Here is a 56,781-nt window from a genome sequence, read left to right as displayed (position 1 = left end):
ACCGATTCCATCCGGGAGACGTCCTGTGCGCGCCAGGTGAGCATCGCCTGCCAAACGCGGCGAGACGGGTCGGAGGGGGCTGCGTTCACTCATCTACCGTAAGACGTCCCCGCGAACCGCTGCGGAAGTGTCCGGTAAGTGCGTCGCAGGCGGCCGGTGCCCGGCACCGATGCCCACACCAGCAACGCCAGCAGTCCGTCGAGCACCAGCGCCAATGCGGCCACCATCAGCGCCCCGACCAGGGCCAGGTGAAACTCGCGTTCCTTGATCCCATCGATCAGGTATCGCCCCAAACCGCCGAGGCTGGCATAGGCGGCCACCGTTGCGGTGGCGACCACCTGCAGCGTCGCGTTGCGCAGCCCACCGAGCATCAACGGCAGCGCATTGGGCACCTCGACGCGCAGCAGCACCTGGGCCTCGGTCATGCCCATCGCCCGGGCGGCGTCGACGACCGTCGGGTCGACATTGGCGATCCCCGCGTACGTGCCGGCCAGCAGCGCGGGCACACCCAGCAGCATCAGGGCCACCAGCGACGGTCCCAGGCCCAACCCGAACAGCAGCGTCCCGAACAGCAGCACGCCCAGCGTCGGCAGGGAGCGCAGCCCGTTGACGGCGCCCACCACGAACAGGGTGCCGCGGCCGGTGTGCCCGATGACGAGCCCGACGGGAACGGCGATCAGCGCCGAGGCGCCCACCGCGATGGCGGTGTATTCGAGGTGCTCGAGGATGCGGGCCGCGAGTCCGACCGGCCCGGTCCAGTTGTCGACGGTCAACACATACGAGATAGCCCGATCGACGAAGTTCATCGCGCGCCACCCACGACGGGCGCGACGACCGAGCGGCGGCCGGCGGTATCTACGGCGCGGACCCAGGGTGTGGCCAGCCGGCCGGCGCACACGATGAGCACATCGATGACGACCGCCAGCGCGAACAGCGCGATGATGCCCGCCAGGATCTGATCGCTCTTGTCGGTTTGATACCCCTGCGTGAACCAGCTGCCCAGCCCGCCGATCCCGATGACCGAGCCGACCGAGACCATCGCGATGTTGGTCACCACCACTACCCTCAGGCCGGCGATGAGGACCGGAACCGCAAGCGGGAGGTCGACTTTCACGATCCGCGTGATGGGCGGGTAGCCGACCGCGACGGCGGCGTCGCGGGTCTGGGCGGGGACCGCGTCTAGCGCCTCGAGCACCGCGCGCACCAGCAGCGCGGCGGTGTAGGCGGTCAGCGCGACGATCACGTTCGCCTCGTCGAGGATGCGCGTTCCGATGATCATCGGCAACACCACGAACAGCGCCAGCGACGGGATGGTGAACACGACGCTGGCGGCCGCGGTCGTGAGCGTGCGGGCGATCCGCGTGCGCTGCACGGCCAGGCCCAGCGGCAGCGCGATCGCCAACCCGATCACCACCGGCACCAACGACAGCCGCAGGTGCACGATCGTCAGCCACCACGCGTCGTCGAGATGGGTGAGCAGATAGTGCATTATCGGTTCCCCCGTTGGGATTCCACCGCGGCCAGCACGTCGGCGGCCAGCACCCCGCCGATCACCTTGCCGCCGTCGTCGACGGCGATGCCGACCCCCGACGGCGACGACAGCGCGGCGTCGAGCGCCTGGCTCAGATTGCCCCGCGGCCGAAACAGCGATCCCGCCCCGCTCATGCAGTCCGACAACGGTGCGCCGTCGCGGTGCCGCCGCGCGCCTTCGGCGTCGATCCAGCCCAGCGGCGCTCCCCCGCCGTCGACCACCACCGCCCAGCCGTCGGAAAGCCCTGCCCCGGAAAGCGTCTCGGGCGTGATCCGCGCGACGTCGTGCAGCGGCAGTCCGGCCGCGTCGAGGCGTTGCAGCCAGCGATAGCCGCGGCCCAGACCGATGAACCTCGACACGAAGTCGTTCGCGGGTCGCGACAGCAGCCGAGCCGGCTCGTCGTACTGCTGTAACGATCCGCCCTTGAACACCGCCACCCGTTCGCCGAGCCGCAGCGCCTCGTCGATGTCGTGCGTGACGAAAACGATCGTCTTGTGCAGATCGCTTTGCAGGCGCAGTATTTCGTTCTGCAGCTCGTGACGGACCACCGGGTCGACCGCGGAGAACGGCTCGTCCATCAGCAGGATCGGCGGGTCGGCGGCCAGGGCACGCGCCACGCCCACCCGTTGCTGTTCACCACCCGAGAGCTGCGCGGGATAGCGGCGGGCGAGCTTGACGTCCAGCCCGACCCGCTCGAGCACCTCGTAGCCCGCTTTGCGGGCGGCGCGGCGGGACTGCCCCCGCAACACCGGAACCGTTGCCACGTTGTCGATCACCCGCTGGTGGGGCATCAGGCCCGCGTGCTGGATGACGTAGCCGATCCCGAGCCGCAGTTTCACCGGGTCTCGGGTGGCGACGTCGACGCCGTCGATCGCGATGGTGCCCGACGTCGGTTCGATCATCCGGTTGATCATGCGCAGGGCCGTCGTCTTGCCGCTGCCGGAGGACCCGACGAACACGGTCAGCTTTCCACTGGGCACCTCCAGGTTGAGGCGGTCCACCGCGGTGGTCCCGTCGCCGAAGACCTTGCTGACCTCATCGAAGGTGATCACGTCATCCGCCGATCGGGTGGTTGAAGCCGTTGTCCCGTATCCAGTTTCGGGCCGCCTCGTCGGGATCGATACCCGAGTTTCCCGACACCGCAGCGTTGAGCCCGGCAACCCCGGAGGTCGTCAGCTTCGCCGACACCGCGTCCAGTACATCTTTGAGCAGGCCGGAGTTCTTTTGCGAATTGACCAGCGGCACAATGTTTCCCGCCACGAAATTGTGCTCCGGGTCGTCGAGCACCACCAGGTGGCCCTGCGGTATGGCCGGTGAGGTGGTGAAAACGTTGGCGGCGTTCACCCTTCCGTCGAGCAAGGCGCGCACGGTGACCGCGCCGCCGCCGTCGTCGATGGCGACGAAGTTGCCCGGCCGGATGTCGAGCCCGTATTTCTGTCGCAGGCCGGGCAGCCCGGCCGGCCTGGTCGCGAACGCCGACGGCGCCCCGAATCGCACCTCGGCCGAATGCGCGGCCAAGTCGGCGATGGTCTTCAGGTTCCACGCGTTCGCCGTTTGACTGGTCACGGTGACGGTGTCGGTGTCGGTCGCGGGCGCGGGCGTCAGGATCGACAAATCGCCCGGGAGGCGGCGGCGGAGCTCCAGCTCGACGACATCGAGAGTGGTCGCCTCCGAGTCCGGGGCGAAATACAGCAGCAGGTTTCCGATGTATTCGGGCACCAGATCGATGGAATGGTCCTTGAGCGCAGGGATATACGTCTCCCGGCTGCCGATCCCCATCCGCCTTCCGATGTCAAACCCGTTGGCTTGCAGGGCTTGTGCGTAGATCTCGGCGATGATCTGTGATTCCGGAAAGTCCCCGGAACCGACAACGATGGACGAGGGGCTTTTGACCTGCGCCCCCAGCGGGTCGGAATTGCTGCAGGCCGCTACAACGCACATCGCCGTCAGCAGCGCTGCCGCGCGCACGATCACGCCGTGCGGGCGCGGCGCTAGCGTCATACCGCCGACCCTAACGCCCCAACCGGGCGCACGCTGGCCTGCGAGGATCGGTTGCCCGAATCGGTTTCATTCTGGCCCGGATCGGGCAAAGATGACATTATGAGCAGCCCCAACCCTGCGTCGCCCGGACAGCCGTCCCCCAAGCCCACCCACGGGGACAAGACCGGCGCATCCACCAAGGAACCCGCTATCGGGTTCACTCGCGCCGGTGCGCTGTGGTCGTCGCTGTTCGCCGGCTTCGTGATTCTGATTCTGTTGCTGATTTTCATCACCCAGAACACGGCGCCGACGGACTTTCGGTTCTTGGGCTGGCACTGGACCCTGCCCCTGGGTGTGGCGATCTTGCTGGCCGCCGTCGTCGGCGGTCTGATCACGGTGGCGGTCGGCACCGCTCGGATCTTGCAGCTGCGCCGCGTGGCGAAAAAGCACCACACGGCCCCACCGCGCTAGCCGGGCAGCTTGGCCAGTTCGGCCAGGCCGCGGGAGATCAGCGGCGCCACCACCTCGGGCGTGTGCTCGGCGGCGTCGCCCGCGCCACGAGCCTGATCCGACATCCGGCGCCGGAAGTCGATGCCGGCGGCGATGATCGCGAGTTTGAAATACGCCAGCGCCATGTAGAACTCCCAGTGCGCCAGCGGTAAACCGGCCACCAGCGAATAGCGGTCGGCCAGCTCGTCGGCCGTCGGCAGCAGCGGTGAGGTCCACGCGGCCTGCGCATTGACGATCAGGTCCAGCGCGGGGTCGCGGTACACGCACATCAGGGCCGCGTCGGAGAGCGGATCCCCCAGTGTCGAGAGCTCCCAGTCCACCACGGCCCGAACCTTTGTCGGGTCGTCGGCATCCAGGATCGTGTTGTCGATCCGGTAGTCGCCGTGCACGATCGACGTGCGGCTCTGCTGCGGAATCGCCTCGCCCAGACCGGAATGCAGCCGCTGCACATCGGAGTCGCGACGGTCCTCGGGCAGCCGCACCAGATCCCATTGCGAGCCCCACCGCCGCACCTGTCGCTCCAGATACCCGCTGGGCTTGCCGAAGTCGGCCAGGCCGACGGCGTTGGGATCGACATTGTGGAGGTCGACGAGCACCCGGATCAGCGAGTCCACGCAGCCGCCGATGACGGTGTGGCTGAACGACTCGAGTTGGGCGCGGCGGCGCACCACCTGGCCGGCAACGAATTCGACGATCTGGAACGGGGCGCCCAGCACCGAATCGCCTTCGCACAGCCCGATCGTGCGCGCCACCGGAACCGGCGTGTCCTGCAGCGCAGCGACCACCCGGTACTCGCGGGCCATGTCGTGGGCCGATGGCGTCAACCCGTGCAGCGGCGGTCGGCGCACCAGCCAGCTGGTCGCGTCGTCGTAGACGCGGAACGTCAGGTTGGAGCGGCCACCGGAAATGAACTCCGCCCGTAACTCCCCGTCGCGCCCGATCCCGAGTGAACGCAGGTAGGAGTCCAGCGAGGCCAGGTCAAGCCCCTCGAGTTGGTCAGCTGAAGTCACCGAACTTGTCTACCATCGCGGGCCACGACCCGGTTCACCACCTGCGATTTGCCGGCGTCCCGGTCAGGCCGTCCCGCGGTTCGCGTCATCGTCGAGCAGCCGCTGGTTTCGCGGCAACAGATCCCAGACGTGCTCGGTGGTGTTGACCGCGGCGACCGTCGCCTGACCGGACCGGGAGAACAACAGTCGCGTAACCGACGCGTAGTCGACGGGAAAGGACAGCAGTCGCGCCGTCCCGAGGATCTCGTGCAGCAGCACGTTGATCACCCCGCCGTGGCTGAACACCGCGACGGTGTCTTCGGGTTCGGCGCTCGCGACGAGGCCGTCGACCGCGGCGCGCACCCGGGCACGAAACGCATCCTCGTCGACCGCGCTGGGCAAATGCCCCTGGGCCAGGCGCGCCCACTCCTCGGGCATCTCCGCGCGGATCTGCTCGACGGGGATGTACACCGGAAGGTCGCGGTCATACTCGGCGAAGCGGTCGTCGATCTCGACGGTCAGCCCCCGATCCGCCGCGACCGGTTCGGCGGTCTGGATGGCCCGGCGCTGCGGGCTGCTCACCACCCGCGAGATGGGAAACCTGGCGAGCGCCTTGGGCAGTCGCTCGATTTGGGCCAACCCCTCCGCCGACAGGTCCGGATCGGAACCTTGGCCGTGTTCGCTGCGCAGCGGCAGGGCGTGCCGGACCAGAAGCACTTGCATATTTCTTCCTGTCGTTCGAAGGTGGCAGCGCCAGTTTCTCATCGCGTCCGTGCCGCCGATCCCCAGGAGGATTCTTTATGACGCAACCGGATCGGGATTGGGACGCCGCCTACCGGCAGGCGGCGCCGCCCCCGTGGAGCATCGGCCGGCCCCAACCGGAGCTGGCGCGCCTCATCGATCAGGGCCTTGTCCGCAGCGAGGTGCTGGACTCCGGCTGCGGCCATGCCGCACTTTCGCTGGCGCTCGCGGCGCGCGGCTACACCGTCGTCGGCCTCGACGCGAGCGCGACCGCGGTCCAGGCGGCGGCCGCCGCGGCCGCCGAGCAGGGTCTGAGCACCGCGAGCTTCGCGCAGGCCGACGTCACCACCTTTCGTGGCTATGACGGCCGCTTCTCCACCATCCTGGACAGCGGCCTTTTCCACGCGCTGGCGCCGGAACGGCGCCAGAATTACGTGCAGTCCATCTTTCGGGCCGCGGCGCCCGGGGCGGCGTTGTACATCCTGGCCTTCGCCGCGGGGGCGTTGGACCAGGCCCACCCGGACCGGCCGGGCCCGCCGGGCTTCACCGAAACCGAGTTGCACGACGCCGTCTCGACGCTGTGGCGGGTCGATGACATCCGCGTGGCCAAGGTCTACGGCAAGGACGAGTCTTCGGACGGCTCGCTGGCACACCTCGAACACGACGACGAGGGCCACTTCATGGCGCCCGGCTTCCTGCTGAGCGCTCACAAACCCGGCTAAGCCTAGCCGCCACCGCGGAGAATGCTATTCTCCCTACGGAGATTGGGGTGTGCAGCGATGGCCGAGCGCGTGACTGAATCGGGGCTGGATGCGGACGTCCTCGCCCGCTGGCTGGACGCGAACGACGCACCCGGTGGTGGCGAACGGCCGCGGCTGACCCAGCTGAAGGGCGGCTCGCAGAACACCCTCTATCTCGTGGAGCGGGGCGGACAGCGGATGGTGTTGCGGATGCCCGGCGCCCGGGCCGACGCCGCGCGCATCGACGGCCTGCTGCGCGAGATCCGGCTGGTGCGGGCGCTGTCCGGTACCGATGTGCCGCACGCGGCACTGATCGCCGCCGACGACACCGGCCACGTGCTCGGCATGCCCTTCTACGTCATGCAGGCGATCGAGGGGTGGAGCCCGATGGACGGCGGCTGGGCCCCGCCGTTCGACACCGATCTCGCCGCCCGCCGCGGCCTGGCGTTCCAACTCGTCGAGGGCGCCGCCAGGTTGGGCCGGGTGGACTGGCGCGCGCAGGGGCTCGAGGGCTTCGGCCGCCCCGACGGATTCCACGAGCGGCAGGTCGATCGCTGGCTGGCGTTCCTCGACGCTTACAAGGTGCGCGAGCTGCCGGGCCTCGACGAGGCCTCGGACTGGTTGCGCCGCAACCGCCCGGCGCATTACCGGGCGGGCATCATGCACGGCGACTACCAGTTCGCCAACGTGATGTTCGCCCACGGTTCGCCGGCCCGCCTGGCGGCGATCGTGGACTGGGAGATGACGACCGTGGGCGACCCGCTGCTCGACCTGGCGTGGTGCCTGCTGGGTTATGACGGTGAAAACCCGCGCGAGGACGGGTTTTATCTCGACATGCGCGGCATGCCCTCGCGCAGCGAGCTGTTGGAGCACTACGAAACCGTCAGCGGGTTGTCGACCGAGAACATCGACTACTACCTGGTGCTGGCCAACTGGAAGCTCGGCATCGTGCTAGAGAAGACGTATGCGGCCGGCGTGCGCACCGGACCCCAAAAAGGAGGGGTCGACCCCAAGATCACCAACGCGTTCGGGCCGATGATCCTTTCGCTCATCGCCACCGCGGCCGACCTCGCCCGATCGCTGACGACCTAGGGGATGCTGAGATGGGTTATGCCGACCAGCTTTTCGATCTGACCGGCCGGGTCGTCCTGATCACCGGTGGCAGCCGCGGGCTGGGACGTGAGATGGCGTTCGGCGCGGCCCGCTGCGGCGCGGACGTGGTGATCGCCAGCCGCAACATCGACAACTGTGTCGCCACGGCCAAGGAGATCGAGGCCGAGACCGGCCGTTCCGCGATGCCGTATCAGGTGCACGTGGGCCGCTGGGACCAGCTCGACGGGTTGGTCGACGCGACCTACGAGCGGTTCGGCAAGGTCGACACGCTGATCAACAACGCGGGCATGTCGCCGCTGTACGACAAGCTCACCGACGTGACCGAGAAGCTGTTCGACGCCGTGGTCAACCTGAATCTCAAGGGCCCATTCCGCTTGTCCGCGTTGGTCGGTGAGCGCATGGTGGCGGCAGGCCGGGGGTCGATCATCAACGTGAGCACGGCCGGATCGCTGCGTCCGACGCCGGACATCATTCCCTACGCCGCGTCCAAGGCCGGGCTCAACGCCATGACCGAGGCGCTGGCGAAGGGTTTCGGCCCGGCGGTGCGGGTCAACACGCTGATGGCCGGGCCGTTTCTCACCGACGTGAGCAAGGCGTGGAATCTCGACCAGGCGACGGAGAAGCCCTTCAGGCATCTCGCGTTGGAGCGCGCCGGCGATCCGCGCGAAATCGTCGGTGCCGCGGTGTTTCTCGCCTCGGACGCCTCGAGCTTCACCACCGGATCGATATTGCGCGCCGACGGCGGCATTCCTTAACACGTGGCGATCACAAGCGCGGCGAGGCCGGGCGCAGTGGGTCGCCACCAATGAACGAGTAGGAGCATTCGATGTCTTGGGACTTTTCCACCGAACCGGAATTCGAAAAGAAGCTGGAGTGGATCCGCGAGTTCGTGCGCGAGGAAGTGGAGCCGCTGGAGGTGTTGTTCCCCGGCTGCGAATTCCTGCCGCTGAACGACGAGCGGCGCAAGATCGTCGACCCGCTCAAGCAGCAGGTCCGCGACAAGGGTCTGTGGGCGCCGCATCTGGGGCCCGAGCTCGGCGGGCAGGGCTTCGGCGCGGTCAAGCTGACGTTGATCAACGAGATCCTAGGCCGCAGCCCGTGGGCCCCGATCGTGTTCGGAACGCAGGCCCCCGACACCGGCAACGCCGAAATCATCGCCCGCTTCGGAACCCAGGAGCAGAAGGACCGCTACCTGTCGGGGCTGCTGTCGGGTGAGATCTTCTCCTGCTTCTCGATGACCGAGCCGCAAGGCGGTGCCGACCCGCGGGTCTTCACCACCCGCGCGGTCCGAGACGGTGACGACTGGGTGATCACCGGCCGGAAGTACTTCTCCTCCAACGCCTCCGTCGCCTCCTTCTTCATCGTCGTCGCGATCACCGATCCCGACGTGCCGGTGCACACCGGCGCATCGACGTTCCTGATCCCGGCCGGCACCGAGGGACTGGTCCTGGAAGCCAACCACCACCTGGTCGGCGCGGATCCGCACGAGCCCGGGCATTCCCTGGTGCACTACAACGACGTGCGCGTGCCCGCCGACGCCCTGCTGGGCGAGCCCGGTCAGGGCTTCCTGATCCTGCAGACCCGGCTGGCCGGCGGGAGGCTGCATCACGCGATGCGGTCCATCGGGATGGCCCAGCGTGCTGTCGAGATCATGTCGCGGCGGGCGAAAAGCCGCTTCACGCAAGGCAGTCTGCTGGCCGACAAGCAACTCGTGCAGGAGTTCGTCGCCGATTCCTACACCGAGTTGATCCCGTTCCGGCTGACGGTGTTGCACGCCGCCTGGCTGATCGACCAGGGCGACGAGCGCGGCGCGCGAGCGGAGATCGCCGCCTGCAAGATCCTGGCCTCCCAGGTGCTCAAATCGATTGCCCTGCGCGCCATCCAGGTGCACGGCGCGCTGGGGCTCACCGACCAGCTGCCCCTGGTCAACGTGTTGCTCGGCGGCATCGCGCTCGGCCTGGCGGACGGCCCTACCGAGGCGCACAAGGTCAACCTGGCGCGGATGCTGCTCAAGGGGTACGAGGCCGAAGAAGGCGACTGGCCCAGCGAGATGCTCGACGTGCGGCGCGCAGCCGCCCGCTCCAAATACGGTGACCTCGTTGACCTCTAACCGGGTCGCCGCGGCCGTCGAGCGGGCGCTGGACGACCGCCAGCGGGAAGCCACCGAGGAGGTGGAACGCATCCTGGCGGCGGCGGTGCGCGTCATGGAACGCGTGGCGCCCGAGCCGCCCCGGGTCAGCGACATCGTCGCCGAGGCGGGTTCGTCGAACAAGGCGTTCTACCGCTATTTCGCCGGCAAGGACGATCTCATCCTGGCCGTCATGGAACGCGGGGTGGCCATCGTCGTGTCTTACCTCGAACATCAGATGGCCAAGGAGTCCGAGCCCCGCGACAAGGTCGCGCGGTGGATCGAGGGCACGCTGGCGCAGGTGGCCGACCCGCATCTGATCAGCATGACCCGAGCGGCGGCCGGACAGATGTCGGCCGGCACGAGTTGGCGCGCGGCCGACCAGGAAATGATGCGGCCGCTTCGCGCGCTGCTCGTCGAACCCGTTGCGGCGCTGGGTAGTAGCGACGTCGAACGCGACGTTGAGGCGGTGTTCAGCTGCACGGCGGCGACCCTGCGCCGCTACGTGGGCTCGGCCGAGGAGCCGGGGCCCGACGACATCGCACATGTGGTGCGGTTCTGTTTGCGTGGACTGGGGGCCAATTGATGCGCGCCGTGATCTGCCGTTCCTACGGCACGCCCGAGGACCTGGTGATCGACGAGGTGCCCGACCCCGCCCCCGGGCCGGGCCAGCTGCTGGTGCGGGTGCGCGCGGCCGCGGTCAACTTCCCCGACGTGCTGTTCATCGCCGGCAAGTACCAGGTGAAGATCCCACCGCCGTTCATCCCCGGCAACGAGATCGCCGGCGAAGTCATCGCCGCCGGAGAGGGTGCGCCGTTCCGTCCGGGACAGCGCGTGTCCGGGACCACCTTCGGGGCGTTCGCCGAGCTGGCGCTACTCGATGCGAGCCAGGCCGAGCCAGTTCCGGACGACGCCGACTTCGCGTCGGCCGCCGCCTTCGGGGTGACCTACCGCACCGCCTATCACGCACTGCGCTCGACCGCCGCTGTCGCGGAAGGAGATTGGGTCGTCGTGCTCGGCGCCGCGGGCGGCGTGGGCCTGGCCGCCGTCGATCTGGCCGTGGCGATGAAGGCGCGGGTGCTGGCCGCGGCGTCGAGTCCGGAAAAGCTGGAGCTGTGCCGGCAGCGCGGCGCCGAGGCGACCGTCGACTACGACCGGGAGGACCTGAAGTCGCGGATCCGTGAACTCACCGGCGACAGCGCGCGGGTCGTCCTGGACCCGGTCGGTGGATCGTATTCGGAACCGGCGCTGCGCGGGCTCGCGCGTGGCGGCACCTTCGTCACGCTGGGATACGCGGCGGGCGCGATCCCGGCCATACCGCTCAATCTCATTCTGCTCAAAGACATCTGCGTGCGGGGCATGGAGATCCGCACCTTCATGAGCGATTACCCCGACAATGCCGTCCGCGACATCAAGGAGCTGTCGCGGATGTTCGCCGCCGGCACGGTCCGGCCCTACATCGGCGCGCGATTCCCGCTGTCCGAGACCGCCGCCGCGCTGCGGCACGTCGCCGACCGCAAGGTGCTGGGCAAGGTGGTGATCGACGTCGGGTGACGCCGTGTCACGGTGTGACGATGTTGAAACTCGGGTCCGGCCCGTCGAGCACATCCACCAAGGCCTGCAGTGCGCCCCGGTTGCCGGATAGCTCCAGACCGGCTGAGGCGAAGTCACCCGTCGCCAGGCTCAGGAGCCGAATCTTGCCCGCCAGCTTGACCGTAACGGATGCCGTCGCGGGGTCGGGCGCCGCCTTGCGGTGGACGAGCACCCCGTTGCGCAGCGCGAGCCGATAGTTGACCGCCGTGTCGGCCAAGGTGACGTCGACGGCGACGTCGAGATCCCAGCTGCGCGGGCCGTTGACCCGGATGGACAGGCTGTCGAAGATCTGCTCCGGGGTCAGCTGGGTCAGCATGGACGACGACGTTGTGGTGGTGGCCGTGCCGACGTTGCCGTCGCGCAGCTCCATCGCCCCGCTCAGGAAGAAATTGCGCCAGGTCGCGTTTTCGGCACCGTAGGCGAGTTGCTCGAGCGTGTCCGAGTACAGCGCACGGGCGCCGGCATGCGCGCTGTCGGTGAAGACCGCATGATCCAACAATGTTGCGGCCCAACGGTAGTCACCGGAGTCGAATGCCTTTTGCGAAAGGTCGACGACCCGGTCGATGCCGCCCATCGCCTCGACATACCGGGGCGCGAGCGCCTCGGGAGGGTGGGGCCACAGCCGGGCCGGGTTGCCGTCGAACCAGCCCATGTAGCGCTGATAGACGGCCTTGACGTTGTGGCTCACCGAACCGTAGTAACCGTGCGTGTGCCAGGCCCGCTCGAGTACCGGTGGCATCTGGAACATTTCGGCGATCTCGACGCCGGTGTAACCCTGGTTCAGCAACCTCAGCGTCTGATCGTGCAGATATGCATACAAATCGCGCTGCAAGGACAGGAACTCGACGATGCTGTCGCGCCGCCAGGTTGGCCAGTGGTGGGAGGCGAATACGACGTCGGCGCGGTCGGCGAAGGCGTCGATCGCCTCGGTGAGATAACCGGACCAGGCGTGCGGGTCGCGCACCACCGCGCCGCGCAGGGTCAGCAGGTTGTGCAGGTTGTGGGTCGCGTTCTCGGCCATGCACAGCGCGCGGAAACGCGGGAAATAGAAGTGCATTTCGGCGGGCGCCTCGGTGCCGGGCGCCATCTGGAACTCGATCTCCACGCCGTCGATCGTGTGGGTTTCACCGGTGGTTTCGATGTGGACGGTGGGGACGATGACGGCGACCTCGCCGGTGGACGGCGCCTGGCCGAGCCCGCAGCCGACCTGACCCATTGGCCCGCGCGGCAGCAGGGTGCCGTACATGTAGGTTGCCCGCCGCGTCATTGCCGGTCCGGCGTAGACGTTTTCGGAGACCGCGTGCTCGATGAAGCCTTCCGGCGCCAGCACCGCCACCGTGCCCGCATCCACGTCGGCCTGCGAGGTGACGCCCAGGACGCCGCCGAAGTGATCGACATGGCTGTGGGTGTAGATCACCGCGACGACGGGCCGGGCGCCGCCGCGATGCTCGCGGTACAGCGCCAGTGCCGCCGCGGCGACCTCGGTGGAAATCAGGGGGTCGATGACGATGATGCCGTTGTCGGTTTCCACGAACGTCACGTTGGAGATGTCCAACCCGCGGACCTGGTAGATGCCCGGCACCACTTCGTAGAGGCCTTGTTTGGCGGCCAGCGTCGACTGCCGCCACAGGCTGGGATGCACCGACGTCGGCGCGGGTCCGTCCAGGAAGGCGTAGGCATCGTTGTCCCAGACGATTCGGCCGTCTGCCGCCCGAATCACGCACGGCGACAAGGCCGCAATGAATCCGCGGTCCGCGGCGCGGAAATCGGCGTCGTCCTGGAAAGGCAGGACCTGTCCGCGGTGGGCGGACTCGATGACGGGAGTGGGAGGCTTGTGATCCACCTTCTCCACCTTGCCATTGATGCTGCAGGCCCCGAAAGCATTTCACCGACGAATAATGAATACAGCAACAATTTCTCGGGGTTCTGGATTCTCGGTCCAGTTAACCCGCATACTGCCCAGACGGCCCTCAATGCCGAGGACCGCAACTATCGGGCAAAAAGGAGAACAGGTGAAGCGTCAATTGACGGTCGCGGTGGCCGGGGCGGCGATTCTCGCCGCGGGCATTTCCGGATGTTCGGGTGGTAACAAGTCGGGAACGAGCGCGAGCAGTTCCGCCAGTAGCTCGGGTACGAGCGCGTCGGCTAGCACCGGCGGCGCCGCCGGCACGAAGGTCACGATCGACGGCAAGGACCAGAACGTGTCCGGTTCGGTCGTGTGCACAAATGCGGGTGGCACCATCAACATCGCGATCGGTGGCGCAGCGACCGGCATCGCCGCCGTGCTCAGCGACGGCAACCCCCCGCAGGTGAAATCCGTTGGGCTGGGCAATGTCAACGGCGTGACGCTGGGCTATACCTCGGGCACCGGGCAGGGCAATGCAACCGCCAGCAAGGATGGCAACAGCTACAAGATCAGCGGCACCGCCACCGGGGTGGACATGGCCAACCCCATGCAGCCGGTGAACAAGCCGTTCGAAATCAATGTGACCTGTAACAGCTAGCTAGGCCGATGCGGGCGGTTGCCATCCGTTGGGTGGCAACCGCACCGTGAACTCGGTGCGGCCCGGTGAGCTGTCGACCGCGATCGTCCCGTTGTGCGCCCTCACCACGGCCGAGACGATCGCCAGTCCAAGCCCGGTGCTGCCTCCCTTGCGCGAGCGCGAGGAATCACCGCGGGCGAACCGTTCGAAGACCTCCGACTGCAGCGCCGCCGGAATGCCGGGCCCGTTGTCGATGACCTGTAGCACGGTGTGCGACGGCTCGGTGCTCAACCGCGTCGTCACCACGGTGCCCGCGCCGGTGTGGACGCGGGCGTTGGCAAGCAGATTCGTCAGGACCTGGTGGAGCCGCGCCGCGTCGCCGGTGACGACCACCGGTTCTTCGGGCAGGTCGAGTTCCCACTGATGATCCGGTCCCGCGACGTGCGCGTCGTTGACCGCATCCACCGCCAACCGCGACAGATCGACCGATTCGCGTTCCAGCGGCCGGCCGGAATCCAGGCGGGCCAGCAGCAACAGGTCCTCGACGAGCCGCGTCATCCGCTCGGTCTCGGACGCCACCCGGCTCATCGCCTGCGCCACCGCCTCGCGGTCGTCGCCCATCCGTTGCGTCAGTTCGGTATAACCGCGGATCGCGGCGAGGGGCGTGCGCAGTTCATGGCTGGCGTCGGCGACGAACTGGCGAACGCGAGTCTCGCTGGCCTGGCGCGCCGACAGCGCTTCCGCGATGTGGTCGAGCATCCGGTTGAGCGAGGCACCGAGCTGTCCCACCTCGGTGGAGGGGTTCGCGTCGGATTCGCGTACGCGCACAGGCAATTCGACCTCGCCGCGCGACAGCGGCAGATCGGCGACCTGGCCCGCGGTTTGGGCGACGCGGCGCAACGGCGCCAGCGCCCGCCGGATGATCACGACCCCGGCGATCGTCGCGGCCGCCAGCGCAACCGCGGTGACGATCCCGAAGATGACGAGCATCCGGATCAGGGTGGCGTCGATGTTGGACATCGACAGGCCGGTGACGATGATGTCGCTGCCGTTTCGGCTCGGCGCCGCGACGACGCGGTAGCGGCCGAGGCCGTCCAGGTTCAGCGTGACCGGCGCGCGGTTGCCGGCGATCTGTTCCAGTTGGGTCTGGGCGGTCGGGGTCAGGTCATCCCTGGTGCCGCTGCTGGTCAGGTAGCCGGCGTCAACCGTCTTGCCGTGGCTGACCACCGCCGCCACCATGCCGGCCGGCTGACCCGGGGCGTCCAGGAACCGCGGGCCGGGGCCCGGCCTCGGATAGTAGGAGTGCTGGTGGTGGTGCCATCCCGGGTGGTTCGGCTCGGGGTACATCAGCGCCGAGCGGAACGAGGTCCCGGCGAGTTGGCCGTCGAGCTGCTTGACCAGGTGATGGTTGAGCGCCAGTTCGGTCACCGCGGTGATGCCGACGCACACGATCGCCAGGACGACGATCTGGCCGACCAGCAGCCGCAGCCGAAGGGACCAGACCCTTCGCGGGTCAGCGGGCCGGCTTGAGGACATAACCCGCGCCGCGCAGTGTGTGGATCATCGGATCGCGACCGTTGTCGATCTTCTTGCGCAGGTAGGAAATGTAGAGCTCGACGATGTTGGAGCGGCCGCCGAAGTCGTAACTCCATACCCTGTCCAGGATCTGGGCCTTGCTCAGCACCCGCTTGGAGTTGCGCATCATGAACCGCAACAGCTCAAATTCGGTCGAGGTCAACGAGATTGGCTCCCCGGCGCGGGTGACCTCGTGGCTGTCCTCGTCGAGCACCAAATCCCCGACCACCAGCTGTGCGCCGCTGTCCACGGTCGTCACCCCGGTGCGGCGCAACAGCGCCCGCAACCGCAGCACGACCTCTTCGATGCTGAACGGCTTGGTGACGTAGTCGTCGCCGCCGGCGGTCAGGCCGGCGATGCGATCCTCCACCGCATCCTTGGCCGTCAACAGCAGCACCGGCAGCTGTGGGATCTCCCCGCGCAGTTTGTGCAGGACGTCGAGGCCGCTCATGTCGGGCAGCATCACATCGAGGACGACGACGTCCGGACGCTGGTTGCGGGCGGCCGCGATGGCCGATTCCCCGTCCCCGGCGGTGGAGATGTTCCAGCCCTCGTACCGCAGCGCCATCGATACCATTTCGGCCAGGACGGGTTCGTCGTCTACGACCAGCACGTTGATGGGGTTGCCGTCCGCTCGGCACATGACAACCCGCTCTACAGAGGCTCGGGGCTGCGTCACAAGCTCCAGTATCCGTCACCGACTGAGCCCAGACTATGACGAACCTATGCGCGCCCTGTGAAACGAAACGCGCGACTGCCGGAGCAGTCGCGCGATCGTGGTGTTCGGCCGTAGCGGTTAATACCAGTAGCGCCGGCCGGCGACCGGACGGCCGATCGAGCCCAGAATCCAGAGGATCGCGCCGATCACCAGCAGCACGATTCCCAGCGTGGTCAGCACGGGTACGTGGAAGAAATACCCGAGAACAAGCAGGACAATTCCTAAGATAACCATTTCGACTTCCTTCGGGTGAGGGTTAGAGGTTGACCGATTGCATTGAACTTGGTTGCGGCAGATGGCAATCCGTGACTTTCGGGTTGACCCCGAAGTAATTCAGGGGTCCGGCGATCACGGTCACCGCAACCGTGCCCGCGGAGGCGCATGTCGTCTGGTCGTTTTTGAAGTAATCCCGTTGCCACGCCGCGAAGGCTCCGATCAGCAACCACACCAAAGCAACCGTTCCGATGATCCCGCTGCCACGCATCGTGACCTCCATTGTGAGCGAGAAGAAGTTTTCTCGTGGTGCTGAAGTTACCCATTCGACTTATGCCTAAACATGCAATGGGTTATGCGGCAGCGCTTGTCGGCACATCCCGGCACGTCAGAGGCGGTCGAAGCGGCGGCCGGCGACCCGCGCTCCCACGGCCGGGAGGGCCGTGCCCGCTGGATTAGCTCAGCTAACTCGAGGACCCGCCCCGATTCGAGGCGTTCCTATCGAAATGGCGTGCCTGAGCCGCTAAATTAGCAGCGGCACTTTCGATCTCGGCGTTCGGTCAGCCCGGCCGCCGCTGTGCGGACACATAGAGGGTGGGCGGCATCGAATCCTCCGCACCCTGCGGGATCCGGCGGTCATACCGGGCCATCAACTCGGCGAACGTCGCGGTCGTGACGTCCCAGCCGCGGCCGCGCAGCCAGCCGTCGACGGGCGTGCGCTCCTCCGGGTACCACAGGTCGTCGAAGTCCGTGATCTCGGCGTTGACCAGCTTGGCTGCCGCCGCCCGCATGCGCCGCATGTCCTCGCGCTGGCGTTGCACACGGTCGGGGTCGGTGAAACCCGATTCGGGCACGTTGGACGCCAGCCAGCTGCCCTCGGCGCTCAGCGAATCGATCCGCTCGAACAGCAAGTCCTGGGCCTGCGCCGGTAGATAGCGAACGAGCCCTTCGGCCGACCACACCGCAGGTCGCGAAGCATCAAACCCCGCTTCCCGCAACGCTTTCGGCCAATCCTGGCGCAGGTCGATCGGCACGTTGACCAGCTGCGCGGTCGGCTCCGCGCCGTGTTCGCGCAGCGTGTTGGATTTGAATTCCAGCACCTTGGGCTGGTCGAGCTCGTAGACGACCGTGCCGTCGGGCCACGGCAGCCGCCAGCTGCGCGCGTCCAGTCCGGCCGCCAGGATCACCACCTGGCGCACGCCGGCGTCGGCCGCGCCCAGGAAGAACTCGTCGAAGAATGCCGTCCGGGTGGCCATGAAGTCGACCATCAGCTGCAGCCGCGCCCGCAGATCGGGCTCGATGTCGGCCGCCTTGGCCAGCAACGCCGGGTTGGCATAGATGCTCCACATCCCCTCGCCCGCGGCGTCGACGAACACCCGCGCGAACGGGTCCTTGATCAGCGGGTTGTCACTCTCGGTCTCCGCGGCGCGAGCTGCGGCGACGCCGAGCGCGGTGGCGCCGACGCTTTGGGTGATTTCCCAGGAATCGTTGTCGGTCCGCGGCATGGGCAGTTCCCTTCCCCAGAAAGTAAGTTATGCACACTATTCTTCCAGCCGCCGCCACCGGCCGCCTCCCGTCGCCCCTGCCCTAGTCTTTTTCCCAGACGGTCCACAGGTTGCAAGGGAGTGCCATGACGCCCACCCCGTCGCGTACGCCGCAGGAAGTGTTCGCCCACCACGGCGCCGCGCTGGCCGCGGGAGACCTTGACGAAATCCTCACCGACTACGCCGAGGACTCCGTGCTGATCACGCCCGCCGGCGTCGCGCGCGGCAGGCAGGCCATCCGCCGGGTCTTCGCGCAACTGCTCGCCGATATCCCGGATGCCAACTGGGACTTGAAGACCCAGCTCTTCGACGGCGATGTGCTGTTCCTGGAATGGGCCGCCGATTCGGCGGCCAGCCGGGTCGACGACGGCGTTGACACCTTCGTGTTCCGCGACGGCGTGATCGCGGCGCAGACCGTCCGATACACGCCACACCCGAAGGGCTGAGCAGTGGACTCCGTGAATCTTCAAGCCGTAGCGGAATGGATGTCCGGGCAGGGGCTCGGCGAGGGCCCGCTGGAAGGCGTCTCCAACGTCACCGGCGGAACGCAGAACGTCATGCTGCGGTTCAGCAGGGCCGGGCGGCCCTACGTGCTGCGGCGCGGGCCCCGGCACCTGCGTCCGCGCAGCAACAGCGTGATCCTGCGGGAAACGAAAGTCCTTGCGGCGCTGGCAGGTTCCGATGTGCCGCATCCGCACCTGATCGCCGTCTGCGAGGACCCCGCCGTGCTGGGCGACGCGGTCTTCTACCTCATGGATCCCGTCGACGGATTCAACGCCGGCGAGGGTCTGCCGCCTTTGCACGCGGGCGACGCGAAGGTGCGACACGGCATGGGGCTGTCGATGGCCGACGCGTTGGCCAAGCTCGGTGCCGTCGACCATGTCGCCGTCGGCCTCGCCGAATTCGGTAAGCCGGAGGGCTTTTTGGAGCGCCAGGTGCCGCGCTGGCTTTCCGAGCTCGAGTCCTACAACGACTACGAGGGTTATCCCGGGCCGCAGATCCCCGGCATCGAGGAGGTGTCGACCTGGTTGGACCGGCACCGGCCGGCGCACTGGACGCCGGGCATCATGCACGGCGACTACCACGCGGCCAACGTGATGTTCTCCCGCACCGGGCCGGAGGTGGTCGCGATCGTCGACTGGGAGATGTGCACGATCGGCGATCCGCTGCTGGACCTGGGCTGGCTGCTGGCCACCTGGCGCCAGCCCGACGGCTCCAGCGTGTTCAGCCACGCCCTGGGCGGCCAGGACGGATTGGCCAGTACCGACGAGCTTTTCCAGCGCTACGCCGCCAACACCACCCGCGACCTGTCACACATCACCTGGTACACCGTGCTGGCCTGCTTCAAGCTGGGGATCGTGATCGAGGGGACGCTGGCCCGGGCCTGCGCGGGAAAGGCGGAGAGGGAGGTAGGCGACCAATTGCACGCCGCCACCGTGCATCTGTTCGAGCGGGCGCTGCGCCTCATCGACAACGAGGGCTGACCTACTAGCATTCGTCTCGTGCCGCCCTATCCCGAGGAACCGGATTACTACTCCGAGCCCACCGCGGCCGCGCGGTACGGCGGCGGCTATTACGACGCCGCGCCGGAGCCGCCCGAGCCCCCGACGCCCTGGTACCGCCGCCCGGCGGCGCTGGTCGCAGCAGGCGCCATAGGGGCGCTCCTGCTCGGCGCGGTCGTCTTCGCGGCGGTCAAGCTCGCGAGCAATTCGTCGGCGCCCAGCCCGGCAACCACGACGACGCCGGCGCCGTCCACCACCGCGCCGGTGACCACCACGACGACGGAGCCACCCCGGCACCACGGCGGCGGCGGTGGCGGCCCGACCGAGACGGTCACCGAGACCGTCCCGCCACCGAGCACCGACACTCCCACGACGACCGTCTCGCCCAGCACGGTCACCGTGACGCCGAGCACCGAGACCAGCACCGTCACCCAAACGGTGACCGAGCCGCCCCGTCGGGGGCCATTCGGCGGACCGTTCGGCGGACGCTAGCGGTCGGCGCGGGTGTGCCCGGGTTCCGTCAAACCCGAGGGCACAACATAATTCGGCCGCTTACAACAAGGTGCAAGTGGTGACACCTGCTGCGCTTGTACTGCAACCGCATGCAGACGTCAGCAGGGCGCTGGAGGCGATTACCAGGGCGGCGAGGATTTTGGTGACACGGGACATGACTCAACTCCGATGTTCGCACGGAACTGAACTGAGGCCCGAGGCCGATGATATTACGCGCAGACCGCGCTGCCTGTGACACGTTTGACGCACGAAAAATGGCTGAGCGCGCCCGAAGGGATTCGAACCCCTAACCTTCTGATCCGTAGTCAGATGCTCTATCCGTTGAGCTACGGGCGCCTGTTCTTCAGTTGTCGTTCCGTGTTCCGTTCAGGACCCAGCGGAGGCGAGAGGATTTGAACCTCCGGTCCCCTTTGAGGGGGACAACTCATTAGCAGTGAGCCCCATTCGGCCGCTCTGGCACGCCTCCCTTTTGGACTTTCTGAGGGTACCGACCCCTTTCCGGTCTCGCGGAACCGGCCATACTGTACACAGTTGAGACATAAACTGTCGAAGTGACCGCCCGTCTACGCTCCGAACTGGCCGGACTGCCAGTGTATGTGCCCGGCAAGAACGTGCCGGGCTCGATCAAGCTGGCCAGCAACGAGACCGTTTACGGCCCGCTACCCAGCGTGCACGCGGCGATCGAGCGGGCCATCGCCGTCGTCAACCGCTACCCGGACAACGCCAGCGTGGACCTCAAGGCGGCGCTGGCCATGCACCTGGGTTCCGACGTCGCCCCCGAGCACATCGCGGTCGGCAGCGGTTCGGTCACCTTGTGCCAGCAGCTCGTTCAGATCACCGCCGCGGCCGGCGACGAGGTGATGATCGGCTGGCGCAGCTTCGAGTGCTACCTGCCCATCATTCAGGTGTCCGGCGCGACGACCGTGCGGGTGCCGCTGACCGATCACACGCATGACCTCGACGCGATGCTCGCGGCGATCACCGACCGCACCCGGCTGATCTTCGTCTGCAACCCCAACAACCCGACGTCCACGGTCGTCGACCCGGACGCGCTGGCCCGATTCGTGGACGCCATTCCGTCGCACATCCTCGTCGCCCTCGACGAGGCCTATGTCGAGTACGTCCGCGACGGCATGCTGCCCAACAGCCTCGAGCTGGCCCTCACCCGCAGCAATGTCGTTGTGCTGCGGACCTTTTCGAAGGCGTACGGGTTGGCGGGCCTGCGGGTCGGCTATGCGGTCGCCCACCCCGACCTGATCACCGCCCTGGACAAGGTCGTCATGCCGTTTGCGGTGACGAACGTCGCGCAGGCGGCCGCCATCGCGTCGCTGGACGCCTCGGCCGAGTTGATGGCCCGCACCGACGCACTGGTCGGCGAGCGCACCCGCGTGAGTGACGCCCTGCGCGACGCCGGGTTCGAGCTGCCGCCGTCGCAGTCGAACTTCGTCTGGCTACCACTGGGGTCGCGCACCATGGACTTCACCGAGCAGGCCGCCGAAGCGCACCTGGTGGTGCGGCCGTTCGCGGACGAAGGCGTTCGTGTCACCATTGGTGCTCCGGACGAAAATGACGCTCTGCTGCGTTTCGCCCGCGATTGGATAGCCCGCACCGAATCCTGAGGAGAGCCGTGGACCTCGCCCGAAAGAAGTTCACCGAATTCAAAGAGCGCAGCGGCGACATCGCGGATTCCGAGCTCGACGAATTCTGGGCCGAGCTTTCGCCCGCGACCCTCGACGGGATGCTCGGCGAGTGGAAGGGCGGCGAGTTCCAGACCGGCCACAAGATGAACGGCCAACTGGAAAAAGCCGGGTGGTACGGCAAGACCTTCAAATCCGTCAGCGACGTGCAGCCGCTCGTCTGCCTGGACGCCGACGGCAACAAGTTCTCGAACGTGGAAATGGGCAAGGGCGAGGCCAGCCTGTGGCTGGAGGACTTCCGCGGGGAGGTCACCGCCACCATGGTCTACGACGGCCAGCCGGTGCACGATCACTTCAAGAAGATCGACGACAACGCCGTGATGGGGATCATGAACGGCAAGGGCGTTCGGGACAACGGCAAGTACTACTACTTCTACCTCGAGCGCGTCTAGCGTCTCGACCTGCGAGCCGTCCAGTGTGAACTGGCGGCTTTGATTGTGCGTCCACGCCGACGACCAGCCGCGCGGACCCGACGCGGCTTCACACCCAAAGCCCAGGCTTCACACTCGACGGGCGAGAGCCGAAGGGCGGGCTACCGCGCCGGGTTGCGGCCGGTGAACGCGACCAACTGCTCGAGGGCGCCGGCGTCCGCGGGCACGTCGACTGGGTCGTCGAATCCGGCGCTGCCGCGTAGCTCCGGCCTGATGATGTGGCGGGCCAGGCCCAGCACGTATTCGGACAGCGGCTCGGGGGCGTCGACCTCGCGCTTCGTCGCGGCCGCGTAATCCCAGGCGTGCACCAGGAATTCGATCGACAGGACGGCGCACGCGCTCTTGGCGGGCATCTCGCCCTTGCCGAACGGCACCGTCCCGCCCAGCCCGTGCCGGTGCCAGGCGTCCAGCGCCGGCCGCGCCGCGGCCACCACCTGGCGCTCCACCGAATCGCCTTCGGCGGGTTCGGGAACGTCGGCGCCCACCATGCCCCCGAGGGCTTTGATCGAATTCAGCAGGTGCCCGGTCAGTTGCGCGACGTCGAAATCCGCGCAGGGCGTCGGCCGCGACAGGTCGTCGTCGGCGATGGTGTGCAGGACCCGCTGCAGCACCCCCAGGGTGTCCTCGGCGCTGTGCAGCTCGTCGGTCGGCGGTGAATGCGGGCCGGGTCGCAAGTCAGGAGCCATATTCGCCACGCTACGGTCTCGATATGGCGCAAGCATACGAATCCGTCACCGTGGAGAAGAAAGACCACGTCGCGCAGGTGACGCTGATCGGGCCCGGCAAGGGCAATGCGATGGGGCCCGCCTTCTGGTCCGAGCTGCCCGAGCTGTTTCCGGAGCTGGACGCCGACCCCGAGGTGCGGGCCATCGTGCTCACCGGTTCGGGCCGCAACTTCAGCTACGGCCTGGACCTCGCCGCGATGGGCGGGACGCTGTCGGGGGTGCTGGGTGAGGGCGCCTCGGCGCGGCCGCGGGCCGAGTTTCACCGAACGGTGCTGCGCATGCAGGGCGCGATCAACGCGGTCGCCGACTGCCGCACCCCCACCATCGCCGCGGTGCACGGCTGGTGCATCGGCGGCGGCGTCGACCTGATCTCGGCGGTGGACATCCGCTACGCCAGCGCCGACGCCAAGTTCTCGGTGCGCGAGGTCAAACTCGCCATCGTCGCCGACGTCGGCAGCCTGGCCCGCCTCCCGCTGATCCTCAACGACGGGCACCTGCGTGAGCTGGCGCTCACCGGCAAGGACATCGACGCGGCCCGCGCCGAGAAGATCGGGCTGGTCAACGACGTGTACGCCGACGCCGAGGCCACGCTGGCCGCGGCCCACGCCACCGCCGCGGAGATCGCCGCCAATCCCCCGCTGACCGTCCACGGCGTCAAGGACGTCCTCGACCAGCAGCGCATCGCGGCGGTCTCCGAAAGCCTGCGGTACGTGGCGGCCTGGAACGCGGCGTTCCTGCCGTCCAAGGACCTGACCGAGGGCATCACGGCGACCTTCGAGAAGCGCCCACCGCAGTTCACCGGGGAGTAGTCCGGCGGCACGTACCCTCGCTGAGGTGACTCCTGACGGCAAGATCCGCGTCCCGGCCGACCTGGACGCGGTGACGACGATCGGTGCGGAAGACCACTCCGAAATCGACAGCGCCGCCATCGACCGGATCTGGCAGGCGGCGCGGCATTGGTACCGGGCCGGGTTCCAACCGGCGATCCAGTTGTGCCTGCGGCAGCACGGGCGCGTGGTGCTCAACCGCGCGATCGGCCACGGCTGGGGCAACGCCCCGAGCGACCCACCGGACGCCGAGCGGATCCCCGTCACGCCCGATACCCCGTTTTGCGTGTACTCGGCGGCCAAGGGGATGGCGGCGACCGTGGTACACATGCTCGCCGAGCGCGGCGTCTTCTCACTCGACGACCGGGTCTGCGACTACATCCCCACCTTCACCAGCCACGGCAAGCACCGGATCACCATCCGGCACGTGATGACGCACAGCGCCGGGCTGCCGTTCCCGACCGGCCCGCGGCCGGACGTCACGCGCGCCGACGACCACGAGTACGCGCAACGCAAGCTCGGCGAATTGCGGCCCCTGTACCGTCCCGGGCTGTTCCACATGTACCACGCGCTGACCTGGGGTCCGCTGGTGCGCGAGATCGTGTATGCGGCCACCGGCAAGGAAATTCGCGAAATCCTGGGCACCGAGATCCTCGACCCGCTCGGCTTCCGCTGGACCAACTTCGGCGTCGCCGAGAAGGACGTGGCGCTGGTGGCGCCGAGCCACGCCACCGGGCGGACGCTACCGCCGGTGGTCGCCCAGATCTTCCGCAAGGCGATCGGCGGAACCGTGCACGAGATCATTCCGTACACGAACTCCAAGTTGTTCTTGACCACCATCATCCCGTCGTCCAACACGGTGTCGAACGCACAGGAGATGTCGCGGTTCGCCGAGATCTGGCGTCGCGGAGGCGAACTCGACGGTGTGCGGGTCATCAGACCGGAGACCATGTATGGCGCGATAGCCGAATGCCGAAGGCTGCGACCGGATTTCGCGGTCGGGCTACAACCGGCCCGCTGGGGCACCGGCTACATCCTCGGCACCAACCGGTGGGGACCCTTCGGGCGCAACGCGCCGCACGCCTTCGGGAACCTCGGCCTGGTCAACATCGCGATCTGGGCCGACCCCGCGCGCGGGCTGGCGGCCGGCGTGGTGAGCAGCGGCAAACCCGGGCGGGATCCCGAAGCCCGCCGGTACACGGCCCTGATGGACACGATCGCCGCCGAAATCCCCACCGGTTAACGGCCACGGCAGTGGGAACCCTGCCGGCATGGCTACCTATCGAGTGCTCAATCCGAAAGGCGAGGTCGTCGCGACGAAAGACATCGACAGCGCCGACGACGCACACGCATGGTTCGTCGACAACAAGGCCGACAACAGCGAGCTCGGCTGGCGCATGGAAGTCGAGCACGACGGCGACTGGCATTTCTTCGACGACAGCGAGGGCGATCGAAGCTGACGGTGTTTGTGCTCCGGCTCGCGGGGCAACCAACAAGGCATGGACTCGCAACGCTTCCGCAAGCTGCTGGACGCACCGGGGCCGTTCGTTTCGGTGTATTTCGACGACTCGCACGACACCCATGACGCCGAGGCTCAACTCGAGCTCAAGTGGCGGGCGATCAAAGAAGACCTCGAACGCGCACACGCCGACGCCGCGGTGATCGCCGCGATCGAGGACGCGGCCATGAACCTGCGTCCCCCGATCGGCCGAAGTGGACGGGCGGTGATCGCCAGCGCCGACGGTGTGGTGATCAACGAGCACCTGGCCCGCGGCCCCGCCGCGAGCGTGGTCCGGGTGTCCGAATTGCCTTACCTGGTACCGATTCTGGAGCAGAGCTTCGATCACCCGGACTATGTCCTGGTGGTCGTCGACCACAGCGGCGCCGACATCACGACCCACCTCGGCGGGACGCTGCGCACCGAGACGGTCGACGGCGGCGGCTACCCCGTGCACAAGGCCGCGGGGGCCGAGACCGCCGGATACGGCGACCCCCAGCTGCGCACCGACGAGGCCGCCCGCAAGAACGTGCGGGCGGTCGCCGATCGCGTCGCCGAACTCGCCGACGATAAGGCGATCGAGGTGATCTTCGTGGTCGGTGAGGTGCGGTCGCGCTCCGACCTGCTGGCCGCGCTGCCGGAACGACTGCACGACCGCGCGGTGGCCCTCGAGGTCGGGGCGCGGCACAGCGGGCATGACTTCGGCGAGATCGAGCAGGCCATCGAGGACGAGTTCGTCAAACGCCAGCTGCGCACGATCGACGATGCGGCACAACGGTTTACCGCCGAGATCGGGCGGCAGTCCGGGCTGGCGGCCGAGGGGCTCGGTCCGGTGTGCTCGGCGCTGCGCCAGGGCGCGGTGGAGACGTTGATCATCGGTGACATCGGCGACGCCACCGTGGTGGCCGACGAGAACCTGACGACCGTCGCCCCCGATGAGAACGTGTTGTCCGAGCAGGGCGCCGCTCCCGCCAAGGCGCTGCGGGCCGACGAGGCGTTGCCGGTATCGGCGATTTCGGTCGGCGCGGCCCTGGTGCGCACCGACGAGCGGATCTCGCCGGCCGACGGGATCGGTGCGGTGCTGCGCTACGCGCCGACGCTGCACCAGAGCGTCGAGTAACTTCAGGGCGGTGGCGGAGGGATTTGAACCCCCGGACGGTTTTAGCCGTCTCTCGCTTTCAAGGCGAGTGCATTAGGCCGCTCTGCCACGCCACCACGGACAAGGGTAACGGGGGCCGGTAGCGTGGCCGCCATGCGAGCCATCGTCGCCGAATCCTCCGATCAACTGTCCTGGCAAGAAGTGGCCGACGTGTCCGCTCGGCCCGGCGAGGTCGTGGTCAAGGTGGCCGCCGCCGGTGTGAATCGCGCCGACGTGCTGCAGGCCGCCGGTAAGTACCCGCCGCCGCCCGGCGCGAGCGAGATCATCGGCATGGAGGTGTCCGGTGTCATCACCGAAGTCGGCGACGGTGTCACGGAATGGTCTGCGGGCCAAGAGGTTTGCGCGTTGCTGGCGGGCGGGGGGTACGCCGAGTACGTCGCCGTTCCCGCCGGCCAGGTGCTGCCGATTCCGTCCGGTGTGGATCTCGTCGACGCGGCCGGGCTGCCGGAGGTGGCCTGCACGGTGTGGTCGAACGTGGTGCTCATCGCGGGCCTGAGCCGGGGCCAGCTTCTGCTCGCGCACGGCGGGGCCAGCGGCATCGGCAGCCACGCGATCCAGATCGCGCGGGCGCTCGGGGCCCGGGTGGCGGTCACCGCCGGCTCGGCGGAGAAGCTCGACTTCTGCCGCGAGCTGGGCGCCGACATCACCATCAACTACCACGACGAAGACTTCGTCGCGCGGCTACAGGAGTCCGGCGGCGCCGACGTGATCCTCGACATCATGGGCGCGGCCTACCTGGATCGCAACATCGACGCCCTGGCCAGCGACGGGCAGCTCGTCATCATCGGCATGCAGGGCGGCGTCAAGGGCGAGCTCAACATCGGCAAACTGCTCGCCAAGCGGGCGCGGGTCATCGGCACCACGCTGCGGGGCCGTCCGGCCACCGGGGCGAACAGCAAAAGCGACATCGTGCAGGCGGTGACGGCCTCGGTGTGGCCCATGGTGGCCGACGGCCGGGTGCGGCCGATCATCGGCGCCCGCTTGCCCATTCAGCAGGCCGGCGACGCGCACCAGCGACTGGTGGACGGCAAGGTGACCGGGAAGATCGTCCTGACGGTCTAGCCCAGGGAGGCCAGCGCGCGCACCAACTGGTCGACCTCGGCCGTCGTCGAATAGTGCGCCAGCCCGACGGTGACCGCGCCGCCGATGTCGTTGACGCCCAGCACGTCGAGCGCGCGGGAGCTTTCGTTGGTGACGGCCAGAATCCCGTTGTCCGCCAACCGTTGCACCACCCGTTCGGCGGGCACGCCGTTCAAAACGAAGCTGACCACCGGGATCCGCACCTCCGGGCGGCCGATGACCATCACCAACGGCAACGAGCGCAACGACACCATCAGGTAGTCATAGATCCGATTCAGGTACGAGGTGGCGGACTGCATCGACACCGCCAGGCGTTCGCGCCGGGTGCCGCGGGCGGATTCGTCGAGCGACGCCAGGTACTCGATGCTGGCGACCACCCCGGCCAGCAGCCCGAACTGGTGCGCACCGATCTCCAGGCGCGCCGCGCCGGTGGCCTTGGGGTCGGCCGAGATGGAGTGGAACGAGTTGAGTAGCACCGGATCGCGGAACACGATCGCGCCGATCGGCGGGCCGCCCCACGCGGCGGCGTTCACCGCCACCACGTCGGCGTCGGTTTCCCTCATGTCGAGCAGCCGGTAGGGCGCCGCGGCGGAATGGTCGACCACCACCAGGCCGCCGACGTCGTGCACCAGCTTGGTCATCGCCCGCAGGTCGGTGACCGTGCCCATCGTCGCGGACGCCGAGGCGACGGCGACCAGCCGAGTCGACTTCCCGATCAGGCCCTCCCACTGCCACGTCGGCAGCTCGCCCGTCTCGATGTCGATCTCGGCCCACTTGACCTTGGCCCCGTACCGGTGCGCCGCCCGCAGCCACGGGGCGATGTTGGCTTCCTCGTCCAGGCGGCTGACGATGACCTCGTAGCCCAGGCCGGCGCGCGACGACGACGCCTCGGCCAGCGCGGACAGCAGGATCGCGCGATCGGCGCCCAGCACGACGCCGGCGGGTTCGACGTTGAACAGATCGGCCACGGCCGCCCGGGCCGCCTCCAAGATGGCGGCGCTGCGCTGCGCCGAGGGGTGCGCCCCCACGGTGGTGGGCGCAGACCTGCGGAAAGCCGTCGACACCGTCGTCGCGACGGAGTCGGGAATCAGCATCCCGGCGGGAGCGTCGAAGTGCACCCACCCGTCACCCAGCGACGGATGCAGTCCGCGCACCCGGGCGACGTCGTATGCCATGTGGGCCACCTTAAAGCTTTCGCGTTTTTGCGAAACTGCGACGGTAGCGGGTGCCTTGAAAGGGTCCAAGCCGTTCCGGCCAGTCGGTGGCCTCCCGAGCCAGGGCACCCGGCCAGCCATACTAGTCGAGTGGGGCTCTGGTTCGGAACGCTCATTGCATTGTTTTTGCTGATAGCGCCCGGGGCGATCATCGCACGTATCAGTCAGTTGTCTTGGCCGGTCGCTGTTGCGGTGGGCCCGGCGCTGACCTACGGCGTGGTTGCGCTCGCCATTATTCCGTTTGGTGCCATCGGAATACCGTGGAACGGCTGGACCGCGCTGGCCGCGTTGGTCGTCATGTGCCTGGTGATGACCGGTTTCCAGCTGCTGCTCGGCCGCTACCGCGACCGCGACGCCGAGACCCGCAGGGTCGGCCGCTGGCCGGCGATCACGGTGGCGGCCGGGGTGGCGCTGGGGGCCCTGCTCATCATGTGGGCCGCCTACCGCGGCCTGGACGGTCATTGGCAGACCATCCCGAGCACCTGGGATGCGGTGTGGCACGCCAACGAGGTGCGGTTCATCCTCGACACCGGCCAGGCGTCCTCCACCCACATGGGCGAGCTGCGCAACGTCGAGACGCACCACACGCTGTATTACCCGTCGGTGTTCCACGCGCTGACCGCGGTGTTCTGCCAGCTGACCGGGGCGGCGCCGACCACGGGCTACACGTTGAGCTCGGTCGCAGCATCGGTGTGGCTGTTTCCGACCGGCGCGGCGATGCTCACCTGGCGGGTGCTGCGCCCGACCTGGGACGAATGGCGCAGCGCGGGGGCCGCGGCGACCGCAGCCACGCTGGCCGCGTCGTTCACGGCGGTCCCCTATGTCGAGTTCGCCGTCGCCGCGATGCCCAACCTGGCCGCCTACGGCGCCGCGGTGCCGGCGTTCGTGCTGATCACCTCCACGTTGCGGCACCGCGACCGCATCCCCGCGGCCGTGCTGGCGCTGGTGGGTGTCATGTCGGTGCACATCACCGGCGGTGTGATCGTGCTGCTGTTGCTGCTGGCCTGGTGGCTCCTGGATGCGCTGTGGCGTCCCGTGCGCGGCAGGCTGGCCGATGTGGCGGCCCTGGCGTGCGTCGCGGTGGTGTCGGGGTTGATCCTGTTGCCGCAGTTCATCAGCGTGCAGGAACAGGAAGACATCATCGCCGGGCACTCGTTCCTCACCTACCTCAGCAAGAAGCGGGGGCTGTTCGACGCCGTCTTCCAGCACTCCCGCCACCTCAACGACTTCCCGGTCCAATACGGGCTGATCGCGCTGGCCGCCATCGGCGGTGTCATCCTGCTGGTCAAGCGGATCTGGTGGCCGCTGGCCCTGTGGCTGCTGCTGATCGTGGTGAACGTCGACGCAGGAAATCCGATCGGTGGCCCCGTCGGCGCGGTGGCCGGGATGTTCGGCGAGTTCTTCTACAAGGATCCGCGCCGGATCGCGGCCGCCACCACCCTGCTGCTGGAGCCGATGGCCGGCATCGCGTTGTTCGCGATCGTGATCGGCGTCGTGGCCGGGGCCCGACGGCTGTCGGACCGGTTCAAACCGCTGCCCGCCCCGGTCTGGGTGTCGGTCACCGCGGTGCTGCTGGTGGCGACCACGGTGCTCAGCGCGCGCCACTACCTCTATCGGCACCTGTGGTTGTTCGGCGACAAATACGACTCGGTGATGATCGACCAACGCGATCTGATGGCCATGGCGTATCTGGCCAAGCTCCCCGGGGCCCGCGAGACCCTGATCGGCAACGCCAACACCGACGGTACCGCGTGGATGTACGCCGTCGCCGATCTGCACCCGCTCTGGACGCACTACGACTACCCGCAACAGATGGGGCCCGGTCCCAACCGCTACATCTTCTGGACCTCGGCGCGGCGGGGCGATTCCGATCCGAGGGTCCTCGAAGCGATCAAGGCGCTAAATATCCGGTACATCTACACGAGTGCGCCGACTGTCCGGGGGTTCGCCGTACCCGACGGACTAGTGTCATTGGATAAGTCGAAGTCGTGGGCGTTGATCTACGACAATGGCGGCGCCCGAATTTATGAATGGCGACCAAGCGGCACGACGCCACACCCATAGTCCACGAAGGATGGTGAAGTTTTGAGTACCCGCAACGATGACGACGACGTCGAAATCATCGGCGGCGTCGACCCGCGGATGATGGCGATCACCGACGATGACTCCGACGAGCGCTCCCTGACCGATCTGGTCGAGCAGCCGGCAAAGGTGATGCGGATCGGGACCATGATCAAGCAACTGCTCGAGGAAGTGCGCGCAGCGCCGCTGGATGACGCCAGCCGCAACCGGCTGCGTGAGATCCACGCCACCAGCATCCGGGAACTGGAAGAGGGCCTGGCGCCGGAACTGCGTGAGGAACTCGACCGCCTCACCCTGCCCTTCAACGAGGACGCCGCGCCGTCGGACGCCGAATTGCGCATCGCCCAAGCGCAGTTGGTGGGCTGGCTGGAGGGGCTGTTCCACGGCATCCAGACCGCGCTGTTCGCCCAGCAGATGGCCGCCCGCGCCCAGCTGGAAAAGATGCGCCAGGGCGCGCTCCCCCCGGGCGTCGGCAAGGCGGGCGGCGCGCCCGGGCACGGCCAGTACCTGTAAGCGACCTCGAGTAGTTCACGGTGTCGGGTCCTCACATCAAGACGCACAACGCGTGGGTCGAATTTCCCATCTTCGACGCCAAGTCGCGTTCGTTGAAGAAGGCCTTCTTGGGCAAGGCGGGCGGCACGATCGGACGCAACAACTCCAACGTGGTCGTCGTCGAAGCGTTGCGGGACATCACCATGTCCCTCGAGCTGGGCGACCGGGTCGGCCTGGTCGGCCACAATGGAGCGGGGAAATCGACTCTGCTGCGCCTACTTTCGGGCATCTATGAGCCCACCCGGGGCTGGGCGCAGGTCACCGGGCGGGTAGCGCCGATCTTCGATCTCGGCGTCGGGATGGACCCCGAGATCTCCGGCTACGAGAACATCATCATCCGCGGCCTGTTCCTCGGGCAGACCCGAAAGCAGATGCAGTCCAAGGTCGACGAGATCGCCGAGTTCACCGAGCTGGGTGACTACCTGTCGATGCCGCTGCGCACGTATTCCACCGGCATGCGGGTCCGGCTGGCGATGGGCGTGGTCACCAGCATCGATCCCGAGATCCTGTTGCTCGACGAGGGATTGGGCGCGGTGGACGCCGACTTCATGAAGAAGGCGCAGTCGCGGTTGCAGGGGCTGGTGGAGCGGTCCGGAATCCTGGTGTTCGCCAGCCACTCCAACGAATTCCTGGCCCGGCTGTGCAAGACGGCGATGTGGATCGACCACGGTGTGATCCGCATGACCGGCGGCATCGAGGACGTCGTGCGGGCGTACGAGGGGGAGGATGCGGCCCGGCACGTGCGCGAGGTGCTGGCCGAGACGGCCGGACAGCCATGAGCGACACCGTCGTCGCCGTCGTCGTCACCCACCGGCGCCCCGACGAGCTGGCCAAGTCCCTCGATGTGCTGAGCACGCAAACGCGGCTGCCCGACCACCTCATCGTCGTGGACAACGATTTCTCCGGTGACGGCCGTGTCCGCGAACTGGTTGCGGGAAAACCCATTCCGACGACCTATCTGGGATCGCGACGCAACCTCGGCGGAGCCGGCGGTTTCGCGTTGGGCATGCTGCACGCGTTGGCCCTGGGCGCCGATTGGGTGTGGCTGGCCGACGACGACGGGCGCCCGCAGGATTCGCATGTCCTTGCCACCCTGCTGGCGTGCGCGGACAAGCACGGCCTGGCCGAGGTGTCACCCATGGTGTGCAACATGGACGATGCCGAGCGGTTGGCGTTTCCGTTGCGCCGCGGCCTGGTATGGCGCAGGCGCGCAAGCGAATTGCGCACCGAAACTGGGCAGGACCTGTTGCGCGGCATCGCGTCGTTGTTCAACGGCGCGCTGTTCCGGGCGGCCACGCTGGAATCGGTCGGTGTCCCGGATCTGCGGCTGTTCATCCGGGGCGACGAGGTCGAAATACACCGGCGGCTGGTGCGTTCCGGCCTGCCGTTCGGAACCTGCCTGGACGCGGTCTACCTGCACCCGTGCGGATCCGACGAGTTCCGCCCGATTCTCGGCGGCCGGATGCACACCCAATATCCCGACAACCCCACCAAGCGGTTCTTCACCTACCGCAACCGCGGCTACCTGCAGTCACAGCCGGGGCTGCGCAAGCTGGTGGTTCAGGAATGGGTCCGGTTCGGCTGGTTCTTTCTGGTGACCCGTCGCGACCCCCGTGGCCTGGCCGAGTGGATCCGGTTGCGGCGCTTGGGGCGTCGTGAACAGTTCGGGCGGCCTAGTGGGGATCGCGAGCGCGGCGGAGCCGGGCGAAGCGGGTCGCCACCATCCAGACCGGGAGGAGCCCGATGACGTTCCTTGACGCGGCGGCGCAGTCGCGGACATTCACCCGGGCCCGCCGCGACCTGGTCGACGGTTTCCGTCGTCACGAGCTCTGGCTGCATCTGGGCTGGCAGGACATCAAGCAGCGTTACCGGCGCTCGGTGCTGGGGCCGTTCTGGATCACCATCGCGACGGGCACCACCGCCGTGGCCATGGGTGGCCTGTACTCCAAGCTGTTTCACCTCGAGCTGTCCGTGCATCTGCCGTACGTGACGCTGGGCCTGATCATCTGGAACCTGATCAACGCCGCCATCCTGGAGGGCGCCGACGTGTTCGTCGCCAACGAGGGGTTGATCAAGCAGCTGCCCACCCCGCTGAGCGTGCATGTCTACCGACTGGTGTGGCGGCAGGTCATCCTGTTCGCGCACAACATCGTCATCTACGCGGTGATCGCGATGATCTATCCCAAGCCATGGTCGTGGGCCGACCTCGCGGTGCTCCCGGCGCTGGCGCTGATCGTGCTCAATTGCATTTGGGTGTCACTGTGTTTCGGCATCCTCGCGACCCGCTACCGCGACATCGGTCCGCTGCTGTTCTCCGTCGTGCAGTTGCTGTTCTTCATGACGCCGATCATCTGGAACGACGACACCTTGCGCCAGCAGGGCGCCGGGCGGTGGTCCCGCATCGTCGAACTCAACCCGCTGCTGCACTACCTCGACATCGTTCGCGCGCCGCTACTCGGGGCGCACCAGGAGCTGCGGCACTGGGCCGTGGTGCTGGTGTTGACGGCCGTCGGTTGGGTGTTCGCGGCCTTCGCGATGCGCCAGTACCGCGCCCGGGTGCCCTACTGGGTTTAGCGTTTCCCTGACTTGTCACAGGGCGGCGCTATCATCGAACGTATGTTCGAAGCAGTGCCGCGTGACCTGGCGTTTCAGGGCGTCGACGACGCCGGTGTGCTGGACCGCGTCACCGCGGCGGCCCGGGCGCAGAACGCGCACTGCGCGCGCGAGTTGGCGGCGATCGGCGAGCTGTATGCGCGTCGGGCGCCGGACGACGACGCCGACCGTTTCAATTGGGCGGTCGACGGACACGAGAACGTGGTCGCCGAGGTGGCGGCCGCGCTGGGCATCAGTCGGGGCCGCGCGTCCGGGCGCTTGCACTATGCGATCGCGTTGCGCGAGCGGCTGCCCCGGGTCGCTGAGGTCTTCGCCCAGGGCCACATCGATTTCCGGTTGATGGCGGCGGTGGTGTACCGCACCGAGCTGATCGAGGACCCCGAGTTGATCGCCCGGCTAGACGCCGCGGTCGCCCGGCACGCGCCGAAATGGATGCGGCTGTCGGGGCCGAAAATGGCCGAGCGCATTGACATGTGGGTGGCGCGCATCGATCCCGCAGGGGTGCGCGTGCCGGGGATGCGCAGTCAAGATCGCCGTGTCGAGATCGGGCCCATCAGCCCGGGGCTGGCCGAGATCTCGGCGAGGGTGCGTCCCACCGATGCCGCCGCGGTGGACCGCGCGCTCGACGCGTTGGCCGATTCGGTGTGCCGGAACGATTCCCGCACCAAGGCCCAGCGTCGCGCCGATGCGATGGGCGCGATGGCCGCCGGGCAGACGGTCTTGCGCTGCGACTGTGGCTGCCCGGATTGCCCTGCGGCGCAGCGGCCCCCGGGAACCAATGTCGTGGTCCATGTGCTGGCCGAGCCGGCCGCGGTCGGCGGCGAGGCGCGCGCGCCGGCGCTGCTGCCGGGGTTCGGTCCGTTGCCGACGGGCTCGCTGCGCGAGTTGGCTGGTGTCGCGAAGACCAAGCCGCTCTCGCCGCCGCCGGACCGGGCGGAGCCCGGGTACCGGCCGTCGACCGCGCTGGCCGAATTCGTCCGCTTCCGCGACCTGACATGCCGATTCCCCGGCTGCGACGCCCCGGCCGACGTCTGCGACATCGACCACACGGTGCCGTTTCCGCTCGGCCCCACCCATCCGTCCAACCTCAAGCTGCTCTGCCGCCACCATCACCTGCTCAAGACGTTCTATACGGGCCCCGACGGCTGGCGGGATCGCCAGCTGCCCGACGGCACCGTGGTGTGGACGTCGCCGACGGGACATACGTACATCACCAAACCTGGTGGCAGCCTGTACTTTCCGGCGCTGGCGGTCCCGACCGGGACGCTGTCACTGCCGGCCGTCGCGCCCGCACCCTCGCAGAACCGGGGGGTCATGATGCCCGTCCGGCAGCGAACCCGCGCCGAGGATCGCGCCGCCCGGGTCCGCTGGGAGCGCGGCATCAACGAGGCCCGCTTCAGCGCCGAGGCGGCGCGTCACGCCGAGCGGTCGGCGCCCCACAACAACGACCCGCCGCCCTTCTGATGTCCGGTTCTCCCGCAGATGGTGGCGGGTCGCTCATCGTGGTGTCACACTGGTACGCCACCTGAGCACACCGGGCGAAAGGTCCACGGACGTGAGCAAGAAAGCCCCATCGGCAGCGGACGCCGCGCGGAACAACCTCGAAGCCGAGCTGGACCGGCTGCGGCAGCGGCGCGACCGCCTCGAGGCCGAAGTCAAGAACGACCGCGGGATGGTGGGCGATCACGGCGACGCGGCCGAGGCGATCCAGCGCGCCGACGAACTCGTGGTGCTTTCCGACCGGATCAACGAACTGGACCGGCGTCTGCGGGCCGGGCCGCCGGACTCCGACTCCTCGGCGACGCTGCCCGGCGGCACCGAGGTGACACTGCGGTTCGCCGACGGCGAAGTGGTCACCATGCACGTGATCTCGATCGTCGAGGAGACGCCCGTCGGCCGGGAGGCCGAGACGCTGACCGCGCGCAGCCCGCTGGCCCAGGCCCTGGCCGGGCGCAAGCCGGGCGACACGGTGACGTACTCGACGCCCCAGGGCGAGAACCAGGTCGAGTTGATCGCGGTCAAACTGCCCCGCTGACGCTGCCCGCCGGTGCCCGGCGGTCCCGTTAGACTCCCCCAATGCTTCCCCCCGAGTCCCCGGCCGCGCCGGCGCGCCTGAGTCTGACGACACAGGTCACGCGCTTCGTCGTCACCGGCGGCCTGGCGGGGATCGTGGACTTCGGGCTCTACGTGCTGCTGTTCAAAGCGGCGCACGTACAGGTCGACGTGGCCAAGTCCATCAGCTTCATCGTCGGCACCATCACCGCCTACCTGATCAACCGCCGGTGGACCTTCCAGGCGCCCCCCAGCACCGCCCGGTTCGTCGCGGTCATGGTCCTCTACGCCATCACCTTCGCCGTGCAGGTCGGGCTGAACCACCTGTGCCTGGCGTTTCTGCACTACCAAGCGTGGGCGATCCCTGTCGCGTTCGTGATCGCGCAGGGCACCGCGACGGTGATCAACTTCGTCGTGCAGCGGGCCGTGATCTTCCGCATCCACTGAGCCGCCTCCGGCCCAGCCCGGATCGCCCGCCTCCTCAGCGGGGCGCCTGCGTCCCGCATCGCCGCCGGAGCAGGCGGTACCCTCTTTGACGATGTCGAGCACCGATCCCGTGACCAAGCCCACCCGGCTGATGGGCTTTGGGCGCACCGCACCGTCGGTGGCCCAGGTGCTGTCCACCCGTGATCCGGAGGTGATCGCCAAGGCGGTGGCCCGGGCGGCCGGCTCGGGCGGCCGGGGCGTGATCGCCCGCGGGCTGGGCCGCTCCTACGGCGACAACGCGCAAAACGGCGGCGGCCTGGTGATCGACATGACCGCGCTCAACCGCATTCACTCGATCAGCGCCGACACCCGGCTGGTCGATGTCGACGCCGGGGTCAGCCTGGACCAATTGATGAAGGCGGCGCTGCCGTTCGGGCTCTGGGTCCCGGTGCTGCCGGGCACCCGCCAGGTCACCGTCGGCGGGGCGATCGCCTGCGACATCCACGGCAAGAACCATCACAGCGCGGGCAGCTTCGGCAACCACGTGCGGTCGATGGACCTGCTCATGGCCGACGGCTCCGTGCGCACCATCACCCCCGACGGCGACGACGCCGAGCTGTTCTGGGCCACCGTCGGGGGCAACGGCCTGACCGGGATCGTGCTGCGCGCCACCATCGCCATGACGCCCACGGAGACGGCCTATTTCATCGCCGACGGCGTGGCCACCAAGGATCTCGACGAGACGGTGGCCGTGCACCTGGACGGCAGCGAAGCCAACTACACCTACTCCAGCGCGTGGTTCGACCTGATCAGTCCGCCCCCGAAGCTCGGCCGGGCCGCGGTCAGCCGCGGCAGCCTGGCGAAGCTGGACCAATTGCCGAAGAAGCTCGCCAAGAACCCGCTGAAATTCGATGCGCCGCAGCTGCTGACGGTGCCGAACGTGTTTCCGGTGAGCGCGATGAACAAGCTGTCGTTCATGGCCATCGGCGAGACGTATTACCGGCTGGGCGGAACCTACTCGGGCAAGATCCAGAACCTGTCGCAGTTCTACCACATGCTGGATCTGGTCAGCGGCTGGAATAACGCCTACGGCCCAAGGGGTTTCGCCCAGCATCAGTTCCTGGTCCCGCCGAACGCGATGGACGAATTCAAGGACATCATCCGCTGGATCCAAACCACGGGCCACTACTCGGCGCTGAACGTGTTCAAGCTTTTCGGCCCGGGCAACCGCGCACCACTGAGTTTCCCGATGGCCGGTTGGAACGTCGCGATGGACTTCCCCAACAAGCCCGGGATCAACGAGTTCCTCAACGAACTCGACCGGCGCGCACTGGAATTCGGCGGACGGGTCTACACCGCCAAGGACTCCCGTGTCAGCGCAGAAACCTTCCACGCCATGTATCCGCGCATCGACGAATGGATCGCGGTACGCCGCAAGGTCGACCCCTTACGGGTGTTCGCCTCGGACATGGCCCGACGTTTGGAGCTGCTCTAGATGGTGCGCCAATGGTTTTAGACGCCGTGGGGAATCCGCAGACGATCCTGCTGCTCGGCGGCACCTCCGAGATCGGGCTGGCCATTTGCGAGCGCTACCTGCAGAACGCGCACGCGCGAATCGTGCTGGCCGCCATGCCCAACGACCCGGGCCGCGACGCCGCCGTGGCGCAGATGAAGGCCGCCGGTGCGCGGTCGGTGGAGCTGATCGATTTCGAGGCCACCGACCCCGACACCCACCCGAAGATGATCGATCAGGCGTTCGCCAACGGTGATGTCGATGTGGCCATCGTCGCCTTCGGCATCCTCGGTGACGCCGAGGAGCTGTGGCAAAACCAGCACAAGGCCGTGCTGGCCGCCGAAATCAACTACACCGCAGCGGTTTCGGTGGGCGTGCTGTTAGCCGAGAAGATGCGGGCGCAGGGCTTCGGCCAGATCATCGCGATGAGTTCGGCGGCCGGTGAGCGGGTGCGACGGTCCAACTTCGTCTACGGCTCCACCAAGGCGGGCCTGGACGGCTTCTACCTGGGGCTAGGAGAAGCGTTGCGCGAGTTCGGGGTTCGTGTCCTGGTGATTCGCCCCGGCCAGGTGCGTACCCGGATGAGCGCGCACGTCAAGGAAGCGCCGCTGACCGTCGACAAGGAGTACGTCGCCAACCTCGCGGTCACCGCGGCCGCAAAGGGTAAGGAATTGGTTTGGGCACCAGCAGCATTCCGTTACGTGATGATGGTGTTGCGACACGTCCCGCGTCCCATCTTCCGCAAGCTGCCAATCTGATCATGCGCAACGCGCTGGCCACCCTCGGCCAGATGGCCTTGGCGGCGCTGGTTGCGGTGGCCGTCGCGGTGGTGTCGCTGATCGCCATCTCTGGCGTGCAGTGGCCGGCCTTTCCGTCGTCCAACCAACTGCACGCGCTGACCACCGTCGGGCAGGTCGGCTGCCTGGCCGGCCTGGTCGCCACCGGATGGGTGTGGCGGCGCGGGCACCGGCTGATCGCCCAGCTGGGCGGGCTGGTGTTCGTGTCCGCGTTCACTGTCGTCACCCTGGGCATGCCGCTGGGGGCCACCAAGCTGTATCTGTTCGGCATCTCCGTCGACCAGCAGTTCCGCACCGAATACGTCACCCGGCTCGCCGACAGCCCCGCCCTGCGCGACATGACCTACCTTGGGCTGCCGCCGTTCTACCCGCCCGGCTGGTTCTGGATCGGCGGGCGCGCGGCGGCGCTGTCCGGGACGCCGGCGTGGGAGGTCTTCAAACCGTGGGCCATCACCTCGATCGCCGTCGCGGTCGCGGTCGCGCTGGTGCTGTGGTGGCGGATGGTCCGGTTCGAGTACGCGCTGATCGTCACCGCCGCGACGGCCGCGGTCACGCTGGCGTACGGCTCGCCCGAGCCCTACTCGGCAATGATCACCGTGCTGTTGCCGCCGGTGCTGGTGCTGACCTGGTCGGGGCTGCGGGCCGCGGACCGTCCGGACGCGGGCCGGCGCGCGGGCTGGGGCGCGGTGATCGGCGCAGGGATTTTCCTGGGGTGGACGGCCACCTGGTACACGCTGCTGTTCGGGTTCAGCGCGTTCGCGATCGGGCTGATGGCGCTGTGGCTGGCCGGGGTGCGGTGGCACCGGGACGGCGTGAAGGCCGCGCTCGATCCGCTGCGACGCCTGGCGGTCATCGCCGGCATCGCCGTGGTGATCGGCTGCACGACCTGGTTGCCGTTCCTGGTGCGAGCGGCGCGCAGTCCGATCAGCAACACCGGGGGCGCCGCCCACTACCTGCCGGCCGACGGGGCCGAGCTCACCTTCCCGATGCTGCAGTTCACGCTGCTCGGTGTGGTCGCCATGATCGGCACCCTGTGGCTGGTGGTGCGGGCGCGCTCCTCGGTGCGGGCCGGTGCGCTGGCCATCGGCGTGGTGGCGATCTACCTGTGGTCGCTGTTGTCGATGCTCACCACGCTGGCGCGCGTCACTCTGTTGTCGTTCCGGCTGCAGCCGACGCTGAGCGTGCTGCTGGTGGCCGCCGGGGCCTTCGGTTTCCTCGAGGCGACGCTGGCCCTCAAGCCGCGCGGCCGCGCGATCGTCCCGGTGGCCGGCGCCATCGGCCTAACCGCCGCGATCGCGTTCAGCCAGGACATCCCCGACGTGCTACGCCCCGACCTCACCATCGCCTACACCGACACCGACGGCAACGGGCAGCGCGGCGACCGGCGGCCGCCCAGCGCCGAAAAGTTCTATGCGACAATCGATCACGACATCACGCAGGTGACCGGCAAGCCGCGCGACCAGACCGTGGTGATGACGGCCGATTACAGCTTCCTGTCGTTCTACCCCTACTGGGGATTCCAGGGGCTCACCTCGCACTACGCCAACCCGCTCGCGCAATTCGACCTGCGGGCCGCGCAGATCGACAAGTGGTCCAAACTCAAGACCGCCGACGAGCTGATCCACGCCCTGGATGCCTGCCCCTGGCCACCTCCGACGGTCTTTTTGATGCGCCGCGGTGCTAACGGCAACTACACCCTGCGGCTGGCCGAGGACGTCTACCCCAACCAGCCCAACGTGCGCCGCTACACCGTCGATCTGCGCGGCGCCCTGTTCGACAGCCCGCGCTTCGACGTCCGCAGCGTCGGCCCCTTCGTGCTGGCCATCCGCAAACCGGGGGCGTAACCACCGATGAGCACCGAGACCACGCCTCAAACGGGGCCGCACACCGCGGAAGAACTAGCATCTAGCACCGTGTCAGCCACGGAAACCAATCACCGGATCGCCCGGCTGGTTGCTTCCGTCGCCGGGCTGCTCGGCGTGCTGCTGGCGATCGCCACCCCGCTGCTGCCGGTCGACCAGACCACCGCCCAGCTGAACTGGCCACAGAACGGGACCTTCGGCAGCGTCGAGGCGCCCCTGATCGGTTACGTGGCCACCGATTTGAACATCACCGTCCCGTGTCAGGCCGCCGCCGGGCTGACCGGCGGGGGTAACGCCGGCAAGACGGTGTTGCTGTCGACGGTGCCCAAGCAGGCGCCCAAGGCCGTCGACCGGGGCCTGCTGATCGTGCGGGCCAACGACGAGCTGGTGCTGGTGGTGCGCAACGTCCCGGTGGTGAGCGCGCCGCTGAGCCAGGTGCTCGGCCCGGCCTGCCAGCGGCTGACGTTCACCGCGCACGCCGACCGGGTGACCGCCGAGTTCGTCGGGCTGACCCAGGGACGCAATTCCGAGCATCCCGGCTCGCCGCTGCGGGGGGAGAAGAGCGGCTACGACTTCCGGCCGCAGATCGTCGGCGTCTTCACCGATCTCAGCGGGCCGACGCCGCCCGGGCTGAGCTTCGCGGCGACCGTCGACACCCGCTACAGCAGCAGCCCCACCCCGCTGAAGATGGCGGCGATGATCCTGGGGCTGGTGCTGACCGCCGCCTCCCTGGTCGCGCTGCACCGGCTCGACACCGCCGACGGAACCCGGCACCGCCGCTTCCTGCCGGCGCGGTGGTGGTCCATCGGCGCGCTGGACGCCCTGGTGATCGCGGTGCTGGTGTGGTGGCATTTCGTCGGCGCCAACACCTCCGACGACGGCTACATCCTGACCATGGCCCGGGTGTCCGAGCACGCCGGCTACATGGCCAACTACTACCGCTGGTTCGGCACGCCCGAGGCACCGTTCGGCTGGTACTACGACCTGCTGGCGCTGTGGGCCCACGTGAGCACCACCAGCATCTGGATGCGGTTGCCGACCCTGGTGATGGCGCTGACGTGCTGGTGGGTGATCAGCCGGGAGGTCATGCCCCGCCTGGGCCATGCGGTCAAGCAGAACCGCGCGGCGGCCTGGACCGCGGCGGGCACGTTCCTGGCGGTCTGGCTCCCGCTCGACAACGGGCTGCGCCCCGAGCCGATCATCGCCCTGGGCATCCTGCTGACGTGGTGTTCGGTGGAGCGCGCGGTGGCCACCAGCCGGCTGCTGCCGGTGGCGATCGCGTGCATCATCGGCGCGCTGACCCTCTTTTCCGGACCGACGGGCATCGCCTCGATCGGCGCCCTGCTGGTCGCCATCGGGCCGCTGCGCACCATCCTGCACCGCAGGATCACCCGGTTCGGTGCGCTGCCGCTGGTGCTGCCGTTGCTGGCGGCGGTCACCGTCACCGGCATCCTGATCTTCCGCGACCAGACGCTGGCCGGCGAGGTCCAGGCCACCATGCTCAAGCGGGCCGTCGGCCCCAGCCTGAGTTGGTTCGACGAACACATCCGCTACGAGCGGCTGTTCATGGCCAGCCCCGACGGGTCGGTCGCCCGCCGCTTCGCCGTGCTGGCGCTGGTGCTCGCGCTCGGGGTCACGGTCGCAATGTCGTTGCGCAAGGGCCGGATTCCGGGCACCGCCGCCGGGCCGAGCCGCCGCATCGTCGGGATCACCATCATCTCGTTCGTCGCGATGATGTTCACCCCCACCAAGTGGACCCACCACTTCGGCGTGTTCGCCGGGCTCGCCGGGCCGCTGGGCGCGCTCGCCGCGGTCGCGGTGACCGCGGTGGCCATGCGGTCACGGCGCAACCGCACCGTGTACGCCGCCGTGGTGCTGTTCCTGGTGGCGCTGTCGTTCGCCAGCGTCAACGGCTGGTGGTACGTCTCGAATTTCGGTGTGCCCTGGTCGAATGCGTTCCCGGCGTGGCATTACGCGTTCGCCACCGCCCTGCTCGGGCTGACCGTGGTGGTGCTGCTGGCGGCGGCGTGGTTCCACTTCGTCGCCCCCGAGAACGGGCCACCCAAGACCCGTCTGGGCGCACGCGTGGCGGGAATCATCCAGTCCCCGTTGGCAATTGCGACGTGGGTGCTAGTGGTGTTCGAGGTGGCGTCGCTGACCCTGGCGATGACCGACCAGTATCCGGCCTGGTCGGTCGGCCGCTCCAACCTGCAGGCGCTGACCGGCAAGACGTGCGGGCTGGCCGAGGACGTGCTGGTGGAGCAGGACCCGAACGCGGGCATGCTCTCGCCGGTGGGCGCCTCGGCGGCGGACGCCCTCGGCGCCGGCCTGTCGGAAGCCTTCACGCCCAACGGAATTCCCGCCGACGTCCGCGCCGACCCGGTGATGGAACGGCCGGGTGACCGCAGCTTCGTCAACGACGAGGAGAAGACCGGCAGCAACCAGGCGGGAACCGAGGGCGGCACCACCCCCGCGCCGGGGATCAACGGATCGTCGGCCCAGCTGCCCTTCAACCTCGACCCCGCGCGCACACCGGTGCTCGGCAGCTGGCGCTCGGGCATCCAGATTCCCGCGCACCTGCGGTCCGGGTGGTATCGCCTGCCCGCGCGCGACAAGGCGGGACCGCTGCTGGTGGTGAGCGCGGCCGGGCGTTTCGACCCCCGTGAGGTCCAGGTGCAGTGGGCCACCGACGAGCAGGCGGCCGGCGGGCACCCCGGCGGCTCGTTCCAATTCGCCGACGTGGGCGCGTCCCCGGCCTGGCGCAACCTGCGCCTGGCGCTGTCGGCGATCCCCGACTCCGCCACCCAGATTCGGTTGGTCGCCGACGACGAAGACCTGGCGCCGCAGCACTGGATCGCCCTGACACCGCCGCGCATTCCGCGGCTGCGCACCCTGCAGGACGTGGTGGGCTCCGCCGACCCCGTGTTCCTGGACTGGCTCGTCGGGCTGGCCTTCCCGTGTCAGCGACCGTTCGGCCATCAGAACGGCGTCGACGAGACACCGAAGTGGCGCATCCTGCCCGACCGGTTCGGCGCCGAGGCCAACTCGCCCGTGATGGACAACAACGGCGGCGGCCCGTTGGGCGTCACCGAACTCCTGGTGAAAGCCACCACGATGGCCACCTATCTCAAGGACGACTGGTCCCGCGACTGGGGCTCGCTGCAGCGGCTGACGCCGTATTACCCCGGCGCGCAACCCGCCGACCTACTGCTGGGAACGGCGACGCGCAGCGGTCTGTGGAACCCGGCGCCGCTGCGCAAGACGTAGGCGCCGTCGCGGGCCCTTGAACGCGGATATCCGTAAGCCTATGCTTACGGTTCGTGACCACTTACCAAACCGCTGACGCGTGGCTGGCGTTGGCGGACGGGACGCGGCGGGCCATCGTGGAACGGCTCGCGCACGGCCCGTCGGCGGTCGGTGAGTTGGCGCGCGACCTGCCGGTCAGCAGACCCGCCGTGTCGCAACACCTCAAGGTGCTCAAGTCCGCCGGGCTGGTGCGCGACCGGGCCGCGGGAACCCGTCGCGTCTATCAGCTCGACCCCACCGGTCTCGAGGCGCTCCGCGCCGACCTCGACCGGTTCTGGACCCAGGCGCTCGCCGGCTATGCGCGGGCCATCGACGAGACCAACGAAGGATCGACATGACATCCCAGCGGACGCCCAACGTCACCCACCACGTCGTCGTCAACGCCCCCATCGAGCGCGCGTTCACGGTCTTCACGCAGCAGTTCGGCGCGTTCAAGCCGCGCGAGCACAATCTCTTGGCGGTCCCCATCGCCGAGACCGTGTTCGAGCCCCGCGTCGGCGGCCACATCTACGACCGCGGCGTCGACGGAAGCGTGTGCCGGTGGGCGCGGATCCTGGTCTACGAGCCGCCGCATCGCGTGGTGTTCAGCTGGGACATCGGCCCGACGTGGCAGCTGGAAGCCGACCCGGCCAAGACCAGCGAGGTCGACGTCCGCTTCACCGCCCAGGCCGACCGACGCACCCGGGTGGACCTCGAACACCGCCATCTCGACCGCCACGGGCCGGGCTGGCCCTCGGTGGCCGACGGGGTCGACGGCGATGCGGGATGGCCCCTCTACCTGGCCCGCTACGCCGACGTGCTGAGGGGCGGTGACCCGCGATGACCGCCGACCTGATGCCCATGGCCCGCGCCGAACGGGCCGACCTGGCGGACTTTTTGGCCACCCTGGCGCCGCGGGACTGGGAGGCGCCCAGCCTGTGCGCGCGATGGAGCGTGAAAGACGTTGTCGCGCATGTGATCAGCTACGAGGAGCTCGGCGCCCTGGGGCTGGTGAAGCGATTCGCGAAGGGCCTGGTGGTGCGGGCCAACCAGGTGGGCGTCGATGAATTCTCGCACCTGACCCCGCAACAATTGCTGGAGTTTCTGCGCAACCACCTCGAACCACGCGGATTGACAGCGGGTTTCGGGGGAATGATCGCCCTCGTCGACGGCACGATCCATCACCAGGACATCCGCCGCGCGCTGGACCGGCCGCGCGAGATCCCGCCCGACCGCCTGGAGCGGGTCCTCTCCCTGGTGCCCGGCAACCCCAGGATCGGCGCGGGACGGCGGATCAGGGGTCTGCGCCTGCGCGCCACCGACGTCGAGTGGACGCACGGCGACGGGCCCGAGGTGACCGGCCCCGGCGAGGCGCTGCTCATGGCGATGTCCGGGCGCCCGGCCGCGCTCGCCGACCTCGACGGTCCCGGGCACGCGACCCTGGCGGCCCGGCTCGGCGGATAGCAGCGCCCCGCTGCGCGGCCCCGCGTCCAGATGGCACAAAGCCGCGTCGGTTACGATCGAGCCTCGTGCCCCACGACCGTAATGAGCGATCGCAGCGCATCCCACGATCGGTGGCCGCGGTCGCGGGAATCGCGGGGCTGTTGTTGTGCCTCCTCGTCCCGGTGCTTCCGGCGAAACAGACCACGGCGACGGTGCTGTGGCCGCAGGGCACGGTGGACGGGCACGTCAGCCAGATCACCGCGCCCCTGGTGTCGGGGGCGCCCCGCGCGCTGGACATCTCCATTCCCTGCCCGGACATCGCGACCCTGCCCGCCAGCGGGGGTTTGGTGGTCTCGACGCTGCCGCCCGGCGGGATGGACGCCGGGAAGAACGGGCTGTTCGTGCGCGCGAACAAGGACGTCGTCGTCGTGGCGTTCCGCGACACCGTCGCGGCGGTGGCGCAGCGCTCGGCCATCGCCGCCGGGGCCTGCAGCGTGCTGCACGCCTGGGCCGGCGTCGGGGCGGCCGGCGCCGAGTTCGTCGGCATACCCGGCGCCACCGGCGTCCTGCCGGCCGAAAAGAAGCCCCAGGTCGGCGGGATCTTCACCGATCTGAAGGTGCCCGCGGGGCCGGGGCTTTCGGCCCGGGTCGACATCGACACCCGATTCATCACCGCGCCCACCGCGGTCAAGAAGATTGTGATGGCGCTGGGCGTCCTGTCCGTGCTGACGGCCATCGTGGCGCTCGCGGTGCTGGACCGCCGCAGCCGGGGCGGCGGCACGCTGCTCAACTGGCGCTCCCCCATCGCCTGGCTGTCCCGGTACCGGCCCGGCACGCACCTGGCGAACTGGCGGCGCGTCGGGCTGGCGACGTGGATCGCCGACGCCGGGGTGATCGCAACCCTGTTGCTGTGGCACATCATTGGCGCCACCACATCGGACGACGGCTACAACCTGACCGTCGCCCGCGTCGCTCCGCGCGCCGGTTACGTCGCCAACTACTACCGCTACTTCGGTACCACCGACGCCCCCTTCGACTGGTATCTCGGGGTGCTGTCGAAGCTCGCCTCGGTGAGCACGGCGGGCGTCTGGATGCGGCTGCCCGCCACGCTGGCCGGGATCGGCTGCTGGCTGATCATCGGCCATTGGATGCTGCGCCGGCTGGGCCCCGGCAGGGATGGACTGGCGGCCAACCGCGTCGCGGTCTTCACCGCGGGCGCGGTTTTCGTCGCGGCCTGGCTGCCGTTCAACAACGGGCTGCGGCCCGAACCACTGATCGCCCTCGGCGTGCTGGTCACCTGGATGCTGGTGGAACGCGCGATCGCCCTGCGGCGGCTCGCCCCGGCCGCGGTGGCCATCATCGTGGCGCTGCTGAGCGCGACGCTGGCGCCGCAGGGTCTGATCGCCGTGGCCGCGCTGCTGACCGGGGCGCGGGCCGTCGCCCAGACGATCCGGCGCCGCCGGGCGACCGACGGGCTGCTGGCGCCGCTGGCGGTGCTGGGCGCGTCGCTCTCGGTGATCCTCGTGGTGGTGTTCCGCAGCCAGACGCTGGCCACGGTGCTGGAGTCCGCCCGCATCAAATACAAGGTCGGGCCGACGATCGCCTGGTACCAGGACTGGCTGCGCTACTACTTCCTCACGGTCGAGTCCAACCCCGACGGATCGATGGCGCGGCGGTTCGCGGTGCTGATCCTGCTGCTGTGCCTGTTCGGGATGCTCGTCATCCTGCTGCGCCGCGGCCACGTTCCCGGCGTGGCCAGCGGCCCGGCCTGGCGGCTGATCGGCACCACCGCGATCGGCCTGCTGCTCGTCACGTTCACCCCGACGAAGTGGGCGATCCAGTTCGGTGCCTTCGCGGGACTGGCCGGGGCGCTGGGCGCGGTCACCGCGTTCGCCTGCTCGCGGATCGGCCTGCACAACCGCCGCAACCTGACCCTGTACGTCACCGCGCTGCTGTTCGTGCTGGCGTGGGCCACCTCCGGCATCAACGGCTGGTTCTACGTCGGCAACTACGGGGTGCCGTGGTACGACATCCAACCGGTCGTCGCCAGCCACCCGGTGACGTCGATGTTCCTGACGTTGTCGATCATCACCGGACTGCTGGCCGCCTGGCAGCACTTCCGGATGGACTACGCCGGCCACACCGAGGTCAAGGACAACCGGCGCAACCGCGTCCTGGCGTCGACCCCGCTGCTGGTGGTCGCGACCATCATGGTCGTCGGCGAGGTCGCCTCGCTGACCAAGGGCGCGGTGTTCCGCTACCCGCTCTACACCACCGGCAAGGCCAACCTCGCCGCGATCACTTCGGGCCTGTCCGCCACCAGCTGCGCCATGGCCGACGACGTGCTGGCCGAGCCCGACCCCAACGCGGGCATGCTGGCCCCGGCACCGGGCCAGACCTTCGGGCCCGACGGGCCGCTCGGGGGCGTCAATCCGGTGGGCTTCAAACCCGAAGGCGTGGGCGAGGACCTGCAATCCGACCCGGTGGTGACCAAGCCGGGACTGGTCAACTCCGACGCCTCCCCGAACAAGCCGAACGTCGCCTACAGCGACTCGGCGGGCACCGCCGGCGGCAAGGGCCCGGTCGGGGTCAACGGCTCCCACGCGGCGCTGCCGTTCGGGCTGGACCCGGCCCGCACCCCGGTGATGGGCAGCTACGGCGAGAACACGCTGGCCGCCACCGCCACCTCGGCCTGGTACCAGCTGCCCGCGCGCACCCCCGACCGGCCCCTGGTGGTCGTCTCCGCCGCCGGCGCGATCTGGTCCTACAAGGAGGACGGCACCTTCACCTACGGGCAATCGCTGAAGCTGCAATGGGGCGTCACCCGCCCGGACGGCACCACCCAGCCGCTGGCCGAGGTGCAGCCGATCGACATCGGCCCGCAGCCGGCGTGGCGCAACCTGCGTTTCCCGCTGGCGTGGGCGCCGCCGGAGGCGAACGTGGCGCGCATCGTCGCCTACGACCCGAACCTGAGCTCCGAGCAGTGGTTCGCGTTCACGCCGCCGCGGGTGCCGGTGCTGGAAACCCTGCAGCAACTGGTCGGGTCGCAGACGCCGGTGCTGATGGACATCGCGACCGCCGCCAACTTCCCGTGCCAGCGGCCGTTCTCCGAACACCTTGGCGTTGCCGAACTTCCGGGGTACCGCATCCTTCCCGACCGCAAGCAGACGGCGGCGTCGTCGAACCTGTGGCAGTCCAGCGAGGCCGGCGGGCCCTTCCTGTTCGCCCAGGCGCTGCTGCGCACGTCGACGATCTCGACGTATCTGCGCGGCGATTGGTATCGCGACTGGGGATCCGTGGAGCAGTACTTCCGGTTGGTGCCGGCTGATTTGGCGCCGGACGCCGCGATTGAACAGGGTGTGATGACAGTGCACGGCTGGAGCCGGCAGGGACCGATTCGGGCGTTGCCATGAGCGCGCCGAGGATGCGCGACGACGTGCGAACGACGCGTTGGGTGGCGACCATCGCCGGCCTGATCGGGTTCGTGCTGTCCGTCGCCACCCCGCTGCTGCCCGTCGTGCAGACGACCGCGACGCTGAACTGGCCCCAGAACGGACAGCTGAACAGCGTTACGGCACCGTTGATTTCGCTGACCCCGGTCGACATGACCGCCACCGTTCCCTGCTCGCTGGTGCGCGACCTGCCACCGGAGGGCGGGGTGGTGGTCGGCACCGGGCCCAAGAAGGGCAAGGACGCCGCGCTCAACGCGCTGTTCGTCGTCGTCAACGGCAAGCGCGTCGACGTCACCGACCGCAATGTGGTGATCGCCAGCGTGTCCCGGGACCAGGCGATGTCGCCACAGTGCCAGCGCATCGAGATCACCTCGACGAAGGCCGGCACGTTCGCCACCTTTGTCGGGCTCAATGATTCGGCGGGCAAACCGATCGGTGGCGGATTCCCCGACCCGAACCTGCGACCGCAGATCGTCGGTGTGTTCACCGACCTGACCGGTCCGGCCCCGGCCGGCTTGACGCTGTCGGCGACCATCGACACCCGGTTCTCCACCACCCCAACCACTTTGAAACTGGTCGCGATGGTGTTGGCGATCGTGGCGACCATCGTTGCGCTGGTCGCGTTGTGGCGACTCGACCAGCTGGACGGGCGGCGGATGCGCCGGCTCATTCCGGCGAATTGGCGCACGTTCACCCTCGCCGACGTCGCGGTGATCTTCGGGTTCGTGCTCTGGCACGTGATCGGGGCGAACTCGTCCGACGACGGCTACATCCTCGGCATGGCGCGGGTGGCCGATCGCGCCGGCTACATGTCGAACTACTTCCACTGGTTCGGCAGCCCCGAGGACCCCTTCGGCTGGTACTACAACCTGCTGGCGCTGATGACCCACGTCAGCGACGCCAGCCTGTGGATGCGACTGCCGGACCTGTTCGCCGGAATCGTGTGCTGGCTGTTGCTGTCTCGCGAGGTGCTGCCCCGGCTGGGGCCTGCGGTGGCCGCCAGCAAGCCGGCGAACTGGGCGGCGGGCATGGTGTTGCTGACGGCGTGGATGCCGTTCGACAACGGTCTGCGCCCCGAGCCGATCATCGCGCTCGGTTCGCTGGTCACCTACGTGCTGATCGAACGTTCCATGCGGTACAGCCGGCTGACTCCCGCGGCGCTGGCGGTCATCACCGCCGCGTTCACGCTCGGTGTGCAGCCCACCGGCCTGATCGCCGTGGCCGCCTTGGTCGCCGGTGGCCGTCCGATCCTGCGCATCCTGGTCCGCCGTCATCGCCTGGTGGGCACGTGGCCGCTGGTGGCGCCCATGCTGGCCGCCGGCACGGTCATCCTGACCGTGGTGTTCGCCGACCAGACGCTGCGGGCGGTGTTGGAAGCCACCAGGATTCGGACCGCGATCGGGCCGAGCCAGGCGTGGTACACCGAGAACCTGCGCTACTACTACCTGATCCTGCCCACCGTCGACGGTTCGCTGTCGCGCCGCTTCGGCTTCCTGATCACCGCGCTGTGCCTGTTCACCGCCGTGTTCATCATGTTGCGGCGCAAGCGGGTTCCGGGTGTGGCCCGCGGCCCGGCGTGGCGGCTGATGGGCGTCATCTTCGGCACCATGTTCTTCCTGATGTTCACGCCCACCAAGTGGGTGCACCACTTCGGCCTGTTCGCCGCGGTGGGGGCGGCGATGGCCGCGCTGACCACGGTGCTGGTGTCGCCCGCGGTGCTGCGGTGGTCGCGGAACAGGATGGCGTTCCTGGCGGCGGTGCTGTTCCTGATGGCGCTGTGCTTCGCCACCACCAACGGCTGGTGGTACGTCTCCAGCTACGGCGTCCCGTTCAACAGCACCATGCCGAAGATCGGCGGAATCTCGGTCAGCACAATCTTTTTCGCGCTGTTCGTGCTGGCCGTGCTGTACGCGATCTGGTTGCACTTCGCGTCCCGCGACCGCGGCGAAGGCCGGGTCGCGCGGGCGCTGACGGCCGCACCGGTGCCCATCGCGGCGGGATTCATGGCGCTGGTGTTCATCGCGTCGATGGTGGCCGGCATCGTGCGCCAGTACCCCACCTACTCCAACGCCTGGGACAACCTGCGCGAGTTCAGCGGGGGCTGCGGCCTGGCCGACGACGTGCTCGTCGAGCCGGACAGCAACGTCGGCTACATGGCGCCGCTACCGGGCAACTACGGGCCGCTGGGGCCGCTGGGCGGGGAGCACCCGGTGGGATTCAGTCCCAACGGTGTGCCCGAACACATTGTCGCCGAAGCCATTCGGATCACCCCGAATCAACCCGGAACCGACTACGACTGGGACGCGCCGACCAAGCTGAGCGCGCCGGGCATCAACGGCTCGACGGTGCCGCTGCCCTACGGCCTGGATCCCGATCGGGTTCCGCTGGCCGGCAGCTACACCACCGCGGCGCAGCAGCAGAGCAGGCTCACCTCGGCGTGGTACCGGTTGCCCAAACCCGATGCCGGCCATCCGCTCGTGGTGGTGTCCGCCGCCGGCAAGATCGACGGCAACAGCGTGCTGCACCACCACACCGACGGCCAGAAGGTGGTGCTCGAGTACGGGCGGCCCGGGCCCGCGGGTGACACCGGGGCCGGCATCGTGCCCGCCGGGCGGCTGGTGCCCTACGACCTGAACGGCGAGCAGCCAAAGGCCTGGCGCAACCTGCGTTTCGCCCGCTCCGACATGCCGGCGGACGCGGTCGCCGTGCGGGTGGTGGCCGAGGACCTGTCCCTGACGCCTGAGGACTGGATCGCGGTGACCCCGCCGCGGGTGCCGGAGATGCGTTCGCTGCAGGAGTACGTGGGCTCGACGCAGCCGGTGCTGATGGACTGGGCGGTCGGGTTGGCCTTCCCCTGCCAGCAGCCGATGCTGCACGTCAACGGCGTCACCGAGATCCCCAAATTCCGCATCACCCCGGACTACACGGCCAAGAAGATGGACACCGACACCTGGGAAGACGGAACCAACGGGGGGCTGCTGGGCATCACCGACCTGCTGCTGCGGGCCCACGTGATGTCGACGTACCTGTCCCACGACTGGGGCCGCGACTGGGGGTCGCTGCGCAAATTCGACACCATCGCCGACGCGCATCCCGCGCAGCTCGATCTCGGAACCGCCACCCGCACCGGGTGGTGGTCGCCGGGCCCGATCCGCATCAAGCCGTAACCGCGGCGGAAAAGCGTGAATTATCGGCGTGTCTAAATGGCGTGCCGCGGCCACAATTCCTCCGCGGAATAACGCACCGAATTAACGCCTGAGTAATTGCTGGGCGAGGGTTTGAATCGGCCAATCGCGGGACAATACTCATTCCGATGTGATCCAGTTCACACGACGGGAAGGGGTAGTCCCGATGCGCACGCAGTCACGCCTGAAAACCCCCGCGGCCGCGCTCACGGTGCTGGTTTTGCCGGCCACGACATTCGCCATCGGCACGGCGGGGGCCGAGGGCGCCGGCACCACCGTCGTTTTCGACGCCAAACTTCGGCGTTGCGATTTCAGCCTGGTGAGTTTTGCGGTGCAGATGCCGCACCCCTCGCTGGGGACGGGGTACGCCGTCGTGCGCACGGCAGGGTCGAGGGTGGTCGCGGACGTCCATTTGGTGAACCCGCCGGAGCCCGGCACCCATTTCGACGTGGGACTGATCCAGGTGCCCCGCCCCTCCTCCGCGCCGTGCGGGCCCGGCGACCCCGGGACCGCCTTCGCCGGCCTGGACACCGACGGGGCGGGCAGCGGGAACACGACCGTCCAGGACAGCATCCGGCCCGGCACGACCGGCGTGTGGGTGATCATCGAGCAACCGAACGCCCACGCGCAGAGCCCGGCGGAGTTCTACACCTCCGAGTTCGTCGTGCCGGTGAGGGCGTAGGGCAGATGAGAGGCGAAAGTGTCCGCATCCCAACGGGACACACGACAGCAGCGAATCGCGGCCGATGACGCCACCGGCGACCTGTCCGCGGTCCGGGGCTCCGCGTTGCCTGCGGACGGTGTCCCCGAGGAGATCGACACGTCGTCGGCGGCGGCCGAGGCGGCGGCGCTGGAGCGCGGCTCGGCCATGCTCGTGGTCAAACGGGGACCCAACGTCGGATCGCACTTCGTCCTGAACCAGCCCGTCATGACCGCCGGACGCCACCCGGCCAGCGACATCTATCTCGACGACATCACGGTCAGCCGACGGCATGCCGAATTCCGCAGCGAGAACGGCGAATTCCGCGTCGTCGACCTCGGCAGCCTCAACGGCACCTATCGCAACCGCGAAGCCGTCGACTCCGCGGCGCTGGCCAACGGCGACGTGCTGCAGATCGGCAATTTCCGGCTGGTGTTCCTCGCCGCCCAGACGCCGTGATGCGACGATGTACACCTGCGAATTCCGGCCCGGCCAAACGATCTTCGCCCAGGGCGACCCGGGTGACCGGCTCTATCTGATCGCCGAAGGCACGGTGACGATCAGCCTCCGCGACCCCGCGGGCCGCACCGGCGTGCGGGCCATCCTGGGACCCGCGGACATCTTCGGCGAGCTGGCGGTGTTCGACCCCGCCCCTCGCGCGTGCACCGCCACCGCACTCACCGAGGTGCGAGCCCTGTGGCTGGACCGCGCCTCCCTGCGCGCGTCGATGGCGCGGGATCCGGCGCTCGCCGAACAGCTGCTGCGGGCGCTGACCCGGCGAGTGCGGGCCGCCGAACGACAACTCGTCGAAATGGTTTCCAGCGATGTGAACGCCCGCGTCGCCCGCCAGCTGTTGGCGCTGGGCAGGCGGTTCGGCACCCGCGAGGGCGGCGCGCTGCGGGTCGCGCATGAACTCAGCCAGGACGAGCTGGCCCAGCTGGTGGGCGCCGACCGGGTGTCGGTGAACAAGGCATTGGGCAGCTTCACGACACGCGGCTGGATCTCGTTGAGAGGCAAGACCGTTGTGATCATCAACCCCGACGCGCTGGCAAGACGCGCCGGGGACGTCGGGGGCGCCGACGGCACCCGCTACGCCCTACCCCACGACGATCGGCTCGGCGCGTAGCGTCTGTCCCATGAGCGACTACGCCGTGGAGGCGGTGGACAGGCTGCCGTTCTCCACCGAGGAAAAATCGCAGCGCTACGCGACGGAGAACTACGGCGGGGCCGTCGGTCTCAATTGGTACAGCACCGATCCCACGCTGCAGTTCACCATGGCCTACTACCTGCAGCCCGACGAGCTGAGGCTGGCCGAGCGCCATCTGACGCGCATCGGCGAGCTGATGGGGGGCCCGGTGGCGCGGTGGGCCGAGGAGACCGACCGCAACCCGCCGCGGCTTCAGCGCTACGACCGGTGGGGCCACGACGTCAGCGAGGTGGTCATGCCGACGTCGTTCACCCAGTCCAAGCGGGCCGTCCTGGATGCCCAGCGGGCGCTGCGGACCGAGGCGCACGAGGCGAAGATGAGCTCGTCGCTGACGCTGTTCGCGTCGAATTATCTGCTCAATCAAGCCGATATCGGCATGGGCTGCGCGCTGGGCACCGGCGGCGGCATGGTGCAGTCGCTGGTGGCGGCCTACGCGCCGGCCGACGTGGCCGAACACGTGCTGGCCAAATTCGCCTCCGGCGAGTGGGCCGGGGAGACGGCCCAGCTGCTCACCGAGCGCACCGGCGGCTCCGACCTGGGCGCCCTCGAGACGACCGCCACCCGTCACGGCGACTCGTGGCTGCTGAACGGGTTCAAGTGGTTTGCGTCCAACTGCGCCGGGGAGGCGTTCGTCGTCCTGGCCAAACCCGAAGGCGCACCGGACTCTTCGCGGGGCGTCGCCAATTTCCTGGTGCTGCGCACCCGCCGCGACGGCTCCCGCAACGGGGTGCGGGTCCGGCGCCTGAAGGACAAGCTCGGCACCCGTTCGGTGGCCTCGGGCGAGGTCGAGTTCGTCGACGCCGAGGCGTTCCTGCTGTCGGGCGAACCCACCGCCGAGTCCGGCCCCGCCGACGGCAAGGGGCTGGGCCGCATGATGGAGCTGACCAACGCCGCGCGGCTGGGCATCGCGTTGTTCGGGCTCGGCAATGCGCGGCGCGCCCTGGTGGAGTCGCTGTGCTACGCGCGGCAGCGGCGCGCCTTCGGCGGGGCGCTGATCGACAAGCCGTTGATGCGGCGCAAGCTCGCCGAGATGATCGTCGATGTCGAGGCCGCCCAGGCGCTGGTGTTCGACGGCACCGGCGCCACCAACCATCGCCAGCCGCGCAGCCTGCGACAGCGCATCGCGGTGCCGGTCACCAAGCTGAAGGTGTGCCGGCTGGGGATCACCGCGGCGTCGGACGCGATCGAGATCCACGGCGGCAACGGCTACATCGAGACCTGGCCGGTGGCAAGGCTTTTGCGTGACGCGCAGGTCAACACCATTTGGGAGGGCCCGGACAACATCCTGTGCCTGGACGTGCGCCGCGGGATCGAGCAGACCCGCGCGCACGAGACGCTGCTGGCCCGGCTGCGCGACGCCGTGTCGGTCGCCGACGACGACGAAGCCACTAGGCTGGTCGCCGGCCGGATCGAGGATCTCGACGCGGCGATCACCGCGTGGTCCAAACTTGACCGGGAGCTGGCCGAGGCGCGGCTGTTCGGACTGGCGCAATTCATGGGCGACGTCTACGGCGGCGCGTTGCTCATCGAGCAGGCCGCCTGGGAGCGCGCCACCCGCGGCGGCGGGCGCAAGGCGCTGGTCGCGCGGCTCTACGCGCAGCGGTATCTGGCCGATCGCGGGGCGCTGCGCGGTATCGACGCCGACTCCGACGAGGCGCTGGAGCGCTTCGACGAACTTCTGGACGGTGCGCTGCGGCTCGAGGGCTAGGGGTTTCGGACGGGCCGGTAGACAAGGATCGCCAGGCCGTCACCCACTCTGCGGGTCGCGACGAGGCGCATGTCTTTCTTGCCGCTGGTGGCGCCGAAGAGGCGATCGCCGGCGCCGAGCACGAACGGGAAGACCATCATCCGCAACTCGTCGACGAGGTCGTGTTCTACCAGCGTGTGCACCAACCGGGAGCTCCCGTAGACGACTATGCGCCCGTTGACCTTTCGGCGCAAAGTGGTTATCTCGCGTACTACATCTCCCGCCAGTACAGTCGTGTTGTTCCAATCCGGGTCGTGCAGGGTCGTCGATACCACGTACTTGGGCAAGCTGTTCAATCGGTCCGCCCACCGGCCGCTGCGGAACGGCCACCGGGCCGCGAAGAATTCGTAGGTCCGCCGCCCCAGCAGCAGGGCCTCCGCGCCCAGCGCCTCGTCGAGCCCGACCGCCGCCCAATCTTCATGGTCCCTAGTCCCTATCTGGCCGAACCAGCCACCGACCCTGAACCCCTCGTCCCCGGTCGGGTCCTGCACGACTCCGTCGAGCGAGACATTCTCGCTGATAATGATCGTTCCCATCCGTGCTCTCCTTACGGTGGCGTTGTCAGCACCTACCACTAATGGAGACACCGCCCCGTGTGCCCATGGGCCGGTGTCCATACGGGAAGGAGGTGACGAGGGTGACAGCGGGCGATCTGATGTGCCGGGCGCGCGCCGGGGACGGCGAAGCCTTCCGGGAGTTGGTCGAACCGTACCGCCGGGAGCTCCAGGTGCACTGCTACCGGATGCTCGGATCCTTGCAGGACGCCGAAGACACCTTGCAAGACGCGATGCTGGCCGCGTGGCAAGGGCTCGAGGGGTTCGAGGGACGCGCCTCACTGCGCACCTGGCTCTACCGCATCGCCACGAATCGCTGCCTGAACGCCCGTCGCTCAGCAAGCCGACGCGCGGGCAAGGAGTGGGACGTGCCTGATGTCGAACCGCCCCACCCCACCCGACTCGGTGAAGTGGTTTGGCTCGAGCCCTTTCCGGACTCCCTCATGCCGGAAGCTCGCTACGAGCGGACCGAATCCATCGCACTGGCTTTCGTTGCCGCCCTTCAGGTTCTGCCGCCTCGGCAGATCGCAGTACTCGTGCTGCGCGACGTCCTCGGATTCCGCACCGACGAGGTGGCCGACATGCTCGACTCGACAGTCGAATCGGTCAGGAGCGCCCTCAAACGGGCGCGCAACGGCCTGCGGCGTCACCGCGCCACTGTCGACGACCGGGAACCCCCACCGGCGCGCGACTCGCCTGCCGAAGTGGCGATCGTGGCGAAGTTCGTGCAGGCGTGGGAGTCCGCCGATCTCGATGCGCTGGTGGCCCTGTTGACCGACGACATCTTCATGTCGATGCCACCGATGC

General features: G+C 68.5%; 56 protein-coding genes and 3 tRNA genes (2 of these 59 only partly in view). 40 read left to right on the top strand and 19 right to left on the bottom strand.

Annotated elements, in window-relative coordinates; all coding sequences use genetic code 11:
* The 5 genes in view from P6281_RS01405 to P6281_RS01385 are tightly spaced (at most 1 nt apart) and all read right to left on the bottom strand, a layout consistent with a single transcriptional unit that may run on beyond the window.
* On the bottom strand, positions 1-89 hold the beginning of the coding sequence (locus P6281_RS01405; protein WP_008263137.1) for a putative glycolipid-binding domain-containing protein. It extends 511 nt beyond the left edge of the window; the window shows 89 of its 600 coding nt (coding positions 1-89); the start codon lies at positions 87-89; its stop codon lies off the left edge, out of view.
* Positions 90-806, bottom strand: coding sequence for an ABC transporter permease (locus P6281_RS01400; protein WP_009956728.1), 717 nt, complete (start codon positions 804-806; stop codon positions 90-92). It lies immediately after the preceding gene.
* A complete protein-coding gene (locus tag P6281_RS01395; RefSeq protein ID WP_008263134.1) occupies positions 803-1,489 on the bottom strand; it encodes an ABC transporter permease in 687 nt (228 codons plus the stop codon). Before P6281_RS01395 ends, P6281_RS01400 begins: the two co-directional genes overlap by 4 nt.
* Positions 1,489-2,583: an ABC transporter ATP-binding protein gene (locus tag P6281_RS01390; RefSeq protein WP_014378880.1), complete on the bottom strand. Its 1,095-nt coding sequence runs from the start codon at positions 2,581-2,583 to the stop codon at positions 1,489-1,491. Before P6281_RS01390 ends, P6281_RS01395 begins: the two co-directional genes overlap by 1 nt.
* A 1-nt stretch (position 2,584) precedes the next feature.
* Positions 2,585-3,532, bottom strand: coding sequence for an ABC transporter substrate-binding protein (locus tag P6281_RS01385; protein WP_014383657.1), 948 nt, complete (start codon positions 3,530-3,532; stop codon positions 2,585-2,587).
* A 99-nt stretch (positions 3,533-3,631) separates the two neighbouring features.
* On the opposite strand from P6281_RS01385, the gene P6281_RS01380 reads away from it, so the two are divergent.
* Entirely contained in the window at positions 3,632-3,982 is a 351-nt protein-coding gene (locus P6281_RS01380; RefSeq protein ID WP_008263131.1) for a LapA family protein, read from the top strand.
* Here the strand turns inward: P6281_RS01380 and P6281_RS01375 are convergent.
* Together P6281_RS01375 and P6281_RS01370 are read right to left on the bottom strand one after the other, a co-directional pair.
* Positions 3,979-5,031 carry a phosphotransferase family protein gene (locus P6281_RS01375; protein WP_014381639.1) on the bottom strand — a complete coding sequence of 351 codons (1,053 nt, stop codon included), beginning with the start codon at positions 5,029-5,031 and terminating at the stop codon, positions 3,979-3,981. The two genes, P6281_RS01380 and P6281_RS01375, sit on opposite strands and share 4 nt — an antisense overlap.
* Positions 5,032-5,094: 63 nt before the next feature.
* Positions 5,095-5,733, bottom strand: coding sequence for a histidine phosphatase family protein (locus P6281_RS01370; protein WP_014381638.1), 639 nt, complete (start codon positions 5,731-5,733; stop codon positions 5,095-5,097).
* A 77-nt stretch (positions 5,734-5,810) separates the two neighbouring features.
* On the opposite strand from P6281_RS01370, the gene P6281_RS01365 reads away from it, so the two are divergent.
* The 6 genes from P6281_RS01365 (at position 5,811) to P6281_RS01340 (ending at position 11,286) form a co-directional block, all read left to right on the top strand.
* Positions 5,811-6,473: a class I SAM-dependent methyltransferase gene (locus tag P6281_RS01365; protein ID WP_201358630.1), complete on the top strand. Its 663-nt coding sequence runs from the start codon at positions 5,811-5,813 to the stop codon at positions 6,471-6,473.
* Positions 6,474-6,530: 57 nt separating this feature from the next.
* Entirely contained in the window at positions 6,531-7,583 is a 1,053-nt protein-coding gene (locus P6281_RS01360; RefSeq protein ID WP_201358629.1) for a phosphotransferase family protein, read from the top strand.
* A gap of 11 nt (positions 7,584-7,594) precedes the next feature.
* Positions 7,595-8,359, top strand: coding sequence for an SDR family NAD(P)-dependent oxidoreductase (locus P6281_RS01355; protein WP_014381636.1), 765 nt, complete (start codon positions 7,595-7,597; stop codon positions 8,357-8,359).
* Positions 8,360-8,430: 71 nt separating this feature from the next.
* On the top strand, positions 8,431-9,714 hold the full coding sequence (locus tag P6281_RS01350; protein WP_014381635.1) for an acyl-CoA dehydrogenase family protein: 1,284 nt from the start codon (positions 8,431-8,433) through the stop codon (positions 9,712-9,714).
* On the top strand, positions 9,695-10,318 hold the full coding sequence (locus tag P6281_RS01345; RefSeq protein ID WP_014383654.1) for a TetR/AcrR family transcriptional regulator: 624 nt from the start codon (positions 9,695-9,697) through the stop codon (positions 10,316-10,318). Before P6281_RS01350 ends, P6281_RS01345 begins: the two co-directional genes overlap by 20 nt.
* Positions 10,318-11,286 (top strand): NADPH:quinone oxidoreductase family protein, encoded by a 969-nt coding sequence (locus P6281_RS01340; protein ID WP_014383653.1) that lies wholly within the window; start codon positions 10,318-10,320, stop codon positions 11,284-11,286. The genes P6281_RS01345 and P6281_RS01340 overlap by 1 nt, the downstream gene beginning before the upstream one ends.
* A 7-nt stretch (positions 11,287-11,293) precedes the next feature.
* Here P6281_RS01340 and P6281_RS01335 read toward each other — a convergent pair whose 3' ends face one another.
* Positions 11,294-13,168 carry an alkyl/aryl-sulfatase gene (locus tag P6281_RS01335; RefSeq protein ID WP_324738586.1) on the bottom strand — a complete coding sequence of 625 codons (1,875 nt, stop codon included), beginning with the start codon at positions 13,166-13,168 and terminating at the stop codon, positions 11,294-11,296.
* 169 nt (positions 13,169-13,337) lie between these two features.
* Here P6281_RS01335 and P6281_RS01330 point away from each other — a divergent pair, with 169 nt between their 5' ends.
* A complete protein-coding gene (locus P6281_RS01330) occupies positions 13,338-13,829 on the top strand; it encodes a lipoprotein LpqH (RefSeq protein ID WP_008263112.1) in 492 nt (163 codons plus the stop codon).
* Here the strand turns inward: P6281_RS01330 and P6281_RS01325 are convergent, their stop codons facing one another.
* From P6281_RS01325 to P6281_RS01305, 5 genes are all read right to left on the bottom strand, one after another.
* Entirely contained in the window at positions 13,830-15,344 is a 1,515-nt protein-coding gene (locus tag P6281_RS01325) for a sensor histidine kinase (protein ID WP_014383651.1), read from the bottom strand.
* Positions 15,322-16,026: a two-component system response regulator TcrX gene (gene tcrX, locus P6281_RS01320; protein WP_008263107.1), complete on the bottom strand. Its 705-nt coding sequence runs from the start codon at positions 16,024-16,026 to the stop codon at positions 15,322-15,324. Before tcrX ends, P6281_RS01325 begins: the two co-directional genes overlap by 23 nt.
* A 153-nt stretch (positions 16,027-16,179) precedes the next feature.
* Positions 16,180-16,335, bottom strand: a complete 156-nt coding sequence (locus tag P6281_RS01315; RefSeq protein WP_008263106.1) for a DUF6131 family protein — start codon at positions 16,333-16,335, stop codon at positions 16,180-16,182.
* A gap of 22 nt (positions 16,336-16,357) precedes the next feature.
* Entirely contained in the window at positions 16,358-16,597 is a 240-nt protein-coding gene (locus P6281_RS01310) for a hypothetical protein (protein WP_008263104.1), read from the bottom strand.
* A gap of 277 nt (positions 16,598-16,874) precedes the next feature.
* Entirely contained in the window at positions 16,875-17,819 is a 945-nt protein-coding gene (locus P6281_RS01305; protein WP_009956747.1) for a class I SAM-dependent methyltransferase, read from the bottom strand.
* A 125-nt stretch (positions 17,820-17,944) separates the two neighbouring features.
* Between P6281_RS01305 and P6281_RS01300 the strand changes: the two genes are divergently transcribed.
* The 3 genes from P6281_RS01300 to P6281_RS01290 are packed head-to-tail and all read left to right on the top strand — an operon-like array spanning position 17,945 to position 19,852.
* Entirely contained in the window at positions 17,945-18,304 is a 360-nt protein-coding gene (locus P6281_RS01300; protein ID WP_009956748.1) for a nuclear transport factor 2 family protein, read from the top strand.
* Between the two features lie 39 nt (positions 18,305-18,343).
* Positions 18,344-19,342, top strand: coding sequence for a phosphotransferase family protein (locus P6281_RS01295; RefSeq protein WP_009956749.1), 999 nt, complete (start codon positions 18,344-18,346; stop codon positions 19,340-19,342).
* 18 nt (positions 19,343-19,360) lie between these two features.
* Entirely contained in the window at positions 19,361-19,852 is a 492-nt protein-coding gene (locus tag P6281_RS01290; protein ID WP_324738584.1) for a hypothetical protein, read from the top strand.
* A 284-nt stretch (positions 19,853-20,136) separates the two neighbouring features.
* On the opposite strand, the gene P6281_RS01285 is transcribed toward P6281_RS01290, so the two are convergent.
* Positions 20,137-20,209: transfer RNA gene (locus P6281_RS01285), tRNA-Arg, on the bottom strand.
* Positions 20,210-20,250: 41 nt separating this feature from the next.
* Positions 20,251-20,339: transfer RNA gene (locus tag P6281_RS01280), tRNA-Ser, on the bottom strand.
* Between the two features lie 85 nt (positions 20,340-20,424).
* Between P6281_RS01280 and P6281_RS01275 the strand changes: the two genes are divergently transcribed.
* Both P6281_RS01275 and P6281_RS01270 read left to right on the top strand, forming a co-directional pair.
* Positions 20,425-21,492 carry a pyridoxal phosphate-dependent aminotransferase gene (locus tag P6281_RS01275; protein ID WP_008263094.1) on the top strand — a complete coding sequence of 356 codons (1,068 nt, stop codon included), beginning with the start codon at positions 20,425-20,427 and terminating at the stop codon, positions 21,490-21,492.
* A gap of 8 nt (positions 21,493-21,500) precedes the next feature.
* The gene (locus P6281_RS01270) at positions 21,501-21,962 is read left to right on the top strand and encodes a DUF4334 domain-containing protein (protein ID WP_008263093.1); all 462 of its coding nucleotides are present in this window, start codon (positions 21,501-21,503) and stop codon (positions 21,960-21,962) included.
* Between the two features lie 140 nt (positions 21,963-22,102).
* Here the strand turns inward: P6281_RS01270 and P6281_RS01265 are convergent, their stop codons facing one another.
* Positions 22,103-22,687, bottom strand: coding sequence for a TIGR03086 family metal-binding protein (locus tag P6281_RS01265; RefSeq protein ID WP_324738583.1), 585 nt, complete (start codon positions 22,685-22,687; stop codon positions 22,103-22,105).
* 23 nt (positions 22,688-22,710) lie between these two features.
* Between P6281_RS01265 and P6281_RS01260 the strand changes: the two genes are divergently transcribed.
* The 4 genes from P6281_RS01260 to P6281_RS01245 are packed head-to-tail and all read left to right on the top strand — an operon-like array spanning position 22,711 to position 26,171.
* Positions 22,711-23,535: a crotonase/enoyl-CoA hydratase family protein gene (locus P6281_RS01260; protein WP_014381625.1), complete on the top strand. Its 825-nt coding sequence runs from the start codon at positions 22,711-22,713 to the stop codon at positions 23,533-23,535.
* A gap of 25 nt (positions 23,536-23,560) precedes the next feature.
* Positions 23,561-24,796: a lipase LipE gene (lipE, locus tag P6281_RS01255; protein ID WP_009956755.1), complete on the top strand. Its 1,236-nt coding sequence runs from the start codon at positions 23,561-23,563 to the stop codon at positions 24,794-24,796.
* A gap of 28 nt (positions 24,797-24,824) precedes the next feature.
* Positions 24,825-25,013 carry a hypothetical protein gene (locus P6281_RS01250; RefSeq protein ID WP_038534797.1) on the top strand — a complete coding sequence of 63 codons (189 nt, stop codon included), beginning with the start codon at positions 24,825-24,827 and terminating at the stop codon, positions 25,011-25,013.
* Positions 25,014-25,052: 39 nt separating this feature from the next.
* Positions 25,053-26,171, top strand: coding sequence for an Rv2629 family ribosome hibernation factor (locus tag P6281_RS01245; RefSeq protein ID WP_324738582.1), 1,119 nt, complete (start codon positions 25,053-25,055; stop codon positions 26,169-26,171).
* Positions 26,172-26,179: 8 nt separating this feature from the next.
* Here P6281_RS01245 and P6281_RS01240 read toward each other — a convergent pair.
* Positions 26,180-26,266, bottom strand: a tRNA-Ser gene (locus tag P6281_RS01240).
* Positions 26,267-26,303: 37 nt separating this feature from the next.
* On the opposite strand from P6281_RS01240, the gene P6281_RS01235 reads away from it, so the two are divergent.
* Entirely contained in the window at positions 26,304-27,272 is a 969-nt protein-coding gene (locus P6281_RS01235; RefSeq protein ID WP_041321280.1) for an NAD(P)H-quinone oxidoreductase, read from the top strand.
* On the opposite strand, the gene P6281_RS01230 is transcribed toward P6281_RS01235, so the two are convergent.
* Positions 27,269-28,465, bottom strand: coding sequence for a cysteine desulfurase-like protein (locus P6281_RS01230; protein ID WP_014378869.1), 1,197 nt, complete (start codon positions 28,463-28,465; stop codon positions 27,269-27,271). The two genes, P6281_RS01235 and P6281_RS01230, sit on opposite strands and share 4 nt — an antisense overlap.
* 129 nt (positions 28,466-28,594) lie before the next feature.
* Here P6281_RS01230 and P6281_RS01225 point away from each other — a divergent pair, with 129 nt between their 5' ends.
* The 21 genes from P6281_RS01225 to P6281_RS01125 all read left to right on the top strand — a co-directional run bounded on the left by P6281_RS01225 (position 28,595) and on the right by P6281_RS01125 (position 55,381).
* Entirely contained in the window at positions 28,595-30,568 is a 1,974-nt protein-coding gene (locus tag P6281_RS01225) for a DUF6541 family protein (protein ID WP_324738581.1), read from the top strand.
* A 78-nt stretch (positions 30,569-30,646) separates the two neighbouring features.
* Complete coding sequence (locus P6281_RS01220; RefSeq protein ID WP_225323837.1) at positions 30,647-31,099, top strand: bacterial proteasome activator family protein; 453 nt, start codon at positions 30,647-30,649, stop codon at positions 31,097-31,099.
* Between the two features lie 20 nt (positions 31,100-31,119).
* Positions 31,120-31,917 carry a galactan export ABC transporter ATP-binding subunit Wzt/RfbE gene (gene wzt / locus P6281_RS01215; protein WP_008263074.1) on the top strand — a complete coding sequence of 266 codons (798 nt, stop codon included), beginning with the start codon at positions 31,120-31,122 and terminating at the stop codon, positions 31,915-31,917.
* On the top strand, positions 31,914-32,885 hold the full coding sequence (gene glfT1, locus P6281_RS01210) for a galactofuranosyltransferase GlfT1 (protein ID WP_008263072.1): 972 nt from the start codon (positions 31,914-31,916) through the stop codon (positions 32,883-32,885). Before wzt ends, glfT1 begins: the two co-directional genes overlap by 4 nt.
* Positions 32,882-33,712, top strand: coding sequence for a galactan export ABC transporter permease subunit Wzm/RfbD (gene wzm, locus P6281_RS01205; protein ID WP_008263070.1), 831 nt, complete (start codon positions 32,882-32,884; stop codon positions 33,710-33,712). The genes glfT1 and wzm overlap by 4 nt, the downstream gene beginning before the upstream one ends.
* 42 nt (positions 33,713-33,754) lie before the next feature.
* On the top strand, positions 33,755-35,215 hold the full coding sequence (locus P6281_RS01200; RefSeq protein WP_008263069.1) for an HNH endonuclease signature motif containing protein: 1,461 nt from the start codon (positions 33,755-33,757) through the stop codon (positions 35,213-35,215).
* 91 nt (positions 35,216-35,306) lie between these two features.
* Positions 35,307-35,786: a GreA/GreB family elongation factor gene (locus tag P6281_RS01195; protein WP_008263067.1), complete on the top strand. Its 480-nt coding sequence runs from the start codon at positions 35,307-35,309 to the stop codon at positions 35,784-35,786.
* A gap of 41 nt (positions 35,787-35,827) precedes the next feature.
* Complete coding sequence (locus tag P6281_RS01190; RefSeq protein ID WP_008263066.1) at positions 35,828-36,250, top strand: GtrA family protein; 423 nt, start codon at positions 35,828-35,830, stop codon at positions 36,248-36,250.
* Positions 36,251-36,341: 91 nt separating this feature from the next.
* The gene (locus P6281_RS01185; protein WP_014378866.1) at positions 36,342-37,724 is read left to right on the top strand and encodes an FAD-binding oxidoreductase; all 1,383 of its coding nucleotides are present in this window, start codon (positions 36,342-36,344) and stop codon (positions 37,722-37,724) included.
* 11 nt (positions 37,725-37,735) lie between these two features.
* Positions 37,736-38,500, top strand: coding sequence for a decaprenylphospho-beta-D-erythro-pentofuranosid-2-ulose 2-reductase (locus P6281_RS01180; protein ID WP_008263064.1), 765 nt, complete (start codon positions 37,736-37,738; stop codon positions 38,498-38,500).
* 2 nt (positions 38,501-38,502) lie between these two features.
* Complete coding sequence (locus P6281_RS01175; protein ID WP_008263063.1) at positions 38,503-40,383, top strand: galactan 5-O-arabinofuranosyltransferase; 1,881 nt, start codon at positions 38,503-38,505, stop codon at positions 40,381-40,383.
* A 6-nt stretch (positions 40,384-40,389) separates the two neighbouring features.
* On the top strand, positions 40,390-43,668 hold the full coding sequence (locus P6281_RS01170; protein WP_085981082.1) for an arabinosyltransferase domain-containing protein: 3,279 nt from the start codon (positions 40,390-40,392) through the stop codon (positions 43,666-43,668).
* 53 nt (positions 43,669-43,721) lie between these two features.
* The gene (locus P6281_RS01165) at positions 43,722-44,045 is read left to right on the top strand and encodes an ArsR/SmtB family transcription factor (protein WP_009956770.1); all 324 of its coding nucleotides are present in this window, start codon (positions 43,722-43,724) and stop codon (positions 44,043-44,045) included.
* A complete protein-coding gene (locus P6281_RS01160) occupies positions 44,042-44,530 on the top strand; it encodes an SRPBCC family protein (protein WP_014378862.1) in 489 nt (162 codons plus the stop codon). Before P6281_RS01165 ends, P6281_RS01160 begins: the two co-directional genes overlap by 4 nt.
* The gene (locus P6281_RS01155) at positions 44,527-45,150 is read left to right on the top strand and encodes a maleylpyruvate isomerase family mycothiol-dependent enzyme (protein WP_014378861.1); all 624 of its coding nucleotides are present in this window, start codon (positions 44,527-44,529) and stop codon (positions 45,148-45,150) included. Before P6281_RS01160 ends, P6281_RS01155 begins: the two co-directional genes overlap by 4 nt.
* A gap of 65 nt (positions 45,151-45,215) precedes the next feature.
* Positions 45,216-48,542 (top strand): arabinosyltransferase domain-containing protein, encoded by a 3,327-nt coding sequence (locus tag P6281_RS01150; protein ID WP_009956772.1) that lies wholly within the window; start codon positions 45,216-45,218, stop codon positions 48,540-48,542.
* Positions 48,539-51,748, top strand: coding sequence for an arabinosyltransferase EmbB (embB, locus tag P6281_RS01145; RefSeq protein WP_324738580.1), 3,210 nt, complete (start codon positions 48,539-48,541; stop codon positions 51,746-51,748). The genes P6281_RS01150 and embB overlap by 4 nt, the downstream gene beginning before the upstream one ends.
* Positions 51,749-51,932: 184 nt before the next feature.
* Positions 51,933-52,448, top strand: coding sequence for a hypothetical protein (locus P6281_RS01140; RefSeq protein ID WP_014378858.1), 516 nt, complete (start codon positions 51,933-51,935; stop codon positions 52,446-52,448).
* A gap of 18 nt (positions 52,449-52,466) precedes the next feature.
* On the top strand, positions 52,467-52,925 hold the full coding sequence (locus P6281_RS01135; RefSeq protein ID WP_008263040.1) for an FHA domain-containing protein: 459 nt from the start codon (positions 52,467-52,469) through the stop codon (positions 52,923-52,925).
* 7 nt (positions 52,926-52,932) lie between these two features.
* Positions 52,933-53,592, top strand: coding sequence for a Crp/Fnr family transcriptional regulator (locus tag P6281_RS01130; protein ID WP_009956775.1), 660 nt, complete (start codon positions 52,933-52,935; stop codon positions 53,590-53,592).
* A gap of 10 nt (positions 53,593-53,602) precedes the next feature.
* The gene (locus P6281_RS01125; protein WP_014383642.1) at positions 53,603-55,381 is read left to right on the top strand and encodes an acyl-CoA dehydrogenase family protein; all 1,779 of its coding nucleotides are present in this window, start codon (positions 53,603-53,605) and stop codon (positions 55,379-55,381) included.
* On the opposite strand, the gene P6281_RS01120 is transcribed toward P6281_RS01125, so the two are convergent.
* Positions 55,378-55,956 (bottom strand): dihydrofolate reductase family protein, encoded by a 579-nt coding sequence (locus P6281_RS01120; protein ID WP_014378856.1) that lies wholly within the window; start codon positions 55,954-55,956, stop codon positions 55,378-55,380. The two genes, P6281_RS01125 and P6281_RS01120, sit on opposite strands and share 4 nt — an antisense overlap.
* A gap of 101 nt (positions 55,957-56,057) precedes the next feature.
* On the opposite strand from P6281_RS01120, the gene P6281_RS01115 reads away from it, so the two are divergent.
* Positions 56,058-56,781 carry the 5' portion of a sigma-70 family RNA polymerase sigma factor gene (locus tag P6281_RS01115; RefSeq protein ID WP_014378855.1) on the top strand. 260 nt of this gene lie beyond the right edge of the window, so 724 of the gene's 984 nt are visible here — the first part of the coding sequence; the start codon lies at positions 56,058-56,060; its stop codon lies beyond the right edge, outside the window.

It is taken from the genome of Mycobacterium sp. 5-140-3-2 (assembly GCF_035666375.1).
In the GTDB taxonomy this organism is placed as follows: Bacteria; Actinomycetota; Actinomycetes; order Mycobacteriales; family Mycobacteriaceae; genus Mycobacterium; species Mycobacterium intracellulare.
Note: the sequence above shows the minus strand (reverse complement) of the source record. Positions and strands in the feature narration are given on the sequence as shown.

Bases quoted from the DNA above. Each gene is read 5' to 3' on its own strand.
- wzm (WP_008263070.1), top strand. From the start codon at position 32,882: ATGACGTTCCTTGACGCGGCGGCGCAGTCGCGGACATTCACCCGGGCC.
- P6281_RS01325 (WP_014383651.1), bottom strand. From the start codon at position 15,344: ATGTCCTCAAGCCGGCCCGCTGACCCGCGAAGGGTCTGGTCCCTTCGG.
- P6281_RS01380 (WP_008263131.1), top strand. From the start codon at position 3,632: ATGAGCAGCCCCAACCCTGCGTCGCCCGGACAGCCGTCCCCCAAGCCC.
- P6281_RS01235 (WP_041321280.1), top strand. From the start codon at position 26,304: ATGCGAGCCATCGTCGCCGAATCCTCCGATCAACTGTCCTGGCAAGAA.
- P6281_RS01350 (WP_014381635.1), top strand. From the start codon at position 8,431: ATGTCTTGGGACTTTTCCACCGAACCGGAATTCGAAAAGAAGCTGGAG.
- P6281_RS01370 (WP_014381638.1), bottom strand. From the start codon at position 5,733: ATGCAAGTGCTTCTGGTCCGGCACGCCCTGCCGCTGCGCAGCGAACAC.
- P6281_RS01365 (WP_201358630.1), top strand. From the start codon at position 5,811: ATGACGCAACCGGATCGGGATTGGGACGCCGCCTACCGGCAGGCGGCG.
- P6281_RS01230 (WP_014378869.1), bottom strand. From the start codon at position 28,465: ATGGCATACGACGTCGCCCGGGTGCGCGGACTGCATCCGTCGCTGGGT.
- P6281_RS01355 (WP_014381636.1), top strand. From the start codon at position 7,595: ATGGGTTATGCCGACCAGCTTTTCGATCTGACCGGCCGGGTCGTCCTG.
- P6281_RS01180 (WP_008263064.1), top strand. From the start codon at position 37,736: ATGGTTTTAGACGCCGTGGGGAATCCGCAGACGATCCTGCTGCTCGGC.
- P6281_RS01400 (WP_009956728.1), bottom strand. From the start codon at position 806: ATGAACTTCGTCGATCGGGCTATCTCGTATGTGTTGACCGTCGACAAC.
- P6281_RS01140 (WP_014378858.1), top strand. From the start codon at position 51,933: ATGCGCACGCAGTCACGCCTGAAAACCCCCGCGGCCGCGCTCACGGTG.
- P6281_RS01385 (WP_014383657.1), bottom strand. From the start codon at position 3,532: ATGACGCTAGCGCCGCGCCCGCACGGCGTGATCGTGCGCGCGGCAGCG.
- tcrX (WP_008263107.1), bottom strand. From the start codon at position 16,026: ATGTGCCGAGCGGACGGCAACCCCATCAACGTGCTGGTCGTAGACGAC.
- P6281_RS01395 (WP_008263134.1), bottom strand. From the start codon at position 1,489: ATGCACTATCTGCTCACCCATCTCGACGACGCGTGGTGGCTGACGATC.
- P6281_RS01200 (WP_008263069.1), top strand. From the start codon at position 33,755: ATGTTCGAAGCAGTGCCGCGTGACCTGGCGTTTCAGGGCGTCGACGAC.
- P6281_RS01305 (WP_009956747.1), bottom strand. From the start codon at position 17,819: ATGCCGCGGACCGACAACGATTCCTGGGAAATCACCCAAAGCGTCGGC.
- P6281_RS01310 (WP_008263104.1), bottom strand. From the start codon at position 16,597: ATGGAGGTCACGATGCGTGGCAGCGGGATCATCGGAACGGTTGCTTTG.
- glfT1 (WP_008263072.1), top strand. From the start codon at position 31,914: ATGAGCGACACCGTCGTCGCCGTCGTCGTCACCCACCGGCGCCCCGAC.
- P6281_RS01360 (WP_201358629.1), top strand. From the start codon at position 6,531: ATGGCCGAGCGCGTGACTGAATCGGGGCTGGATGCGGACGTCCTCGCC.
- P6281_RS01260 (WP_014381625.1), top strand. From the start codon at position 22,711: ATGGCGCAAGCATACGAATCCGTCACCGTGGAGAAGAAAGACCACGTC.
- P6281_RS01190 (WP_008263066.1), top strand. From the start codon at position 35,828: ATGCTTCCCCCCGAGTCCCCGGCCGCGCCGGCGCGCCTGAGTCTGACG.
- P6281_RS01170 (WP_085981082.1), top strand. From the start codon at position 40,390: ATGAGCACCGAGACCACGCCTCAAACGGGGCCGCACACCGCGGAAGAA.
- P6281_RS01185 (WP_014378866.1), top strand. From the start codon at position 36,342: ATGTCGAGCACCGATCCCGTGACCAAGCCCACCCGGCTGATGGGCTTT.
- P6281_RS01175 (WP_008263063.1), top strand. From the start codon at position 38,503: ATGCGCAACGCGCTGGCCACCCTCGGCCAGATGGCCTTGGCGGCGCTG.
- P6281_RS01125 (WP_014383642.1), top strand. From the start codon at position 53,603: ATGAGCGACTACGCCGTGGAGGCGGTGGACAGGCTGCCGTTCTCCACC.
- embB (WP_324738580.1), top strand. From the start codon at position 48,539: ATGAGCGCGCCGAGGATGCGCGACGACGTGCGAACGACGCGTTGGGTG.
- P6281_RS01340 (WP_014383653.1), top strand. From the start codon at position 10,318: ATGCGCGCCGTGATCTGCCGTTCCTACGGCACGCCCGAGGACCTGGTG.
- P6281_RS01250 (WP_038534797.1), top strand. From the start codon at position 24,825: ATGGCTACCTATCGAGTGCTCAATCCGAAAGGCGAGGTCGTCGCGACG.
- P6281_RS01265 (WP_324738583.1), bottom strand. From the start codon at position 22,687: ATGGCTCCTGACTTGCGACCCGGCCCGCATTCACCGCCGACCGACGAG.
- P6281_RS01130 (WP_009956775.1), top strand. From the start codon at position 52,933: ATGTACACCTGCGAATTCCGGCCCGGCCAAACGATCTTCGCCCAGGGC.
- P6281_RS01295 (WP_009956749.1), top strand. From the start codon at position 18,344: ATGTCCGGGCAGGGGCTCGGCGAGGGCCCGCTGGAAGGCGTCTCCAAC.
- P6281_RS01155 (WP_014378861.1), top strand. From the start codon at position 44,527: ATGACCGCCGACCTGATGCCCATGGCCCGCGCCGAACGGGCCGACCTG.
- P6281_RS01245 (WP_324738582.1), top strand. From the start codon at position 25,053: ATGGACTCGCAACGCTTCCGCAAGCTGCTGGACGCACCGGGGCCGTTC.
- P6281_RS01220 (WP_225323837.1), top strand. From the start codon at position 30,647: ATGATGGCGATCACCGACGATGACTCCGACGAGCGCTCCCTGACCGAT.
- P6281_RS01120 (WP_014378856.1), bottom strand. From the start codon at position 55,956: ATGGGAACGATCATTATCAGCGAGAATGTCTCGCTCGACGGAGTCGTG.
- P6281_RS01160 (WP_014378862.1), top strand. From the start codon at position 44,042: ATGACATCCCAGCGGACGCCCAACGTCACCCACCACGTCGTCGTCAAC.
- P6281_RS01300 (WP_009956748.1), top strand. From the start codon at position 17,945: ATGACGCCCACCCCGTCGCGTACGCCGCAGGAAGTGTTCGCCCACCAC.
- P6281_RS01315 (WP_008263106.1), bottom strand. From the start codon at position 16,335: ATGGTTATCTTAGGAATTGTCCTGCTTGTTCTCGGGTATTTCTTCCAC.